This is a genomic window from Microbulbifer sp. MLAF003, from assembly GCF_030012965.1.
Lineage (GTDB): Bacteria > Pseudomonadota > Gammaproteobacteria > Pseudomonadales > Cellvibrionaceae > Microbulbifer > Microbulbifer variabilis.
In genome coordinates this window covers 2,814,287-2,871,957 of the sequence record NZ_CP120232.1, presented here as the reverse complement: position 1 = coordinate 2,871,957, position 57,671 = coordinate 2,814,287, and the positions used below count along the sequence as shown (strand labels likewise).

48 protein-coding genes, 3 pseudogenes and 1 riboswitch (1 of these 52 cut by a window edge) are annotated in these 57,671 nt (G+C 48.3%); of the genes and pseudogenes, 23 read left to right on the top strand and 28 right to left on the bottom strand.

Annotation, left to right across the window (positions count from 1 at the left end; all coding sequences use genetic code 11):
* The 15 genes and pseudogenes from P3339_RS13675 to P3339_RS13610 all read right to left on the bottom strand — a co-directional run.
* On the bottom strand, window positions 1-227 hold the start of the coding sequence (locus P3339_RS13675; protein WP_282950838.1) for a hypothetical protein. 379 nt of this gene lie to the left of the window's left edge; only the first 227 of its 606 coding nucleotides appear in the window; its start codon is at window positions 225-227; its stop codon lies off the left edge, out of view.
* A 476-nt stretch (window positions 228-703) separates the two neighbouring features.
* Window positions 704-1,804: pseudogene (gene tnpC / locus P3339_RS13670) on the bottom strand (IS66 family transposase).
* Window positions 1,805-2,120: 316 nt separating this feature from the next.
* Window positions 2,121-2,375: pseudogene (gene tnpB, locus P3339_RS23520) on the bottom strand (IS66 family insertion sequence element accessory protein TnpB); the annotation flags it as partial.
* A gap of 181 nt (window positions 2,376-2,556) precedes the next feature.
* Window positions 2,557-2,700, bottom strand: a complete 144-nt coding sequence (gene tnpA, locus P3339_RS13665) for an IS66 family insertion sequence element accessory protein TnpA (RefSeq protein WP_282950837.1) — start codon at window positions 2,698-2,700, stop codon at window positions 2,557-2,559.
* Between the two features lie 156 nt (window positions 2,701-2,856).
* The gene (locus P3339_RS13660; protein ID WP_282950836.1) at window positions 2,857-3,780 is read right to left on the bottom strand and encodes a haloalkane dehalogenase; all 924 of its coding nucleotides are present in this window, start codon (window positions 3,778-3,780) and stop codon (window positions 2,857-2,859) included.
* Between the two features lie 298 nt (window positions 3,781-4,078).
* Window positions 4,079-4,771, bottom strand: coding sequence for a hypothetical protein (locus P3339_RS13655; protein ID WP_282950835.1), 693 nt, complete (start codon window positions 4,769-4,771; stop codon window positions 4,079-4,081).
* A gap of 33 nt (window positions 4,772-4,804) precedes the next feature.
* The gene (locus tag P3339_RS13650) at window positions 4,805-5,467 is read right to left on the bottom strand and encodes a class I SAM-dependent methyltransferase (RefSeq protein ID WP_282950834.1); all 663 of its coding nucleotides are present in this window, start codon (window positions 5,465-5,467) and stop codon (window positions 4,805-4,807) included.
* A 397-nt stretch (window positions 5,468-5,864) separates the two neighbouring features.
* The gene (locus P3339_RS13645) at window positions 5,865-6,308 is read right to left on the bottom strand and encodes a YtoQ family protein (RefSeq protein WP_020415087.1); all 444 of its coding nucleotides are present in this window, start codon (window positions 6,306-6,308) and stop codon (window positions 5,865-5,867) included.
* 186 nt (window positions 6,309-6,494) lie between these two features.
* Window positions 6,495-6,950: a nuclear transport factor 2 family protein gene (locus P3339_RS13640; RefSeq protein WP_282950833.1), complete on the bottom strand. Its 456-nt coding sequence runs from the start codon at window positions 6,948-6,950 to the stop codon at window positions 6,495-6,497.
* Window positions 6,951-7,052: 102 nt separating this feature from the next.
* Window positions 7,053-7,931: a choline kinase family protein gene (locus tag P3339_RS13635; RefSeq protein ID WP_282950832.1), complete on the bottom strand. Its 879-nt coding sequence runs from the start codon at window positions 7,929-7,931 to the stop codon at window positions 7,053-7,055.
* Between the two features lie 28 nt (window positions 7,932-7,959).
* Window positions 7,960-8,625, bottom strand: a complete 666-nt coding sequence (gene pnuC / locus P3339_RS13630) for a nicotinamide riboside transporter PnuC (RefSeq protein WP_282950831.1) — start codon at window positions 8,623-8,625, stop codon at window positions 7,960-7,962.
* On the bottom strand, window positions 8,618-8,881 hold the full coding sequence (locus P3339_RS13625) for a hypothetical protein (RefSeq protein WP_282950830.1): 264 nt from the start codon (window positions 8,879-8,881) through the stop codon (window positions 8,618-8,620). The genes pnuC and P3339_RS13625 overlap by 8 nt, the downstream gene beginning before the upstream one ends.
* Before the next feature lie 60 nt (window positions 8,882-8,941).
* A complete protein-coding gene (locus P3339_RS13620; RefSeq protein WP_282950829.1) occupies window positions 8,942-11,113 on the bottom strand; it encodes a TonB-dependent receptor in 2,172 nt (723 codons plus the stop codon).
* Window positions 11,114-11,170: 57 nt separating this feature from the next.
* Window positions 11,171-11,286, bottom strand: a riboswitch (TPP riboswitch).
* 190 nt (window positions 11,287-11,476) lie between these two features.
* On the bottom strand, window positions 11,477-12,481 hold the full coding sequence (locus P3339_RS13615; RefSeq protein ID WP_282950828.1) for an MBL fold metallo-hydrolase: 1,005 nt from the start codon (window positions 12,479-12,481) through the stop codon (window positions 11,477-11,479).
* 59 nt (window positions 12,482-12,540) lie between these two features.
* Window positions 12,541-13,254: an HD domain-containing protein gene (locus P3339_RS13610; protein ID WP_282950827.1), complete on the bottom strand. Its 714-nt coding sequence runs from the start codon at window positions 13,252-13,254 to the stop codon at window positions 12,541-12,543.
* Window positions 13,255-13,340: 86 nt separating this feature from the next.
* Here P3339_RS13610 and P3339_RS13605 point away from each other — a divergent pair, with 86 nt between their 5' ends.
* From P3339_RS13605 to P3339_RS13590, 4 genes are all read left to right on the top strand, one after another.
* Window positions 13,341-13,934: a TetR/AcrR family transcriptional regulator gene (locus tag P3339_RS13605; RefSeq protein ID WP_282950826.1), complete on the top strand. Its 594-nt coding sequence runs from the start codon at window positions 13,341-13,343 to the stop codon at window positions 13,932-13,934.
* Between the two features lie 1,105 nt (window positions 13,935-15,039).
* Entirely contained in the window at window positions 15,040-16,389 is a 1,350-nt protein-coding gene (locus tag P3339_RS13600) for an alpha/beta fold hydrolase (RefSeq protein ID WP_282950825.1), read from the top strand.
* 1,381 nt (window positions 16,390-17,770) lie between these two features.
* On the top strand, window positions 17,771-18,673 hold the full coding sequence (locus P3339_RS13595; RefSeq protein ID WP_282950824.1) for a helix-turn-helix transcriptional regulator: 903 nt from the start codon (window positions 17,771-17,773) through the stop codon (window positions 18,671-18,673).
* Between the two features lie 586 nt (window positions 18,674-19,259).
* Window positions 19,260-21,029 (top strand): DUF885 domain-containing protein, encoded by a 1,770-nt coding sequence (locus tag P3339_RS13590; RefSeq protein ID WP_282950823.1) that lies wholly within the window; start codon window positions 19,260-19,262, stop codon window positions 21,027-21,029.
* Window positions 21,030-21,113: 84 nt separating this feature from the next.
* On the opposite strand, the gene P3339_RS13585 is transcribed toward P3339_RS13590, so the two are convergent.
* From P3339_RS13585 to P3339_RS13560, 6 genes and pseudogenes are all read right to left on the bottom strand, one after another.
* Window positions 21,114-22,277, bottom strand: coding sequence for an acyl-CoA dehydrogenase family protein (locus P3339_RS13585; protein WP_252085684.1), 1,164 nt, complete (start codon window positions 22,275-22,277; stop codon window positions 21,114-21,116).
* Window positions 22,278-22,288: 11 nt separating this feature from the next.
* Window positions 22,289-24,313, bottom strand: a complete 2,025-nt coding sequence (locus P3339_RS13580) for an acetyl/propionyl/methylcrotonyl-CoA carboxylase subunit alpha (RefSeq protein WP_020415102.1) — start codon at window positions 24,311-24,313, stop codon at window positions 22,289-22,291.
* The gene (locus P3339_RS13575; RefSeq protein ID WP_020415103.1) at window positions 24,313-25,116 is read right to left on the bottom strand and encodes an enoyl-CoA hydratase/isomerase family protein; all 804 of its coding nucleotides are present in this window, start codon (window positions 25,114-25,116) and stop codon (window positions 24,313-24,315) included. The genes P3339_RS13580 and P3339_RS13575 overlap by 1 nt, the downstream gene beginning before the upstream one ends.
* 9 nt (window positions 25,117-25,125) lie before the next feature.
* Complete coding sequence (locus P3339_RS13570) at window positions 25,126-26,292, bottom strand: acyl-CoA dehydrogenase family protein (RefSeq protein ID WP_020415104.1); 1,167 nt, start codon at window positions 26,290-26,292, stop codon at window positions 25,126-25,128.
* An 81-nt stretch (window positions 26,293-26,373) separates the two neighbouring features.
* Entirely contained in the window at window positions 26,374-27,981 is a 1,608-nt protein-coding gene (locus tag P3339_RS13565; RefSeq protein ID WP_282950822.1) for an acyl-CoA carboxylase subunit beta, read from the bottom strand.
* Window positions 27,968-28,872, bottom strand: a pseudogene (locus P3339_RS13560) (SDR family oxidoreductase). The gene P3339_RS13565 and the pseudogene P3339_RS13560 overlap by 14 nt, the downstream one beginning before the upstream one ends.
* A 204-nt stretch (window positions 28,873-29,076) precedes the next feature.
* On the opposite strand from P3339_RS13560, the gene P3339_RS13555 reads away from it, so the two are divergent.
* Both P3339_RS13555 and P3339_RS13550 read left to right on the top strand, forming a co-directional pair.
* The gene (locus P3339_RS13555) at window positions 29,077-29,721 is read left to right on the top strand and encodes a TetR/AcrR family transcriptional regulator (RefSeq protein ID WP_282950821.1); all 645 of its coding nucleotides are present in this window, start codon (window positions 29,077-29,079) and stop codon (window positions 29,719-29,721) included.
* A gap of 180 nt (window positions 29,722-29,901) precedes the next feature.
* Complete coding sequence (locus P3339_RS13550) at window positions 29,902-32,403, top strand: hypothetical protein (RefSeq protein ID WP_282950820.1); 2,502 nt, start codon at window positions 29,902-29,904, stop codon at window positions 32,401-32,403.
* Here the strand turns inward: P3339_RS13550 and yciH are convergent.
* Window positions 32,400-32,723 carry a stress response translation initiation inhibitor YciH gene (gene yciH, locus P3339_RS13545; protein WP_282950819.1) on the bottom strand — a complete coding sequence of 108 codons (324 nt, stop codon included), beginning with the start codon at window positions 32,721-32,723 and terminating at the stop codon, window positions 32,400-32,402. The genes P3339_RS13550 and yciH overlap by 4 nt on opposite strands.
* A gap of 187 nt (window positions 32,724-32,910) precedes the next feature.
* Here yciH and P3339_RS13540 point away from each other — a divergent pair, with 187 nt between their 5' ends.
* Complete coding sequence (locus P3339_RS13540; protein WP_282950818.1) at window positions 32,911-33,744, top strand: ion transporter; 834 nt, start codon at window positions 32,911-32,913, stop codon at window positions 33,742-33,744.
* Window positions 33,745-33,877: 133 nt separating this feature from the next.
* On the opposite strand, the gene P3339_RS13535 is transcribed toward P3339_RS13540, so the two are convergent.
* Complete coding sequence (locus P3339_RS13535; RefSeq protein WP_282950817.1) at window positions 33,878-34,342, bottom strand: PaaI family thioesterase; 465 nt, start codon at window positions 34,340-34,342, stop codon at window positions 33,878-33,880.
* A 110-nt stretch (window positions 34,343-34,452) separates the two neighbouring features.
* Here P3339_RS13535 and P3339_RS13530 point away from each other — a divergent pair, with 110 nt between their 5' ends.
* From P3339_RS13530 to P3339_RS13485, 10 genes are all read left to right on the top strand, one after another.
* Complete coding sequence (locus tag P3339_RS13530; RefSeq protein ID WP_282950816.1) at window positions 34,453-35,595, top strand: serine hydrolase domain-containing protein; 1,143 nt, start codon at window positions 34,453-34,455, stop codon at window positions 35,593-35,595.
* Complete coding sequence (locus P3339_RS13525) at window positions 35,595-35,822, top strand: SlyX family protein (protein WP_282950815.1); 228 nt, start codon at window positions 35,595-35,597, stop codon at window positions 35,820-35,822. The genes P3339_RS13530 and P3339_RS13525 overlap by 1 nt, the downstream gene beginning before the upstream one ends.
* Before the next feature lie 569 nt (window positions 35,823-36,391).
* The gene (locus P3339_RS13520; protein ID WP_020415114.1) at window positions 36,392-37,039 is read left to right on the top strand and encodes a YiaD family glycine zipper/OmpA-like lipoprotein; all 648 of its coding nucleotides are present in this window, start codon (window positions 36,392-36,394) and stop codon (window positions 37,037-37,039) included.
* Between the two features lie 387 nt (window positions 37,040-37,426).
* The gene (locus P3339_RS13515; protein WP_282950814.1) at window positions 37,427-38,512 is read left to right on the top strand and encodes a PQQ-dependent sugar dehydrogenase; all 1,086 of its coding nucleotides are present in this window, start codon (window positions 37,427-37,429) and stop codon (window positions 38,510-38,512) included.
* 345 nt (window positions 38,513-38,857) lie between these two features.
* Window positions 38,858-39,322: a hypothetical protein gene (locus tag P3339_RS13510; RefSeq protein ID WP_282950813.1), complete on the top strand. Its 465-nt coding sequence runs from the start codon at window positions 38,858-38,860 to the stop codon at window positions 39,320-39,322.
* A 355-nt stretch (window positions 39,323-39,677) separates the two neighbouring features.
* Window positions 39,678-40,226, top strand: a complete 549-nt coding sequence (locus tag P3339_RS13505; protein ID WP_282950812.1) for a hypothetical protein — start codon at window positions 39,678-39,680, stop codon at window positions 40,224-40,226.
* Between the two features lie 73 nt (window positions 40,227-40,299).
* On the top strand, window positions 40,300-40,668 hold the full coding sequence (locus tag P3339_RS13500) for a SpoIIAA family protein (RefSeq protein ID WP_020415118.1): 369 nt from the start codon (window positions 40,300-40,302) through the stop codon (window positions 40,666-40,668).
* Between the two features lie 35 nt (window positions 40,669-40,703).
* A complete protein-coding gene (locus P3339_RS13495; RefSeq protein WP_020415119.1) occupies window positions 40,704-41,507 on the top strand; it encodes a class I SAM-dependent methyltransferase in 804 nt (267 codons plus the stop codon).
* A gap of 297 nt (window positions 41,508-41,804) precedes the next feature.
* On the top strand, window positions 41,805-43,178 hold the full coding sequence (gene gad / locus P3339_RS13490; RefSeq protein ID WP_282950811.1) for a glutamate decarboxylase: 1,374 nt from the start codon (window positions 41,805-41,807) through the stop codon (window positions 43,176-43,178).
* 719 nt (window positions 43,179-43,897) lie between these two features.
* Window positions 43,898-44,632: a sporulation protein gene (locus P3339_RS13485; protein ID WP_282950810.1), complete on the top strand. Its 735-nt coding sequence runs from the start codon at window positions 43,898-43,900 to the stop codon at window positions 44,630-44,632.
* Window positions 44,633-44,775: 143 nt separating this feature from the next.
* Here the strand turns inward: P3339_RS13485 and P3339_RS13480 are convergent, their stop codons facing one another.
* On the bottom strand, window positions 44,776-45,510 hold the full coding sequence (locus P3339_RS13480) for an SDR family oxidoreductase (protein ID WP_282950809.1): 735 nt from the start codon (window positions 45,508-45,510) through the stop codon (window positions 44,776-44,778).
* Between the two features lie 114 nt (window positions 45,511-45,624).
* Here P3339_RS13480 and P3339_RS13475 point away from each other — a divergent pair, with 114 nt between their 5' ends.
* Window positions 45,625-46,239 (top strand): TetR/AcrR family transcriptional regulator, encoded by a 615-nt coding sequence (locus P3339_RS13475; protein WP_282950808.1) that lies wholly within the window; start codon window positions 45,625-45,627, stop codon window positions 46,237-46,239.
* A 47-nt stretch (window positions 46,240-46,286) separates the two neighbouring features.
* Here the strand turns inward: P3339_RS13475 and P3339_RS13470 are convergent, their stop codons facing one another.
* The 4 genes from P3339_RS13470 to metH all read right to left on the bottom strand — a co-directional run bounded on the left by P3339_RS13470 (window position 46,287) and on the right by metH (window position 52,912).
* Window positions 46,287-46,835 carry a DUF934 domain-containing protein gene (locus P3339_RS13470; protein ID WP_282950807.1) on the bottom strand — a complete coding sequence of 183 codons (549 nt, stop codon included), beginning with the start codon at window positions 46,833-46,835 and terminating at the stop codon, window positions 46,287-46,289.
* Entirely contained in the window at window positions 46,819-48,480 is a 1,662-nt protein-coding gene (locus tag P3339_RS13465; protein WP_282950806.1) for a nitrite/sulfite reductase, read from the bottom strand. Before P3339_RS13465 ends, P3339_RS13470 begins: the two co-directional genes overlap by 17 nt.
* Before the next feature lie 510 nt (window positions 48,481-48,990).
* Window positions 48,991-49,212, bottom strand: coding sequence for a DUF2970 domain-containing protein (locus P3339_RS13460; RefSeq protein WP_020415128.1), 222 nt, complete (start codon window positions 49,210-49,212; stop codon window positions 48,991-48,993).
* 4 nt (window positions 49,213-49,216) lie between these two features.
* Window positions 49,217-52,912 (bottom strand): methionine synthase, encoded by a 3,696-nt coding sequence (metH, locus tag P3339_RS13455; protein WP_282950805.1) that lies wholly within the window; start codon window positions 52,910-52,912, stop codon window positions 49,217-49,219.
* Window positions 52,913-53,305: 393 nt separating this feature from the next.
* Between metH and P3339_RS13450 the strand changes: the two genes are divergently transcribed.
* From P3339_RS13450 to P3339_RS13430, 5 genes are all read left to right on the top strand, one after another.
* On the top strand, window positions 53,306-53,986 hold the full coding sequence (locus P3339_RS13450; RefSeq protein ID WP_020415130.1) for a type 1 glutamine amidotransferase domain-containing protein: 681 nt from the start codon (window positions 53,306-53,308) through the stop codon (window positions 53,984-53,986).
* A 118-nt stretch (window positions 53,987-54,104) separates the two neighbouring features.
* Entirely contained in the window at window positions 54,105-54,695 is a 591-nt protein-coding gene (gene nfuA / locus P3339_RS13445) for a Fe-S biogenesis protein NfuA (protein WP_020415131.1), read from the top strand.
* A 230-nt stretch (window positions 54,696-54,925) separates the two neighbouring features.
* Complete coding sequence (locus P3339_RS13440) at window positions 54,926-55,783, top strand: patatin-like phospholipase family protein (protein WP_020415132.1); 858 nt, start codon at window positions 54,926-54,928, stop codon at window positions 55,781-55,783.
* Window positions 55,784-55,813: 30 nt separating this feature from the next.
* The gene (locus P3339_RS13435) at window positions 55,814-56,596 is read left to right on the top strand and encodes a patatin-like phospholipase family protein (RefSeq protein WP_282950804.1); all 783 of its coding nucleotides are present in this window, start codon (window positions 55,814-55,816) and stop codon (window positions 56,594-56,596) included.
* 93 nt (window positions 56,597-56,689) lie between these two features.
* Entirely contained in the window at window positions 56,690-57,565 is an 876-nt protein-coding gene (locus P3339_RS13430; protein ID WP_282950803.1) for a patatin-like phospholipase family protein, read from the top strand.
* Window positions 57,566-57,671: the final 106 nt, after the last annotated feature.

Below are 57,671 nucleotides of genomic sequence, written 5' to 3'. Positions count from 1 at the left end.
TCACAAGATTTTTTTATGGTTGTTTGGCTAGTTCCACCTGCAAGAAGTGCCTGCATTTCATTCTGGAGAAAATCAAGCCTTATCACATTAGCTCCAGGGGGAGAGGTAATTGGTGTGTTCGCACAATCGAACTGTTGTTGAACCACATTAACAGAGAAGTTATTTGCATAAGAGGCGGCAGATGCCGTCGCTAAAATAGACAGCGAAAAAATAGTTAAAGCTTTCATAGTTTTCCCTTTGATAGGTTTGGCTATTTATCCTTAATAGTGCCTAATGAAAAGATAAGGATTATTAAAGATGCAAAGCTACTTTGTAGCGTTAGTTAATATTTGTGACTTGAAGTAATTAATATAAATGAATGACTAACAATTAGGAAGAGGTAAATGTAAGGAAAGGCACAAGAATGCGGTCTGGCTATAAATCACATGCCATAGTCTTTTAGCAGTTATTATTTGTTCAATATTAATGCTGTAACAAATATAAATAAAATAAGTTTCATCTCAGTGATATTTGCGGAGTGGCCTTAATGGGAATGGTTTCATCAAGAAATGCCCCCTAGTCAATAATTCACAGATGTAGCAAAAAACTATTTTAAATAAACGTCACCGATCCAAGTCTTTTGTGTACACATAATGTTCATTATGTGACGTAATCAGATACTCCAGGCTGCATTTAGGCTGGGTATATTCATAGCGTTTGAAAATTAGGTTTTACAAAGAGTCATTTTTTTGCCAATGGATACATTCAAGTTAGGCCCCTGAAGGCCCAGCCAGAAAACCCCAAAAATGAGTATCGGAAATCGATAAAGATGGTAAGGGCAAGGCTGTGGATCTTGGAAGTGCGAATCAAACTGAAGTGCAGAGCATAGTGCTCTAGCGTCATTGACCGAAGATGCAAACAGGAATTTTTTACGTGCCATCACAAAGGGTTTGATTTCCGGCTCAGTCAGATTGTTATCGATTTCCAAGTGGTCATCGCTGAGGAATTCACAAAGCCCATTCCAGTATTTCAGGCAGTAATTCACTGTATTACCCAGAGGAAATTTGAATAGCACTTGTAAATGGTGCTTATCCAGCCAGCATTTAAAGGAGGTCATAATGGGTTTGTATTCTTGCTGTCGTAATTCATGCCTTTGTTTCGATGATAGATGGTTGTCTTTGGCTTTCCTTTTAACCCGATAGAGCTTCTTATAAAACTGCATTGCCCGTTTTGCCAGTCCATCCCCCTGCGCTGCTCTCGCTATGGATTTGAGTTTTCGACGGGCATGTGCATTGTAATGATTTGGGTTTACAGCTGTCTGCTCAAATAACAACTCAAAAAATGGATCAGCATCACAATGCAGCGTGCCTTTAAAGCCGACAAATCCGTCATTTACATCATTATTGTGATCCGAGACATTATATTCATAGAGGATAGCTTCCTTTCCCGGAGGACCGCCTCGGAAACAGTAGGCATAAGATTTTCGGCTTGCTGGCCGGCCAGGTTCATTAAGAACTTGGAGTGATGTGGCATTCAAAGCCCCAATATCCTAGCCAATGACGTCATCTTTTAGCAAATTGATCAGTGGTTGTAGGGGAGTAGCACAATCGATAACAGTATGAGCCATGGTTTGATGGGTGAAACTAAAGCCGGCATGGGTCTCAAACTGTTTTTCCAGGTGATAGAACGGCTGACGATCATCAAGGTTGCTGGCTATGAGGTGGGCTAGAACGGATTCGGTAAACTTATTCTTAGGTAGGATATGCTTTGGCTTGGGAGCAATAACTATTTGGCCTGCACAGCCTTTGGGACAGGTAACCTTCACCGACAACTCGACAATCACCTCATATATTGGGGATATGTAGTTCAAGCGCTCATGACGTTCGTAATAAACGAGATTCTTTTGGCAGCCACACGCACAGGTTTTATCCTGTTCTGAGGCGGGGATTACCACCTCTTTTCTTGGCAGTTGCTCGGCAAAGATTTTCTTTGTTTTTTTATGACGCTTGTGTGTCGCAATACTAACCACATCGTCCTGGTCTTTGTCGCCATCAGCCTCGTTTTCCTCTACAGAACCTTCATCCCGAACTTCTGTACTGTTGAATAGTAACCCCTGGGGATCTTCAGGGTCTTCTTATTGCTTAGAGCGTCGACCAAAGAGAGAGCGCTATAGTTATTTGAATTGAAATAATAGCTGACTGTAAGCCTTTCCAAATCTCATTTCGCTTATAAAGGAGCCAAAATCTATTATCTTCACAATAGAGCATACGAATTTTATTGGCCTTTTTATTGCGAAAGACAAAGAGCTGACTGGGTGTCGGATCTTTGTGTAACGTATCAGCCACCAACAGCACGATACCATCAATCTGATTGAGAAAATCGATCGGCTGACGGTAAAACCAGACTTGGTGTTAAACGGCAGCCACATCGTATTTACAGGTCCATAAGGCCAGGAGTTTGCGCCAACAACATCGGACTGTTGATCACCAGCTTTATGCCATTGGGGAGCTCTAATACACGCAGGTTTCCCGTAGTGGCTGTAGGGGCTTGATATCCACGGGAACAAAGTCGGGGATATCAGACACAGGCGTTTGTCAGATAGTTTGCGGTACCAGTAGGGAACTGGCTGTAGTTTAGGTTGTGCTTACGGGTATAAGCGCGCTTGGATTGAGAGCTTTTCTCGTAGGCGCTGACATGACTTTGCCACTGCTGCTGATTCATGGGACTTCCCACCGAAGTTGATGGAGGGGGCATCATGCCAGTCTGCCAAAGCAAGTTGAATAATGTGGTTCATGTGCCGCTTACCGATTACTTTTAGAATGTTTAGATGATAAGAAACCGGGCTCTGTATAAGCCCGGCAGCTGCAATCAAACATTTTAGTTTGTAGTTACTGGTGAAGAAAGTTTAAAGTGGGCGAGGGCCCTTTCAGCAATCTCCTTGCCATACTCCTGCACAAAATGGCCGGCCTCTTCAATCTTGAGTGGTTCCGGGCAGTTTTTGATGGTACTCCTTAGCATTTCCATTACATTTTCACCGAGCACAGCGTCTCTCATTCCAATCGCCATAAAACTATCCCCGTCCCAGTCCTTGGACCAGAATTCCCGAGCTCTAAGCCCAAGTTCTACACCCTCCATGCCGGGATCGACCGGTACAATCGATGGGAAGCGACGCACCCCGGCTTTGTACCTGTTGTCGGGATAGGGGGCATCATAAGCCACTATATCGAAGAGGTTGACTTCAGATCGGGCATCGCTTGCTATCAACCCGCCAACAGGGATTTCTGGCACTCCGACTGAGAAGTTGCGCCAATGGTAGAATCCCTCCGAGGCTCCGTCTCCTGCTGCTATAGCAGTATTCATTACCAATAATCGGGTAAACCTGCCTGGCATATCCATAGGGAGTGTGAGCCCTAGAAGCCCTCCCCAATCCTGGCAAACCAAAGTGATGTTCCTCAGATCGAGGTATTCAATCAGGCGCATCAAGCTATTGCGGTGAAAGTTAAAGGTGTAAGTATCTTCGTTTGTCGGCTTATCGGACCGCCCAAACCCGAAGAGGTCTGGTGCAATAACCCTATGCCCAGCTTCGACAAATACTGGAATCATTTTCCGATAAAGATAGCTCCAGCTGGGTTCTCCGTGCAGGCACAGAAAAGTTGTTTCTGCCGCTGGCTCTCCTTCATCAATGTAAGCCATACGCATGGCATCGAAGCCTTCGAGACTGTCGATATAATTTGGTTGATAGGGAAATCCGGGCAGCAGGGAAAAACGCTCTTCGGGTGTTCTTAATCGCTCAATAGACATGGGTAACCCTCTTTTGCGTGAAAAGTAGGCAAGCGACTTTGCCTTATGTTGTTATCGACTGGACCCTTTACAGCAGAATACACAACTGTAGTGAAATATATCGGTTAATCAACCGGGCATTAAGGGTCTATTTGCTCGCCAGGCTTGGCAAGATCTTTAAGGTAAAGATACTTGACTAAGTTATTGGGTACGAGACCAGGTAGCCTTTAGCCCAAACTGGAAATAGGGCGTATTGGGACAGATGTCAGCGGTTAAGCATAATTCTTTGAGGGTTGTTAAGAGTCGATATTGATAAAGATTACACGATTATCAGACTCAATTCTGAGTAGGGCTTTGTCTTCAAAAAAAGTGGGCTCTTCTTGGTAGTGCTGTAATTAGGGTTAAATTGTTTCTTTATAAACTTTACCTGATTGTTTGTTTCCCAGCTGACAGATGATGGCCCCCAGGACTCAGGCCTTATACTGTAAACAGGTGTCAGGCCATTCACAGTTAAAAGATAGAGCTCTAGAAGGTTTTCATTGAAGCCAGCATCCAGGTCTTGCTCCACTGTCAGGATATATTGCCCATTTGGAGAGGTGAGAGGATAGCCTTCCAGGGAGTATTCGACACCATTCTTTAAACTTAAAAGAATATAGTCACTGGATTCCCATAACTGTCTATATATCAATAAGTAACTATCAGCCACGAACTCGAGAGCCGAATAGGTATACTTTTCTCCTGGGGGATTTTCTTCAGTGGAGTCCTGATAAGTTTTGGTTGTGCCATTTTTCAGGGTTACTATTAAAGAAAAAAGTTTGTTACGTTTGATAAGGCCCGTATTTTCAAGCAGCTTACTTTCTATAGAGCGCGCGCAGTTATGAGAATTATGAATATTGGGGCAATCAAACTTGCCTTCTATTGCACTGAAGTGGACTGCAAAACTTAAGCTGGGAGTTATTACTGTAGATAGGAAGCCCAAAATAATAAGTAGCTTTTGTAGCTGACTTATCATAAGGGCTTCCTCTGCCGCTAGAGAATACTTTAATTAGATTTTTCCTTTAGCGCTAAATAGCGCCACACAGCCTTTTACTTCTATTTGATACTCTTTGAACTTGCTTTCGAGGTAAGTTTCGAGGTCTTCCTGGCAATCCTCGGTATTGGAAAAAATTCCCTTTTTATTGTAGATGGCCATTAATTTCTTTGCTGCAGTGTTCCTGGGTACACCTTTTGATAAAATCGTGGAACCAAATACAACTCCGGATTCAGAAAGTAGTGCACTAACGTGGTCTAAGGCTGATAGTTTTTCTGGCAGTTTTCCTGGGAGACAATGGAATAAATAGTTCAGAGAAATGGAATCAAATTTTTCAGTGACTAAGTCAATTTTATCCAGCACATTACAGCGAAACTGAAGTGGGCTGTACCGTGCAACTCTAGCAGCAGAAACATCCAGACTATTTTGGTTCAAATCCATCAATCCCAGCCGTACATCACCGGAGGGGAAGGTGCACTTATCGAGGAAATATCCTGTTCCAACACCGACATCCAAGTGGTTTGACGTTATGTGCTGGTTGAAGTGCTTGAGAATGCCTGGAGTGGGACATTGCCAAATAAAGCGGTTGGATAGCCCTAGAACCCAAAGATCGTACAGCCAGAGTACGGGTTTGGAGTAAACGGCTTGTCCCTGCTCAACTTCTTTTGTAACGGCCATGTACATCTCCTGCAAGTCTGACTGGAAGTTAACTATTGGTCTAATTTTGAACACTATAGTAGCACTTTTTCAGCATAAAGCTGAAGTTGATACCCGTGTCGTGAGTAGTGGTTCTAACTGTCAGGCTTTTGGTTAGCGGTATAAAGCAGCTCTTCACCATGAAAGCTAAACTCTTGCAGGTATAAACGAATGTGCCTTTTTTGTGAGAGAGTTTGGTATATACAGACTTTAATTGAATAATGCCTAAATAGTTTTTGGTTCCATTTAAGGTGGTTAGGCAAGTGAAGAACCGAATAAATAGTTACAATGAGTATGAACTAGAAAAATAAAGCTGCCTGGCCTTCCATTGTAAATAGAGTTGAGAAGAGCAGCCCTATATCCAGCTGCCCTTAAGCTATTAAGCTTGAGTGGTTAAATACTTAAGAATATCTACAACCTGGTCCGGTGTTTGCGCCCAGGCTTGAGCAGCACCATCAACTTCTTTTAATGCATGTACCAGTGATTCATCATGTAGAGTGATATAGGATTTACCAAGCGCTGCGCAGTATCCAGCATCGAACGCTGCATTCCATTGTTTATATTTTTCACCAAAGCGGATAACAGCCAGGTCACAATTTTCTATGTGGTGTTTAATCCGTATCGCGTTGACCTTGGCAGACTTATGATCTCGCCAGAAGGAGTTATCTTCCACGCCAAGGCCATCGCCAGCTGCATCACTGGCATCGTGATTGGTCACCGCAGAGGAGAAAGAGATTTCCAGTCCCTGCTTATTGCAGCCTTCGATTATCTGGGTTCTCCAGTCAGAGTGGATTTCTCCAGAGAGATATACTTTCAGTTTCATAGTTTAGTTACCTGATAGTGGTAAACAATAGAGTTTGATGCTTAGGAAATGATTTTACAATATGATTTTGACTTGAAAGGAGGGGACTACTGATTGAGTCAAATAGGATGTATCAATGCGTCATTAGCGCTGAAGTATAAGACCAAAATCCCTTTTGGCTCTTACTTATTGGTGGTTAAGGTAGCCTTATGGCTTAAACACTACATTTTCTGGTACTTTTCCAGACGGCAGTCTTGTAGAGTGCAATTGAGAGAGGAGCCACTTTCCTTGCACTTTCTTTAGAATAGCGCTTTCGAGCCAGTAAACATCCTGGCTCTTGTTCTTTGCAGCAAAATTGGCCTTATTCCAATAGTTGATTGTGACTAGATCTGGCCTCTCATCAAAGTCAATAATGCTAAAGTAATTGGTTCTAACAGTATCTGACGGCTTTGCCACCTTAATTAGATCTTCAATCGTCCATACTTCACCATGTTCGAGCAAGAGAAAAGACTCAGTTACGGTGCCTCTCATACGCTCATGGTCTACATCTGATAGGTAATTTAGAAGGTTCTCGATAGTTTTGAATGCTTCAGGCTTCTCTTGCGCCTGTGCGTTACCGATTGTCAAAACAAACAACATCAATGTAAAAACAATTTTTTGCATAAGTTATTTTCCTGGTTCTTAGAAGTTAATTTTTAGTAACGGGAGTGTTGATTTTACAATATTTGCTCCATCAAGTGCCTAAATTCCTTAAGGTGAGCGAAGCTATATATGTAAGGCGGGTTCCGATCGGAGCAGGCTCTTGCTGATGCTGTCTATTTTTTCAGCAAAAAAATTGTTTGTTGGGATCTCAGAGCCCCACTGTACAGCATACCAGAGTAAGCTTAGATATTTGTACACTCTGCGCCAATGGTATAGGCGTTGCCAATGTTCTCGGGCCGGATTACGCCTAAGATACAGCTCGAGTAGGGATTGTTGCTGAATTCTGCTGAGCTGATGTTCCTCTATGATCACGGCGAGGTCATAGAAGCGATCGCCCATAGCCGCGTACTCCCAATCAATGGCATAAAGCCGCCTGGCCTTTCCAGCGATGAGGTTTCCAGTGCTTAGATCATTATGGCAAAGAGAGAACCCATCACCTAGCTGTTCCGCGGCAGCAATATGGGAAGGGATTTTTTGGTGAAGCTGTACTAGAGTCGGGTAGAAATCTGCTTGTTTATCAATCGAGCTCCAATATTGGTCAGCTTTATAGGATATATCCAAATGGGCATCAATTTCGGGGAGGCTGTGGATTCCATCAAGTAAATTGGCAACCTGTTCCAGAGCATCGGCATCATTTTTATTCCAAGGTCGCCCTTCAATAAAGCGGGTAACTTGGTATTGATATGCTGGGTCACTGTAGACTAAAGGAGCGCATAGCCCGGCGCTACTTGCTCTTACAAGGACGTTGGTTTCTGTTTGTCGGTTTAAATCTAGAGCACCACTGTATTGTGAATTGATACGTAGAATTAATAGCTCTTGGTTTGTCTTGAGTAGAAATGTTTGGTTCGTTTGCCCTCCTGTGAGCTGTCTGACCACAGTGGGTCTGGATTGGCTCCATAGGGGCCAGTCCTGGGGCAGCATATCATCTAGGGGATTACTCATGACTATGGGGCGCTCGTTTCAAGACCAGTTAAATAAGAGTGGCTGCCCTATCAGTTACTGCTTCGCTCGCAGATATTTCAGACTGCCTTTCCTTTCTATAAATGGCATGCCACTGGAAAAAGCCGATGATTACTAATATTACATAAAGTGAAAACAAGGCAGCCGTGGGGTATAGGCCTCTGTCCAGGTAAAGGTAAATTGAGGCACCATCAACCACAATCCAGTAAATCCAGTTCTCTAAGACTTTTCGAGTGACCATATAAGTTGTAACTATGGCCCCTAAAGTAGTAAAAGAGTCCAGGTAGGGCAGGGCGGCATTGGTTGTATTCTCCAGAATATAGCCAAGCAACAAGGTGAGCCCGCTGACGCTTGTCAGTACAAGAAGGTGGGTTTTAAGTGGCCAACGATGAATTTTGAGATCTTGTTGTTTATCTCGATGACTACGCCATTGCCACCAACCAAAAACAGCCATTACCAGGTAAAATACCTGCAGGGCCGATTCCATCAGCAGGCTGACGTCCCAAAATAAAAAAAGGTAAATGGCTGTGCTGGCAAAAGCGGCGTACCAACAGCTGATCTTCTCACGCATTGCAAGCAGCAGGTAGGATAGGGCCAATACAACTGCAGCAATTTCCCAGGTGGACATCGCGTTGATAGAAGCTGAAATATCGCTAGTGAAATCTAGATCAAGCATCTGATGCCGCCGGTGAAAGATCCCCGTCTATAAATTTGCAAACAAAGATGGCGCGGCCAAACTGCTCATAGGCTCTGCGCAATTCTAACTTGAGTACATCTATTAGCAAATCGTAGTCCCCAAAAACCTGAGTACTCATAGTATTGGTAATTACCTTGAGTTCTGGATATTTATTGAGTCGATCAATAAATGCTTGGATGCCGGGGATATACTCATCCTTTAGTGGGTACATACTGATTTCTACTGAGAGCCTCACAACGCCTCCTATTGAAAGCAAAAGTTGGGGTGGTATAGACCACCCCCAATGATACAACTATTAGAAAGTATAAGTACCGCTTATACCGGCGATACGGGGCTCGCCAAATTGATAATAGGCTTCTGGCGCATAGCCATTGGCAGGGTTGTTACCATATTGGTTGCTAAAATAGAAACCCCTGGTGTAATAGTCTTCATCAGTTAAGTTTCTGCCCCATAAGGACAGATCCCAATTATCACCCTGGTATGTCAGTCGGGCGTTGACTAATTCATAGGCATTAGATTTTTCATTGTGGCTATTGGAGAAGTAGAACTCGTCCTTTCCTTCCAGCTCTAAGCGCAGAACTAAGTTGGGCAGGAGAGAAATTTCGCTGCCAGTGAAAAATTGATAGCTTGGCGCATGGGCTACGTCTCGACCATCCAGGTTTACAGGTGCTCCCTGGGAGTCATCTCTTGCGTCGACATGAGAGCCGGTTATAAAGTTTTCAAACTCCGCATTTAGCCAGCCTGCAGAGGCAAAGATGCGCAGAGAATCTGTAGCAAAGTAGTTAAACTCTACTTCCAGCCCGGAAGTTTTACCTCCCGCGGCATTGGCCAGGTAGTCGTGAAAGGAAACTTCATCTTCATTAAATATGAAGACGGATTGTTTTGCCTGGATATCATTGCGATCCTGGTAGAAAGCAGCCAACTGGGCATGCAAGCGGTTGTCGAACCAATTGCCTTTAATACCTATTTCGTGGTTAAGCATATGCTCAGTATCAAAATCGAAGAAATTAGGGCTAATTTCTACATTTCTCACTGATTCAGAGATGATTACACCATTGATACCGCCGGCCTTGTATCCTCGGGATACCGTCGCATACGCCATAGTATTTTCGGAGTAGTGATACTCCAGAGTGATATTGCCACCCCAGAGGTCCTCGCTGATATCCCTGGCAGTGAACAGGGAATCTGTGTAATCAGCACTTCGCTTCTCCAGGCGGAGCCCTGTCACCAGGTTTAAGCTGGCGGTCAATTCAGTATTAAGTTGGGCATAAATCGCTGTATTTCTTGTGTCAAATTCACTGGAAAAGTATTCAACATCAGCCCCAAACTCCTCATTAGAGGTTTTGGTGCGTAATAAATCCTCACGTTCTATACGCTCATATATACCTACAACCCAGCTACTACGGCCAGAAAAGAGTTTGGATACATCAGTAGAAAGCAAGCGCAAGTCTAGGCTGATGTTATCTTTGTCGCGCTGGTAATTGTCTTTTTGGCTGTATTCCCATGGGTGAAAGCCTTGATAACTCCAGTCTTCGTCGTAACCGTATTCTGTGTCTGAATCTGCGAGGCTCAGCGTGGCATCCAAATGGAATAGCTCACTCCCTGACCACTGTGCGGCTAGGGCTCCGGCCCAGGTTTCCTGTCGATCCGAGCCTGGTTCGTCAGACAGTGTTTCACGGGTGTTGTATAAGGAGAAGGCATCATAGCCGTTGTCAACATTCACATAGAGCAGAGAGAGGCCAAAATTTAGGTTGTCACTAGGCGTGTAGGCCAGCTTACTTCTTAGCACTGATTCATCAATATTGTTGGTATTATCACTGCCCAGGAATGCATTCTCTGTATAGCCATCGGATTTTTGCCTATTGGCAGCGATTCGATAACCAAGTTGATCGGCTAATGGGCCGCTGGAAATTACAGAAATATTGCGTCCATTGTATTCACTTACCTCGGCAGATACTTTTGCCATGGGTTCAGTGGTAGGAGCGGCGCTGGTCATATTGATCAGACCCGCCAGGGCGTTGGCACCATACGCAGTGCCTTGGGGCCCGCGAAGAATCTCTACTTGATCGATATCCAGGGTGCTGGCAGCGAGCCCGAGGCCGGTGAAGTCAATACCATCGATAACCAGGCCAACAGAGGGGTTCACAGGGTCTATAAATTGGCTGCGCTCGCCAATACCGCGAATTTGGATGAAGCGGCCCCGTGATGCACCGGAAGAGAAATTTACATTTGGTGCCATATTCAGGATCTGATCCAGATTGCTCGCACCCCGGGCCTTGATTGTATCGGCATTAACCACTGTCGCGCTGGTAGCCAAGTCCAACAGGTTGGTATTGCGTAATTGGGCAGTGACTACGACCTCTTCAATCCCTGCTTCCCTCGATTCAGCAACTGCCAGCCCCGCAGACAAGCTGGCTACAATGCTAACAGACCAGGCAATGGGGTGGGCTTTGAACAGATTCTTCATGGTTCTCTCTCGAATCAACACAAGTGAAAGAGACCCGGAGCGCGACGTGAGGAGGCGTTTGGTGAGGTTACCTATCCCTACGCCGGTATTAACCGGATCAGGTTCAAGGGTTTGCCCGGAAGAATCAAAAGTCTTCTGGGCATCTCAGGCCAAGGCCACCCCTTAGGTTCGCGGGCGCGATGATAGCAGAAGTTGAGGGAGGAAAGGGGTCTAAGTGTAATATTCAAGATGTCAAAATCTATATCTAATGTGTCACCCCTTCCGTATGCTAATCACAGTATATAATCCTTTCCTCAACTCCATGACGTGAAGGAGCTTAAGAAGGAGAGATCTGCAAGTAAAGGTACTATATACATTCTGTATCTAGTAACCTAAGTAGGTGCCTCCCACTTGTCCTGCAAAGTGCGGAATAAACATGGCGTCAAAGCCATGCCAGTCACCGTATTTACTTTGTAGCTCAGGGTAAACTATATCAAAAATGGCTCGTAATTTTTTCCCTTGATCAGGTTCATAATTAATTTTAGACATCTCACGTTCTACGGTTTTACGAAAATCTACCATCATATTTCTATAGTGAATTAAATCTCTTCTATCTCCTTCGTTAAAGTGGCTGGGAATATAAATTTTTGCATTTAATTCAATCAGGCGATCGAGGGCCCGTATGTAACCGGGGTAATACCAGTCGGGCAGACCAAAAGGGGGAAATGCGTTCACGAACATCATATCTGGAGCAAATACGATGTCTTCACTTTCAATATAAAATCCATACAATGTTGTTGAGTGGGATTCAGGCATATATAGGAAGTGGACAGTTTGATCTCCAAATTTTAAAGATTTATCACCATCTATTGGACTAGTTACAGGTAGGATTTTATTTAATGGGTGCTCCCAATCTTGGATTAGATGGTTAATATTATTATGTCCGACGACAATTTTGGGGCTTAGATGTGCTCCACCACGGATGTGATCCAAGTGATTATGGGAGTAGACTAACCAGCGCACTGGGTGTCCAGGAAATTGTTTTTGTAGCTCATTAGAAAGTGATTTGCTGAAATTTTCATTAAAGCAATCAAAAACCGCCAATCCGTCATTCGTCTTCAGGATCACTGCCCGGTTCATTCCCAGACGAAAACTATAAACTCGATCACTATGTTGAACAAATTTTGAAGGTAATTCTGTAAAAGGTTCAAAATAGTCGACCGGAATCGCCTGTTTCATCATGGCTTTTCGAATCTCGGATTCACAGGCGCTGACTATGAGGGCACTAAATATTAAGAGTGCTATATTTATTAAACCTTTCTGTCTGACTTTTTCCCTTTGTCTAAAGCATCTTCTGGCTGGCTTTGAGTAATTTCTTTGGTGAGGCATAGTGACTCTCCTGACAAGTTACTTTGTAATATTAATAAATAAGAGGTCTGAAAGAGTACTTAAAAAGGGGTTTCTTCTATTTTTTTTAGAAAGCCAAGTTCTACAAATGGCCTCATATAACTTTGTGGTTTTCTCCCGACTTGATCGTTGAGCATGCTTTTCATACCCTGCTTAAAATCCAGTCTGGGATACTCATTAATTACTTCAGACAAGGTTTTGGGATGAATATCACTCAACCATAACCCGGCAATGTCCAGCCCTGCGGCAAAATGTAGTAGGGCAATCTCCGGGTCTTTTTTGTGCGCAATTCCAACAGAGTTGTGATGAGCGATCATCTCATGTACTAAATCAGCCTTCTCGGTAGAGATGTTATGACCAATACAAAAGGATCTTGCTGCTTGAGCTCCGTCTAGCTCAAAAGTACCACCGACATCATAGGCTGGGGTTAGTCCTATATCATGCATGATGGCACCAAGAAAGTAGACTTCTTGATCTATCACTGTCTTTACTTTGTGACTCATTGCTAAGCCGAATGCATAGCTTCTAAGGCTGTGGTTGAGGAGGAAGTCGGGGCTGCATTGAGCCACCATATCCAACGCTTTTTTACAGCTCATCGAGTCAGGAATTTGATAGACCTCTTTAGCAACATACTGAATGTGCTCCCTCTTCAGGTAGCGAATAGTGCGTGTGTAAGTTGCACTTGCACTGGATGTAACAAAGCGGCAGGCCAGACAAGGCAAAGGTGGCGGTATTTTATTCGTTGTAAGTTCCATAATATCATTTATTTTGTACCGTTTCGAACAATAAAATATGATAGGCTTTTTACGGTGTCAACAATTATGTTCGGAGTAGTACAAAAATGAAAAAGAGAAGAGGCCGTCCACCTAAATATGATGCCACTGAGGCCCTGGAGGGCGCTCTCCAGGTATTTTGGCGCAAGGGCCTCACAGCTACTTCTTTAGATGATCTGGCTGAGTCGATGAAGATGAACAGGCCAAGTATTTACGCCGCTTTTGGTGACAAAGTATCCATTTACCGTAAAGCTTTTGCGCAGTTTGCGAATCAGCTAGGTAAAGAACTTGAAGCAATATTGAATGATGGTGCTCCTTTACAGGATGCTATGCTGCGATTCTATGGGCAGGCGTTGGAAACTTATCTGCTAAAAGGCGAATCGCTGGGTTGTTTTGCTACTTGCACTGCACCAGTGGAATCATTGGCTCATCCAGATGTTCAAGATGACTTGAAAATTTTGATTGCAAGAATTGATAGCCAACTGGAAAGACGACTCCTGCGCGCACAGGAGGATGGGGACTGGCCTATAGATCGAGACGTTCAACCGACAGCTAAATTGCTACATGCTGCCTTGCAAAGCTTGGCTATACGAGCAAGAGGTGGCGAGGCCCGAGAAACTCTGGTCGATTTTTACTACGCTACAGTCAAGATGCTGTGTTGATCCTAATGGGAATCACAATCAACATGTATAAATGCTCCTTATCTGGATTGTGCTTTAAGCACGGAATATGTAAGGAGTATGTTCGATTTTTATTGGGCTTTCTATTTAAGGCAAAGATAAGATTGTTGTTTGCTATAGCATAAATTTTTAATCACTACCATGGAGCTATCAGCTACTTCAGTAGTTCGATATTTCGCCTTGCGAGAAACCTAAATTGTATATATTCGAGAATAAGGAATACAAGATGGCAGGCTGTAAGTATGTGAAACTTCTCACATGAAAGAATAAATACCCAAAAAGCATCCACGTGTAATATGTGATAAGCCTCATAGATTAATACCTGTATCATGAGGGTTGATGAATTGCTGTTCGTGAGTATTTTGCGTCAAAAGAAGGAGGTTAAAGGAAAGGTTTAGGATATTTTTATTTTTGGCAGTGAAAAATTGTAAGCTTTGAAATTGCCATGTAGGTCATGGACGTGTGATTTTTAGCTTTGGTCGGTAATTTACCTCTTGATTATTAAAAGCAAGAATTAGGCTAAAATTTCATCACTTAGTAATTGCGCGAGCTGTAAGAAGACGATTTCTTTCCTGCACCACTTTCCCATTCTATGTTCAATGACTGCTGGCGAGTGATTATCGGCACGCAATTAATCTGTGAGTCATGTAAGTGGCTGTTGTTTACAGATGGCCAAATGGCTTGAGAAAATGGCAGGGTGGTTTCCCAGGCTTGTTTGCCGAATTGCTATGTTTGGCGGGGTTACCACTTGATGTATTCGAAGTTGTAAACGAATTATCTCGGTTCGCTCTCGAAACTCTTCCTAATTTATCAAGGTATCACAGCAAACAAGAGTGAGTATTTCGATTATGGGTATAACAATCCGAATGCTTGGAGAGCTGGCAGTTTATCGCGATGGGGTACCGATAAGCCTTCCCCCTCAAAAAGAACTCGTGCACTCTTGGCATTTTTAGTACTGGCAGCTCGGCCTCATCGCCGCGATCGTTTATGTGAGATATTCTGGGAGTTGCCAGATGACCCAAGGGCATCTCTAAGGTGGTCTTTGAGCAAGATTCGCCCAATTGTCAATGATTCTTGTGGGGAGCGCTTGATAGCAGATCGAGAGAGGGTCCGACTAGAGGGGGAAGATGTCCACATTGATATAAAGTCGATAGCGCTAAAGCTAGGCGATCCTGATCTTTCGGTAGAAGAGCTTCTATCTATAGATACTGCTCTTAAAGAGCCATTTCTGGACGGAATTGATTTACCGGATCAAGAATTATTCCAGCAATGGTTACTCGCGGAGCGAGAGGAAATAGGGCGATTGCGGGGTAAGGTGCTCTCCCGTTTGTCATCTCATCCTGATACATCACTTCCAGATCAACTCAAGTGGGTGCGCAGCTGGGAAGCTTTGGAGCCCTATAATACCCGCGCTGCGGCTCAGTTGTTAGTTAAACTGGAGGCACTAGGTTTTACCAAAGAAGTGGCTAATGTTCGGCCAAAATTTTTGGAGAGATTTAGAAAGGCTGGGATTGCATGGTCTCCCCAGGTTTTATCATTGGGAGAGGCTAAAGATACCAATATTGATAATCAGTATCTTGAGCGTAAGCTTCTTACACAGCAAAAAGTTGGGTTCTGCAGTGCTTCGGATGGCGTTCGTATTGCCTATGCAGCTGTTGGGGATGGTTCTCCCATTGTTAAGGCGGCTAATTGGTTAAGTCACCTTGAGTATGACTGGGATTCGCCAATTTGGAGCCCTTTGTTCCGAGAGCTTTCCTCGGATCATCAATTCATTCGCTACGATGAGCGTGGTAATGGACTCTCAGATTGGGATGTTAACAATATCTCTTTTGAGTCTTTTGTGACCGACTTAGAGACTGTCGTAGATGCATGTGGTGTCGATAAATTTACTTTGCTCGGCATATCACAGGGAGCAGCTGTATCTATTGAATATGCAGTGAGGCACCCTGAAAGAGTAAAAAGCCTTATTCTTTTTGGCGGTTATGCAGCAGGTTGGAGGACAGGGGCTACTGATGCCGTAGTTAAAGAGCGAGAAGCTATAATAACCCTCACTGAGACTGGCTGGGGGCAAGATAATCCTGCATATAGACAAATTTTTTCTTCGACATTTATGCCGAGTGCAAATGCAAGTGAGCTAGCCTGGTTTAACGAATTTCAACGCTTAACCACCTCTCCTGAAAATGCCGCGCGATTTCTCTCTGTATTTGGGGATATTGACGTTCGTAATCAGCTTAAAAAAGTAAGTGTTCCTACATTGGTCATTCATTCGATAGGGGATCAACGTATCCCGGTAAAGGTAGGTTTTGATATCGCATCAAGTATTCCAAATTGTAGATTTATTGGTTTGGATAGTGATGGCCATTTATTACTTGGGCGTGAGCCTGCCTCAAAAATATTTGTAGAAGAAGTGCGGAAGTTTATTGGCAGCTCTTATTGATATAAGCTAAAGCAAGGCAGTACCTTTAATAACCTTCAAATTATACAGGCAGGCCATACTTAATAGCGGCATATTGAGTAAATCATTTTTAATTTGTCAACTCTTTTCCAAATGTACTATGACAAGCAAAGCTTTGCCTCACTGTAAGTGATTGGAGCAGAGTTTTTGCTATTAAGTAAATTTTTTACAAAAGATAAACGGCCAGCTCTTGAGCGCTAAGATATCGGATTCCTGCTTGTGGATACTTGCGAATAAGATCTAAGGCAGCTGAGCGCGCAGAAGCCTCATCAGAGAATTTTTCTGGTAACTTTATGTTTGCAACTCGGTTTCCTGATTTGCAGCGAGTAACAATGATATATTGACCTCCCCATTTGCCCCAAAGTACTTCATCAGGATCTTCCTTGGGGGAGGTGGAGGGGGAGTTTGTTCCTGTTCTTTAAAGGTTAATCCAGCTTCTGATTCCCAAATCATTTCAGCTAATTGGTTTAACTTCTGAGTGTAATCGTTGGTAGACATCATGCCCCTTGAGAATGATAAAGCGTATGCTGCATCAAGAAAAACTGCACAAGCTGGGAGTAAAAGGGCTCCCTAAGTAACGCAATTATAGCGTTTCGATGGAAGATATCTAGCCCTTAAAGCACTAATTGAAGTTTGGATAGGGGTTTACATTAATTAACAAATCGCTTTTGATGACTGGAGCTGTTCCAGCCTAAGGTAGTCATAGTCCTATTATTGTGATAATTAGTCTATGAAAGGATAGTGAATACTTGTGAATTTTCAGTCAGCTTGCATTATTTCTAATAAGCGGGCCAGAGCTATAAGAGCTATATAAACCTTTGATTGGTTAGGGGCGAGTCTAGAGCTGTTATATGAGCGGTGGAGCTATTTTACTTCGATGGTCATTTATGAGGCATATACTTCAAAATTTGTTATCTAAGGTCGATATTATTGACTATAGGAATTGGGTGGTTGGTAAAACATATGACACTTGAAATTATATACTTATAGCGATAATTCCGGGTAAATTTACATTGCGGAAATCCAGACTTTATAAAGCACTCTTGAGGTGAGGTTGCCACTTTGAATGAAACTGGCTAGATCACTATCAAATTCAACGGTGGTTCAAACGGTGGTTCAAACGGTGGTTCAAACGATATAGAGGTTCACTGGAGCTCGTTAACCACGTTGTCAAAGTCAATATCTATGCGGTTCACAGCCATATTCTCTCATATATTCGGAATATAAGTATGAGATTTGTGCCAAAACAGGGAGCTGATTCCTGAAGATGCATTGGGGTCGCTGTGCAGAATATTGTAACCGCGCGACTGGTGACGAATTATTGATAGAGATTCTAGTGATTTAATAGTGTGTAGAGAGGGACATGGATATTCCAATCGGTAAGGAGCAGAATAGATTTGTTAATAGAGAGGTAGTAATTGAATGCCGGCACTGTGGAAGCCTGTTTGAGCTAAAGATGCTGTCAGTTCCATATGGGGAATCTATTGGACTCAATTTTTCGTCACCTTTGAACTTGATTATGGTGGCGGCTGGTACTGCATTAGTTAAAGGTAATCAATCAAGCTTTGAGCTAACAGTGGGGCAGACGTGGCTGGCGAGCTCCAATAGTGACTTTCGTTTGAGTAGCGATTTAAGGGGACACAGTATTATTATAATATGCGTAGGCATTAGAGCTGCAATGATTACTAGATTCTACCAAAGATACGATAATACACTACTCCACAAAAGGAACGGGATAAATATAGACAGCTCAACACTTCCTGAAGATAAGGCGCCTATTGTTCTTCCTGGCTGTGAATTGACTCGGTTAACACTAGACTCCTTCAGACTGTTTAGCCTGTTAGGTGATGACGGTTTAAATACTCTTAAACTGGAAGAGCTACTGTTGCTTAAATTAAATAGTGATCACGGGCCAATACTTGCTGCGGAACTTCTGAATCATATAAACCCTTTACAAGAAAACTTTAGACGATTTATGGAGGAAAACTTCACAAAAAACTGGTCTGTTGCTACCTTTGCAAAGCACATTGGTATGAGCTTAACCTCATTTAAGAATATGTTCGGGCAAGTATTTAGAGAGTCATCACCTAAGTCTTGGATTAATGAACGGCGACTCCGCTATGCGGATGCTCAATTAAGGACCACCCGTAAACGACTTATTGATATTGCCCTTGACAGTGGCTTTTCCAGTCAGTCCTATTTTACACAACTGTATAAGTTAAAATATGGTGTTTCACCACTAGGGGCGAGACAGCAGTGCGGTTAAATCTCATATTGAATGAGCATTATGGTGAGATCTTTAATTGATTGCAGCTTCTTTAATGCCGAATTAGGTACTTGGTTCCTGTTGATTACTTGAGTTGAAGTAAGGTCCTTTTTGCTGATCATTAGAATGTTAGCACTTATTGAGCTTGTCTATGCGTCCCATTGAATATATGTCAAGTAAACAGATCATGAGCTTGATGGAAAGGAATACCTCCTGTAGGGCTCAAGTGCGAGTATTAAGTATTCGTAGGCGCCATTCGATCTTGGTGCCAATAGTGCCGGTAGTCGAGTATTGGCTCGAGGTTAAGTCTCATCTATCACAGAGAAGCCTGAGTGGAGTGGGACGACTCTGTTTTTACTTGCTATTTTTTTGCGATAGTTACTTAAAGTGACTCGCTTAAGCGTAGTGGTCTTGCCAGATGTTATACCTCTGGCATCTATCTTTGAATCCTTTCCATTCACCGATACTGGGTATCAGCTATATTGAAAAAAATCTGCTTGAATGCTTACTAGAAATTAAGTGTTAAGTGTTTTTAATCTGAAAGCAACTTTATTTAATTATTGATTTACAATTTGGTCTCTTCAGAATGATTAATATAAGCAGGGCAAGTTTAGGGGCGTTGGCATTTTCTTCAGCTTTGATGGGATGCACCCTAACCGAAAATAAAACCGATACGGCTGATCAGAAAGCAGTTAGTGACTCGGTATTACTCCATAAACTTGCAGATCAATATACTGATGTTTATTTAGATAACTTCCAGCCGTATGCATATTTCTCAGATATGGATCTGGACAGACATAATCTCTTCTTAAGTAATTCCCCCATAAATTCTGCTTCTATGGCTGCGGCTGAGGATAAAATACTCAAGGCTTTGGCTGAAATAGATCTAAATGGACTAAAAAGTGATCAAGAGAAGGTATTCTACTTCAAGCTGAAAGAGCGATTGGAGTCGAATGTTGGTTTAAGGGTCTGTAAGACTGAACTCTGGTCTGTTGATCATATGTTTGGCCCCCATATCATACTTGGCTTTTTGACAGAGGTTCAGCCGGTTGAAACTGCTCAAGACAGGGCAGACGCGATTGAGCGTTGGCTTGATGCGGCTCGTTATTATCAGCAAGAAATAGCTAATCTGAGTCGAGGGCTTGAGCAAGGTTACTCCGCACCCCAGAGCGTGGTGAAGCGAGTCATTCATCAAGTTGATGGTTTGACCCAAGTACCCATTGATGAGCATCCTTTCCTGGGTTTAGCGAAGAAAGCTAAGGACCCGGAATTTGAGGCAGCATTTAAACAGGTGCTTTCAGATCACGTTATCCCCTCAATGGTGAATTATAAGAATTTTCTAGAATCCACCTATTTACCTGAAGCCAGAGCCGAGCTTGGCATCCATGCGATTCCTAATGGCCGTGAATGCTATATGGCTCAGTATCGTTCTTATACGACATTGCAGAGAACACCAGAAGAAGTTTTTGAGTTGGGTTTAAGTGCTGTCAACGCAAACAAGAGCGAAGTGGTTCGCTTAGGCAAGGAGTTCTATCAAGTAGATTCCTATTCTGAGGCAGTGGCAAGGGCCAGTGAAGATAAAACTCAGAAATTTAACAGCGCTGATGAAATGCATCAGTTTTTTGAGCGCTTGGTAGATAAGTCTAGAGATTTAACCGTAGACTTTTTCCATGAAATGCCTTTGATCGAAATGGAAGTAAAGGCCATCCCTGAACATGAGCAGGGTTCTGGTCGCAGTGCACACTATATTCCGGGCACTAAGGAGCGAAAGGCAAGATTTGGATATGACCCGACAACCTACCAGGATGAGTCATACGCTTCTGCCGAGAAGGTAACTATCCACGAAGGATACCCGGGCCATCATATGCAAATTGCTCTCGTACAGGAGCAGGAAAAGTTTCATAAAATAGAAGATGCCTTGTCTAACTCTGCTTTTGCTGAAGGTTGGGGCAGGTACTCTGAACATCTAGCGGAAGAAGCAGGGATGTATCAGTACGGGTCCACCAAAATCCTTAGGCGTGCTTGGCCTGCGCGAGGTATGGTAGCGGATACCGCAATGCATGTACTCGGCTGGAGTGATGAAAAAGTTGCGGAGTTTTTGCAGGATTCTGGCGCTTCATTTGCGAAAGGTCCGAGGACTCTAATGGACCGAATGGCAGTAATGCCCGCCCAGCTTACCTCTTATGATTCCGGTGCCCTCGAGATTTTCGCCTTGCGAGAACTGATGCAGAATGAACTGGGTGAGGACTTCGATATTAAGGACTTCCATGAGATTATTCTGAGAAATGGCAATGTCCCTATGGCCGTACTGAGTGAGCAGGTAAGGGACTTTATCGAAGAAAAGAAGAAAGGTTAATTTAGGATCTTTACTAACTCAGTCCCACACCCATGCGGGACTGAGTTATAAATAGGCTTAGCAAGAGGCTTTTATCCTGCTACTCTAAATTCCCATCTGCCTGGAAGCCAGATCCCGCATTATTTCTTCAGATCCGCCACCAATCGCATTCACCCGCACTTCACGATAGATACGCTCAATCCGACTGCCACGCATATAGCCTGCGCCACCTAACACCTGCATCGCTTCCCGGGCGCAGAATTCAAGGGTTTCTGTGGCTTGGACTTTGAGTAGAGCGATATCGGCTACCTTGAGCTGATGCTGTTGCTCCGCCCAGGCACAGAGGTCCAGATAGGCTTGGGTGGCATTGATGCGTTGAAGCATCTGGGCAAACTTGTGCCGAATCACTTGGTGATTGGCGAGGCGCTTTCCGAAAGTTTGACGCTCCTGAGCCCACTCAATGGCATCCTGCAAACAGACCCGGCTGAATTCTACACAAGAGGCGGCAATGCCCAGGCGTTCGCGATTGAAGTTGTGCACTATGGGTAAGAAACCTTGGTTCTCACCGCCAATTAGATTGCTCGCGGGCACACGCACCTGATCAAAAAAGATACTGGCCGTATCAGAGCACCACCAGCCCTGCTTTTTATCGAGCAGCTGCCGGCTAACCCCTTTGGTATCCGCAGGGATTAAGAGCAGGGAGATACCGCCGAAGCCTTCTTCACCAGTGCGCACGGCAGCAGTAAACCAGTTAGCGCGCATGCCGCCGGTGATATAGGTCTTTTCGCCGGTAACGATATAGTCATCCCCATCACGCTCTGCGCGGCATTGGAGATTGGCTACATCGGAGCCTGCGCCTGGTTCGGTAATTGCCAGGGAAATATGCTTATCACCACGTAATACCGAAGGAATAACCTGATCTTTTAGGGCCTCACTGCCATAGTGCAGTAATGGGGGCAGGGCAATGCCGTGGACCATCAGGCTGGCGTAGAGTCCACCGGCGCCGGGGCGGGCTAACTCCTCTGCGGCAACAATCATATGGAAGACATCGGTTTCGATGCCGCCGTAGTTTTCCGGATAACTCATCTGCAGAAGGCCAACTTCTGCGGCTTTTTTCCAAAGCTCGGCGGGCAGTTGGCCGTCTTCGTCCCATTGAGTGATGTAGGGAGTAATCTCGCGGTCGACAAAGCGGCGCAACTGGGTGCGCCATTCCTGATGGCCTTCGTCATAGAAGGGGCTTGCCATGCGGGAGGCATCAATATCGTACATGCTGATCTCCTTTAGGAAGTGGCGTCGCTGGGGATTTTGGCAGTTTCCGTGGGAGCGGCTTCGATCTGCACCAGCAGCTGGCCACCGCGTACCTGGTCTCCTTCACAGGCGCCCAGTTTAATTACGGTACCGTCGCGGTCTGCGCGCAGGGCGTGCTCCATTTTCATGGCTTCCATTAAGGCGATAGTGTCTCCCCGCTGAACGCTTTGATTGGGCTCAACCAATACCTGCACCAGGCAACCGTCCATAGGAGCCGTGATGCGGCCACTGCCTTGATTTAAGCTCGATTTAGCGGGGGCGTGGGTGATATCGACAAAATGGAATTGCCTGCCGTCTAACAGGAGATGCAGATTGCTTTGGTTGGCTAGGAACAATCTCTTTTGGCTAACGCCATCCAGCAGGAGTTCAGCACTGTAAAGTCCACTTTCTTTTTGTGATTTCTCAAAATGGACCCACTGAATCAGGAACTGCTGTTCGCCTACTGAGATTTGGTAAGAGTGATCTACTAACACCAGCAGCTCACAGTTTAGGGTTTGTCCTGAAATTTCCAGTCGGTAGTTGATTGGCACACTGTTGTCGCCACTGCGCCAGTCGCTGCGGCCGCTACGCCGATCCTGAGGGTTGGCTTGGTGCAAGTGATTCAGTAATGCGGCTTGGGCTGCAATTACTGCTGGAACCGATTCTGCGGATGTCAGTGTACTGTTTTGGTCGAGAAAACTGGTATCGGCATCGCCAGCGATAAACTGTGATTCGGCCAGGATCTTCTGCAGGAAATGGATATTGTTTTTAGGGCCGATAAATTCCAGCTGGCTTAGGGCCTGGGTTAGCTTGCGCCGAGCTTCTTCTCGATCCTGCCCCCAGGCAATTAATTTGCCGAGCATGGGATCGTAAAATGGCGTAATTTCGCAACCACTTTTCAAAGCGTGGTCGATACGGATTCCTTGTCCCTTTGGCGCTACCCAGTGGAGTACTTTTCCGGCCTGGGGCAGGAATTGTTGTTCCGGATCTTCGGCATACAGGCGGACTTCCATGGCGTGCCCCTGCTGGGTGACTTGCTGCTGGGAGACGCATAGGGCTTCGCCACGGGCCACTGCCAGTTGCCAGGCTACCAGGTCAAAACCGGTTACCATTTCTGTTACTGGGTGCTCGACTTGCAAGCGGGTGTTCATTTCCAGGAAATAGAATTCGCCGCTGGGGCAGAGTAAAAACTCTACGGTGCCCGCGCCTAGATAACCGCAGGCTCGCGCGGCGGCGACTGCGGCTTGCCCCATTCTTTCCCGCAGTTGGGTGTCGACCGCTGGGGAAGGGCACTCTTCGACCACTTTTTGATGGCGTCGTTGTACGGAGCAATCCCGCTCCCCCAGGTGAATACAGTTGCCATGACGATCCGCAAATACCTGGATTTCGATATGGCGAGCGTTGACCAGTGCCTTTTCCAGAATTAATTCGTCGCTGCCGAATGCACTCATGGATTCACTGCGGGCGGCGCGCAACTGGGAGACCAGTTCGCTGTCTCCGTGAGCCAGGCGCATGCCGCGCCCACCACCGCCTGCGGCGGCTTTGATCATTAACGGGAAGCCAATGCGCTGCGCCTCGGCGATCAGGATATCGTCGTCCTGGGCACCCTGGAAGCCGGGAATACAGGGTACGCCGGCAGCGGCAACAAATTCCTTGGCTTTGCGTTTGTTGCCCATCAGTTCTATGACTTCGGCACTCGGGCCAACAAAACGCAGTTCATTCTCTTCGCAAGCGCTGGCAAATTCCGCATTCTCAGCGAGAAAGCCGTAGCCGGGGTGGACGGCGGTGGCTCGGGATTTTTTAGCCGCGTCGAGAATTTTCTGTATATCCAGATAGGACTCCGCCGAAGTCTGCCCACCAATGGCTACGGCGATATCGGCAGTCTGTGCGTGAAGTGCATCGCAGTCCGCATCGCTGTAGACGGCGACTGTGCGATAGCCCTCCGCCCGGGCAGTACGCATAATTCGCAGTGCGATCTCGCCGCGGTTGGCGATTAACAGGGTCTCTGTTGTCGACATCAGTGCTGCCACTCCGGTGATCGTTTTTCCAGAAATGCACGGGCGCCTTCGCGCCCTTCATGGCCTTGAATTGCGCGGGAAAACTGCTGTGCGGCGCCGTCGAGTAGTTGGCCGAGGGCAGTCTCATCGCTCACCCGCGCTGCATCCAGCAAGATCTGCTTGGTTGTTGCCAGGGCGCCGGGAGCGCAGGCATTGATCGCGCCCAGGTGTTCCTGCAGTGCGCCTTCGAGGGCTTCGGAATTATCGAGTAGCTGATGGATTAACCCAATTTCCAAGGCCTGCTGTGCGTTGACTTTTGCTCCGCTGAGGGCCAGGCGTCGGGCCTGGGAGAGGCCGACCCGTGCCACGACAAAGGGAGCAATTTGTGCAGGCGGTAAACCCAGGCGGGTTTCCGGAAGGGCAAAGCGGCAACTGCGATCGGCAATGGCAATATCGGCACTGCAAGCGAGCCCAAAACCACCGCCCATTACGGCACCTTCCAATACGGCAATGACTATTAAAGGAGTGCGATTAAATCGTTCCATCAATTCACCGAAACGACGGTTTAGGTGAAAAAATACATCACTATTTCCATCGCTCGCGCCCTGTTGCGCATTGAGCATATCGGCAATATCGCCACCGGCGCAGAAGTTGTGTTCTGCACCCCGCAGTACCAACGCTCGCACCTGCGGATCTTCTTCTGCTTCTGCGAGCTTTTGCAGAAGCTCATCCACCATTTGCAAACTGATGGCGTTGCGCTGTTGTGGCCGGTTTAGGGTGAGATGGCAGGCGATGCCGATGGTCTCATTAATAATTGTCTGCATAGCCTGACCTTATGCGTTGGGTTTACGCTTGCCGGGCAGTATGCCCATCAACTTACAGATAATGCCGAGCATTACTTCATCTGCGCCGCCGCCGATAGCGGTGAGACGGCTATCCCGGTAAGCGCGGTTGATTACAGTTTCCTCGATATAGCCCATGCCACCCCAGAACTGCAGGCACTGATCGGGAATAGAGCGGGACAGGCGGCCAGCCTTGAGCTTGGCCATAGAGGCGAGGGTAGTGACATCTTCACCGGCTACATAGGCTTCCACCGCGCGCCAGGTTAGGGAGCGCAGGCATTCCACTTCGGTCTGCATTTCCGCGAGGGCAAAGTGAATGGTTTGATTGTCGATCAATGGTGCTTTAAAGGCATGGCGTTCGCGCACATAGTCGATGGTGCTGCTCACGCAGTTTTCCAGGCCCTTTAAATTGAGTGCGGCGCCGGCGAGGCGCTCTTCCTGGAATTGCAGCATCTGCAGCAGGAAGCCGGCACCCTCATCGCCGATGCGGAAATGTTTGGGCACTCGCACATTGTCAAAAAAGATAGGGGCGGTTTCCGATGAGCGCATGCCTAATTTGTCGAGCTTTTCGCCGATGCGTACCCCTGGCGTTTTCGCCGGAATAATGACCAGGGATTTGTTGTTGTGGGCTTTGCCTTCACTGGTATTGACCAGGGTGCAGAAAAAGTCTGCGCAGGGGGCGTTGGTGATCCACATCTTGCTGCCGTTGATCACATAGTCGTCGCCATCGCTTTTGGCAGTGGTTTTAATTGAGGCAACATCGGAACCGGCGCCCGGTTCGGATACGGCGATTGCGCCGATCATCTCTCCGTTCACGGCGGGAATCAGGAACTGCTCTTTGAGATCCTGGCTGCCGAAGTTGGCCAGGGCAGGGGTACACATGGAAGTCTGCACGGAAATCGACAGGGGCACGCCGCCACAGTGGGCACCGCCCAGCTCCTCCAGGAAAACGGTTTCATAACTGAAGTCGAGACCCAGGCCACCGAAGTCTGTGGACTTGCTGATGCCTAGCAGACCCAGACCAGCCAGTTGTTGGAAAATTTCGCGGATAGGAAAGCGGCCGGCCTTTTCCCATTCGGCCACATTGGGGTTAATTTCCTGCTGTACAAAGTTTTGTACGGTGCGCTGCAGTTCCCGGTGTTGATCGCTAAATATCATTATTGTTTTCCCTGCTTTGAAGTGTGAACCCGGTGATGGTGTGAATGGGCAACCGCACTTCCTTGTTGCCCAGGTTTTTCGTTAAAACCTAGCTACGCCAAAGGTATTTTTGTTGAGTTTTCTCTGCTCGGCCTCATTGCAAATTTCTAGCAACATGCCTAAAAGTTTGCGCGTATCGCGGGGATCGATAATGCCGTCATCCCAGAGGCGCGCACTGCAGGCGAGAGCATCGGAATTGCCCTGCATAAATGCGCTGGTGTCGTTTTCCAATTTGTCTAATACCGCCTCATCGACATTGCCGCTGCGTTGCATTTTTTGCTCGGTGACGATGCGCATAACCTTGCCGGCCTGGGCTGCGCCCATAACGGCGGTGCGGGAATTGGGCCAGGCAAAAATAAAGCGGGGATCGAATCCGCGACCGCACATGGCGTAGTTGCCGGCCCCATAGGAGCCACCTACGACAATGCTGAGTTTTGGTACGCTGGCATTGGCCACGGCCTGAATCATTTTGGCGCCGTGCTTGATGATGCCGTTGCGCTCCACCTCGGTACCCACCATAAACCCGGTGGTGTTATGCAAAAACAGCAGTGGCGTGCCACTCTGTTCGCACAACTGAATAAACTGCGCGGCCTTGTTGGCGCCCTTGGGGGTGATCGGGCCGTTATTCCCAATAATTCCCACAGGGAAGCCTTCGATACGAATATGGCCGCACACGGTTTGTCGATCGAATTCCGGCTTGAAATCCAGCATGGCGGAGCCGTCGGCGATACGAGCCAGAATTTCGCGCACGTCGTAGGGCTTTTTGCTGTCTGCTGGAATCAGGCCGAGCAGGTCGTCGATAGGGTGCAGTGGGTCTCGGTAATCTTTTTGTACTGAGCTTTTAATGGGTGAGGGTAGGGCGGCAACAATCTCTCTTGCTATGCGAATACCATCGGCGTCGTTCTCTGCTAAGTAATCGCCACTGCCGGACTCGGTACAGTGCATTTCTGCTCCGCCGAGGCTTTCCGCATCGGCAATTTCACCGGTGGCAGCTTTCAGCAGCGGCGGCCCAGCCAGGTACATGCCGGTTTGTCCGCGCACCATAACGACATAATCTGACAGGCCCGGCTGGTAGGCGCCGCCGGCAGTAGCGCCGCCGTGTACCACAGTAACTTGCGGAATACCGGCGGCGGACATTCGCGCCTGGTTGGCAAAACCCCGCCCACCGGGAGCAAAAGTGTCGCTGGCGTACATCAGATTGGCGCCACCACTTTGCGCCAGGGCGACTATTGGTAAATGATTTTCCAGAGCGATCCGCTGCATTCGCAGGGCTTTATCCATCCCGGCTGGTGAGATGGTGCCACCTTTTACGGCATAGTTATCCACTCGAACCATGCAACGTTGCCCGCTGATCTGGCCAATACCACAAATGGCTCCGCCACCCGCACCGGTACCATCCTGGTCGTCAAACAATTTATAGCCGGCGAGGGAGCACAGCTCTACAAAAGGTGCGCCGGGGTCGAGCAATAAATTGAGGCGCTCCCTTGGCAGCAGCCAGCCCCGATCACGATAGCGGGCAGCCTTACTTTTTTCAGCTTGAACCGGACGTTGCTCAGCTTCACGAAACTGGTTGATCTGCTCGAGCATGGCAGCTTGGTTGTCATTGAACTCTGCCGAGCGGTTGTCGAGCTGGGAATCAATCGGCTGCATTAGAGCTTACCCTCCGCTTCCAGCTCTTCCACAACTTGGGGCCGGCGTTTGCGGTGGAATCCATTAAAGCGCTTGGAGTTGTTGGCGGCTTGTGGCTGCCAAAGGGGGAGTGATGCTTGAGACTTGAGCCACCATCGATACGCAGCGTTTGTCCGGTGATATAGCTGGCGGCATCGGAAAGTAGGAAGCACACTGCCCCACTAACTTCTGCTTCTTCTCCCAATCGGTAGAGGGGAATGCTGTCTCGGAAGCCTGGTAGTAGCTCGCGCAGGAATTTGGGGTCGTAAGTATCAAAGCCGCTTGAGAGAATATAGCCTGGCGCCACGGCGTTAACTCGAACGCCAAAAGGTGCCCACTCCAATGCGGAGGTTTCGGAAATATTTTCCATGCCCGCGCGGGCGGCACCGGAATGGCCCATCATTGGCATGCCGCCGGCGTTATCTGCGGTGATATTTACGATACTGCCGCCGTGCTGTTTCATCGACTGCACAAAAACTTCTCGGGACATTAAAAAGCCACCGAGCAGGTTGCTGCGTACAACGGCATCGAAACCTCTTGTGTTGATCTGCTCAAGGGGGAGGGGAACTGGCCACCGGCATTGTTCACCAATCCGTGAATTTGGCCCCGGGCCTGGACTATTTGCCCCACTGTCTCCTGCACTCCTTCTTCATCGCGAATATCCAGGCTGAATAAACTGCACTCGCCACCATCGTTATTGATTTCACCGGCAACCCTTTCCAGCTTCTCCAGTTTGCGCCCGATCAATACTGCATGGGCGCCGAGGCTGGCCAATTCGTGGGCGATACAGCGGCCAATACCGCTGCCGCCGCCGGTGACGATATAGGTTTGCTCGCTAAAGCTGCCTGAGCGCAGCTGGCTTTGATAGCGCATGAAAGTTTCCTTTTTTACGGCCTCACGGCTTATTCAGTTTTTATTGTTCTTGTTGGCGCTTGCGCCTGCGTGTGAGAAAACGCAGAATAGCTTAACGCTACCAAGCAAGCGCTTGGTATTCAATAGCTGGCATCTATTTGATTTGAAATTCATTGGGCCGCTAATATTCCGGGTTAATTACCCGAAAAAATTTTGGAGAGATACGTGCGAGAGAGTGCGCAAGTGCTGGTGGAGGTGCCGACTCAACTGTCACCACAAGAATTAATTGGTACTCTGGTAGAGCAGGGTATGCTAACTGACCCTGCCTCTCCCCGCGGACGTTTACTGAATGCCGCTGCGCGTCTGTTCGAGCAAAGGGGATTTGCCCGCACCACAGTGCGTGATCTAGCTGCGGAAGTTGGCATACTTTCTGGCAGTATTTTTCACCATTTTGCCAGTAAAGAGCAGATTCTCTGCGCGGTAATGAAAGAGGTCACCATATTTGCCAGTGCTCGAATGCGTAGTGCTGCAGAGAGTGCGGGCTGTCCGCAAGAAAAGTTGCGGGCTTGCATACAGTCTGAGCTCGAGGCTATCCACGAACAAGCCGTACCAGGATTTTCCATTCTGGTAATGGAGTGGCGCAGCTTGTCTGAGGAGAGCCAGGAAGAGGTATTGCAGCTGCGCGAAGAGTATGAGCGGATCTGGTTGGATGCAATTGTTGCGGCCAAATGCCCTGGTGATGACCCGGCACTTGTGCGGCGGCTTTTAGTTGGCGCACTAAGCCACACTTATAGCTGGTTCGAACCCAGGGATAGGGGGCTGACAATTCCTGAACTGGCTGATCGGACCTTTCATATCTTTACTCCCTGACCACAGAAAAACTGCGAGGCGCACGAAAAACTGTGCACTTTGCCTCCTTTCTTGCCAATTATGTAACCTTGAATGGTTTCCTGAGAACTGGTGCGCACCCGTTTTCTCTTGAATCTTTTACCCTGCGCGCAAGATGTAAAGAATGTGACAATATGTGTCACTAGGTGACAGGAGAGGGGAATGGCGAGCCAGGAACTTTACCAGGTAGTTTCCACTGGAAGGACACTTCACGCCAAAGATTCGGATCAAGTGGTGCGGGATGCTACGAAGCTGTTTTCAATCCCAGAAGCCCAAGCTCGAAGGTTTCTATTGAAAGGGTGGGTTATCAGAGATCAGCTGGAATCTGCCCGTGCCTTGGAGTATCGCGCCGGTCTTCACAAAATTGGTTTGAGAGTGGAGGTCTGCCCTGCAGGAAAATTTGATAATCAGCAGTTAATTGCCCGTATTAAGGTAGCGCAGAGGCGCAAAGCCCAGACAGCCAAGGGGAGGTCCTTCAACAAAAATAGCATTATTGGCAGCGGCCCAGGGGTACCACCAGAGTACAGTCAGTCCCCTAAAGCTGCTGTGCAATCGGAGGGCTCAAGGACCTTAGAACCCTCAAAGGGAATAGAGCAAATTATCAGTGATAAGAAAGTTACTGTGCCCTCCGGTGTTGGCAGAGCTTTATTGGGTTTTTTGCCGGCAATAGTGCTGCCCGCTATTTTTTTGACAGTTGCTGGCCTGTGTTTGTATGGGGCCGGTTTTGCCTTCTGGCAGATTCCGCTTGCAGTATGGCAGGGCGATTTGAATGGCAGCGTTATTGTATCCAGTTTGATTGCGATTGCTGTGTGTGGTTTTCTTTTTCTGCTCCTGGCTGCGCCCTACCTGTGGTTTCCGAGAAGTGCTTGGGCCAAACTCGGTGAGATACCCCTCGATCGAGCCCAAGGTAAGGACCTTCTGCGTTTATTTGAACAGCTTTCCCGAAGAACCAGTCTGCCGAAAGTGAATGAGATTGTTCTAAGTCCCAACGCCCAGATTTTCAGCTCACCCACACTTTCCGAGGTAATACGCCAGCAATTACCACTTCATTTGGGGCTCGCCAGCGTGACGGCTCTACGTGGCAGTGAGGCCCTAGCTTTGGTGGGCCGTGGAATTGGTATCTACCAGGGGAAACTAACCGGATTATTGGCCTGGTTGGTATTGGATGGTTTGCGCCGCCTTGAGTTAGTTCAGTGGGCTCTAGAGAACGAACGCAGTGTCCTGTGTACAAGTGGAGAGCCCAGTATTTTCCAGAAACCCTTTCATCGCATGCTGGTCATCTGTGGCCACTTTTTATTGCCTTTAGTGGAGCGTCTCGAAAACCTGCACCGATTCATTACCCGTAGTAGTGCCCGTTACCTAGAGTCACGTGCTGATCTGTGGGCGGCAGATTTGATTGGTAGTCAGGTGTTTCCGGGGTTTGCCGAAAGGTGGCACCGACTGGTGCACGCGGATTTGATTGTCTCAGAGACCGCCCGTGAGGCCGCTGCCCTGGGTCAACGATTTGAAAATATCCCTACTGCGATAGCCTGGACGTTTGAGAATCTGGACCAAGAAACCTGTAAGGCTATAGAGCTAGCCATGGGGCAGGCAAGTGATCCCTGGGATGTGTGTGAGGCGGCGGATTTAGAGCGTATTGAGGTGGTAAGCCGGCGTGACCTGGGCTCTCGTATCAAATGGGAAGTCTCTATGCCGGAGCTATTCGCCAATTTTACTGAATTGGCAATGGCCTGCACTGCTTCCAGCGCTGGGGCTGATTGCCAAGTAGTAGAAAATCGCCGCTTGCTCTGTTCCAGCCGTGAGGTAGACGAGGCAGTGCAGACTTTGGAAGAGTACTTTAATCGTCTTCCTCCGTTTTCTTTGCTGCCGTTGAGTCGACCAGCATCTAAAGAAATGCAGGAGATGGATCTGCAGGCCATTGTCGATTGGTTGCGAGGCAAGTTGGTTGATTTGGGTGAGGTGCGCGAGCGTAGCCGGATGTTGCGAGCTCGTATGGCAACAATGCAGCTGGGTGCGGCAATGATTAGGAACAAGTTGCGTATCGACCCCCAGGATTACTCACTAAAAAGTGGCAGTCTTGCATCGGCTCAAGAGTTGGCTGCGCTGAAACGATCCGAATTGGAAGAGAGTGAAAAGCAGCTGCAGCATATCTATACCGCGTTTTACCAACGCTTGTGTCTGGCTCTGGTAACCATGCCGGCGAAGGAACGCCAAGAGGCGCGCAACCAACTGCGCCATCTTTCTGCATACGATTCCCTAGAGCCTCATCTGGAGCGGCTTGCCGGGTTTAGTACCAGTTTGGGGTTATTTGCCCGGCATCTATCGCAAAACCTGTCAGAACGGGAGCTGGTGCAGAAATATCTGGCCTTGAGTGCTCGGGAATTGGATGCGACTTTCGCTACAGTAGAATCTTCTGAGTTATTGAGATCGCAGGGTCTTGGTAGAGCCCTATGCATCAAGGCTAAGCGTGAAACCCTACAGGTATTGCCGCAGCAACACCAAGAGGCATTGGCAGCTGTGCGGTCAATGGAGTCTCGTTGTAAATATGCCCGATCGGTGATTCTGGAGTATTATCAGGTACAGTTGGCAGCCTTGTTGAGACGCTGTCTGGAGCGGGAAAGGCAGCTGCAGCTGAGTCCACTTCGCCTGTTGCGAACCGTTTAACCCCCGGCCAGCTTGACCTTATAGTTCTTGGACTCGAGAAGGGCCTTGATTTCCGGGCGCTTGTCGCCTTGGATTTCAATCACACCGTCTTTCAAGGCACCACCGCAGCCACAGCGTTTCTTCAATTCTGCCAGCAGTAATTTCAATTCACGATCAGTACCTGCGATCCCGCGCACGCAGGTCACCCCTTTACCCTTGCGTCCCTTGGTCTCCCTGTGGATACGTACTATGCCATCCCCCTCATGGCGCTTTTCTGCAGAGGGTTCTTCTTTTATACGGCCGCGATCGGTGGAATAGACGAGACGATTTTCCTTGGCCATGGCTGAGGGCTCCCCGATAAACAATTGTGATTTTTGGTCGGAGCGCGATTGTGCCCGAGGTGTGGAAGAAGTCAAAGGGGACCTAGCTGACCGGCAGTGGGCCCGGTGAAAATTAGAGGCGACCAAGTTCCTCCTAAAGGTTAGAATTCCGCCGAAAATTGATAGCAGCAAGTGGTTGAGGTGATAGATGGCGTTAACAGGACGTCGAAAACTGCTCAATGAGGTGATCTTCGGTACAGATACTCCCGCCGGACGCAACTTTGATGTTTTCTTGATCTGGGCGATTTTGATCAGTGTGTCCCTGGTTTTACTGGCTTCGATTGGAGCTGTAGCGGATCGTTACGGTTCGCTGCTCATCGGTCTGGAGTGGGTCTTTACCGGGTTGTTTACCATAGAGTACTTCGCACGAATTTATTGTTCGGTGAATCGCCGTAAATATATTTTCAGCTTCTATGGAATTGTCGATCTACTCGCAATCCTGCCAAGTTATCTGGCCCTGCTCTATACCGGTGCAACCTATTTGCTGGTGATCCGCTTACTGCGGGTGCTGCGTATTTTCAGGATACTTAAGCTGGTTCGCTACCTGAGGGATGCCAATATTTTGTTGCGTGCTTTGGGGCTTGCGCGGCGAAAAATTCTGGTGTTCTACTCTAGCGTATTTGTAATGTGTATTATCTTTGGCTCCCTGATGTTTGTAGTAGAGGGGCCTGGTCATGGTTTTACCAGTATTCCCACCAGCGTGTATTGGGCAATTGTCACCATTACGACTGTAGGCTATGGGGATATTTCGCCACAGACGCCACTGGGGCAGGCAATTGCAGCGATGACGATGTTGATAGGTTACTCAATCATTGCAGTTCCCACAGGGATTTTGACCGCGGAGTTGGCGGGAGAGATGAATCGCGAGCGTACCCAGCTGGCTTGCCACAACTGCAGTCGCAGCGCCCATGATCCCGATGCGGAATACTGTAAGTTTTGTGGCCACAGGCTGGAGGATACGGAGGAGGTACCTGAAGTTTGAAAATTGTCAGCTCATCAGGCCTGCCTGCTTTTTGAGCAGAGAGGGGTAGAAGCTCCGAGAGATAGGGTCACCCCTGAGTCCATGTGACCTGAGCTAAAAATTCATCAGAAAGTATTTTTCTTGTTGGGAGTGGCTACCAGTCACCTGGAACACGTACTGCCACAACCTCAGCCTTGGCGCATAAACGGCCATCGCTGATAAGGCTACAGTGTAATACGGTTTTTTTGGGGCCGCGTCCGACAATAGAGGCTTCGAGGATTAGTGGTTTATCAATCATAGCTGGAGCCAGGTATTTGATATCGAGCTTACCGGTTGCGTACCAGATTTTCTCCCCAGTACCAACATCGCGCCCGGCCTGTACATAGCCATCAGCGATAGCCGTACAAATAGTATGGCAATCAATCACTGTGGCGATAATACCACCATTCAAATACTTTGCTGGACCAGCATTGTGAAACGGGCTGGGAGTAAACTCACAGCGGGTTTGATTCTGGCCACTCCAATAGCTCTTGATACGCAGCCCTTGGTCGTTGTCCGGGCCACAACCAAAGCAGTGGTTGCCCTGAATTTGATCCTGGATGGCGATTTCTTGAGTCATAACTGTCCCTCGCGATAGACGCGCAATACTACCGATTTGCGCCAGAGAGGGGAAGAAATTAACCTTGCGGGCTTCCAATAGAGTTACCCGAATTATCTGGACATAGATACATGGAAATATATGGCCTTTGCGCCCCTGGGTTTGAGGCACTTTATGATGCTTTCGCCAAAAATTTTCGCGAGTGTGGGGATACCGGCGCGGCCTTTGCGGTGCGCCAGCATGGAGAATTGATCTGTTCCTTATGGGCCGGTAGCGCTGATAGGGATGCCGAACGCCCTTTTACAGAAGATACTCTAGCCAATGTATTTTCTTCCAGTAAGGGCATACTCGCACTGCTTGCTATGCAACAAGTAGCTGCTGGTAACCTGGATCTGGACCGCCCTGTGGCAGACTACTGGCCGGAATTTTCCCGAGGTAAGGACAGTGTCACGGCACGCCAATTACTTTGCCACCGTAGTGGTTTGGTTGCCTTCCGTGGGCGGGTAAAGGATAGCCTGATTTATGACTGGCAGGCGGCATGTGATGAAGTGGCTCGTACTGAGCCTTGGTGGGCTCCTGGAGCTCAGCAGGGCTACGCCCCTTTTTTGTACGGCTGGAGCTTGGGTGGGGTGATCGAGCGGGTAGCGCAAAAGCCCTTATTGGAACTTTATCGGGAAATGTTAGCCAAACCCCTCGATCTCGATGGGGGCTTTGGCGCTAATGGACACAAATCCCAGCGTATAGCTGATGTCAGCCCCCTCAAACAGCCGCTTCCAGAGTTGCGTGAAAATGCTATTGGTCGTGCAATAAAAGAAGATCGCAAGGGTCCGGTTTCAATGGCGTTTAGCAATCCCGTTAGCCTGATGATGGGAACCAACAGCTCCGAGTGGCGCGGAGCATTGATTCCCGCTGCCAATGGACATTTCAGTGCGCGAGACCTGGCAGCAGTGTACGGCGATCTGTCAAAGGGCAACCCCGAAACTTTACCAATAGAATGGGTAAAAGAGGCTGCACGGGAGCAAAGTTGCGGCCGAGATAAAGTGCTACAGGCCGAAGTGAGTTTTGGTTGTGGTTTTATTCGCAGCAGTAACGCTGCGGATTTGCGTTTTGGTGGTCCTGAAGGCTTTGGTCATCCGGGTGCCGGTGGCAGTGTCGGATTCGCCGATCCTGAATGTGGCTTGGGATTGGGGTATGTCACAACAAGGCTGGGGCAGAGTTTGTTTATGGACCGGCGCGCGGTAGGGTTGGTGGAAACCTTATACGGGCTGCTGTGATGAGTGATGAAATTTTAAAGCTGGTTGAGCGTATTGATGAGCTGGAGAGCCGTCTCGCTTTCCAGGAGGATACTATCGCTCAACTTAATGACGTTATTGCTCGCCAGGATTTGGATATCCGGAGCCTGATTGCACGCATTCGTGAGTTGGGAGAAAAGTACAGTGCGATAACTTTCGAAATGCAGGGTGGAGCAAAGCAGCAAGATGAGAAGCCGCCACATTATTAGCAGGGGATAGCCTGTAGATGTGAATGATTAAAGTCGTGCCATTGAGTTGTGGGAGTAAGCACAAATGCGTCTAAAAAAAGTTTGTCCTCTGGTGCTGGAGGTATTGACAAACTTTTCCACATGCAAACATGCTGCTGACAACTACCTGTATACACTAAAACAGCCGGTACATTAAAAATTTTGCTTTATCTAACCTGTTGTTTTTATTGGCAAAACTCAAGAGTTTAAAAAATGTGCAAAATGCTATAGGCAAGGGATTACGCCATGTGGCGCTGACCTTTGTCGATTAATGCACAGAGTTATCCACAGATTTTGTGGAAGAAGGGGGTAAACACTTCTCTAGTGGCGAAACTGCACGCTAGTGCATCGTCGTCGCAGTAATCGATGATGCGCAATGGGGACTGGTCAATAGAACTGATGATCAGTTTATCTTAGCCTTCACAATATTTCGTAGGGTCGATTCAGCCGCCGGTCAGCTAGCGTGCTGAATACTGTAGGGACTGTGCAGGAGCACTGGGCTCAGTGCATCCCAATACCCGTTTATTAAAAGTGCGTTAGGAGAACCAATAATGAAACATTGGGTAGCAATTCTTGCAATGGGCTCACTGGTGGGTTGTTCCACTTTGGACCCATACACCGGTGAGAGTAAAACCAGTAATGCCGCCAAAGGGGCAGGAATTGGCGCTGTAGCTGGTGCAATTGTCGGTGCGGCAACTGCGAGTAAGAAAGACCGTAAGAAAGGGGCTCTCACCGGGGCCTTGGGTGGCGCAGCCATTGGCGGTGGCATTGGCTATTATATGGATCGCCAGGAAATGGCTTTGCGACAGCGCCTGGAGGGCAGTGGTGTTCGTGTTCAGCGTGAGGGCGATAACATCCGTCTGATCATGCCTGGCAATATCACATTTGGTACCAACCGCTCCGATATTCGAACTGACTTTTACGATACTCTGGAATCTGTGACTGTTGTTTTACAGGAGTTTGATAAGACAGCCATCCGTGTTAGTGGCCATACTGACAGCACTGGCTCTGACGTTTACAACCAGTCCTTGAGTGAACAGCGCGCTAATTCGGTAGCTAGCTTCTTCAGTAATAGCGGTGTTGCCTACGGTCGTGTACAGGCTGTCGGTTATGGTGAGCGTTATCCGCTGGCTAGTAATGACTCTGAATCAGGCCGCCAAGCTAACCGTCGTGTAGAGCTCGAGCTGTTGCCGCTATAAGCGGCATGAGGCTTAGTTGCCTCTAGAGTGACACTCGCAGCGCCTAACTTAATAGTCGTAGGCGCTGCGGTCCTAATTAATCCCTTTTGACCTCCTCAGTATCAATCCTCCTTTACAGATGTGGCAGGGTTGCTCTTCTACTTTTATGTTTGTTTAATCATTGACCTTACTTTCAGGCAGGGGTAGTAAACTCAGGGCTAATAGTGCCGGTAGCAAACCATAGCTGGTGGCAACAGCCATTCGTAAAGGGGGGCGATAGGGCTTTTAAAGAGTTTCTTTTAGGTCGCTTAACTTATTCTCGCAGGTTTCTGTCTCATACAGTCTTTATTGGTTAGTCAAAAAGTGCATCTAAAGCTAAGATAGCATTTTGTCTGTTGACTGCGTCCCATGAAAAAAATACTGCTAATTAGTTTATTGCTCTCATCAGTAGTGCAAGCTGAGATTACCCTTGAACAACTAAAGGTGCCGGATGGCTTTGAGCTTAGTTACTTTGCTGAAGATGTAGAGACTGCACGGCAACTGGCACTTTCTGAGTCAGGTACTGTTTTTTCTGGCTCTTTCAGCGCCAAAAAGATATATGCTTTCAAAGATACAAATAATGATGGAAAAGCAGATCGGCGTTGGTTGCTCATGGAAAACTTAAGAGCGCCGACAGGGGTTGCCTATAAAAATGGCGATTTGTATGTGGCCGATATTAATAAAATTATTCGTTTTCCTGATATAGATAAAAATCTTGATAAGCCCAAATCTGAAGTGGTTTATGATCAGTTCCCGTCTGATAGGCATCACGGTTGGAAATTCTTACGTTTCGATAAAAAGGGTAATTTAATAGTTCCTGTTGGTGCGCCATGTAATATTTGTGATGCAGATAAACGCTATTCCAAGATATTTTCTTTAGATCTGGCTTCAAAGGAAACAAAAGTAATAGCTAATGGAGTGAGAAATACTGTGGGTTTTGATTTTCACCCGCAGACAAATGAGTTGTGGTTCAGTGATAATGGCAGGGATATGATGGGAGATGATATCCCGCCTTGTGAAATTAATAGGGTAAGCTACGAAGGAGAGCATTTTGGTTACCCCTATTTTCATGGCGCTGATATTGCAGACCCTGAATTTGGTCAAGATAGGAAGGTTAGTGATTATTCCGCACCAGTACTAAATTTGGGTGCCCACGTCGCACCTCTGGGAATACACTTTTACCTTGGCAATCAATTTCCTGATGATTACAGGAAAAACCTTTTGGTTGCGGAACACGGCTCCTGGAATCGAAGCAAGAAGTCGGGTTATCGTGTGATGTTAGCTACTGTAGAAGAGAATAGAATCACCAACTATAAACCTGTGATTACTGGTTTTATGCGGGATGAAACGACTTTTGGACGCCCGGTGGCCTTCCTGGAGATGCCTGATGGCAGTGTGCTGATTTCAGATGATTTTGCCCATAAGATTTATCGTTTAACTTACAGTGATCATTGAACTTCAGCTGAAGTGATTTTCTATAGAAGTATTGGGTTAGGCTGCCTGTAAAGGCGGCCAACTATCTTCAATATTTCCAGTAGCCATTAATGGGGCTCTAATTGCCTTGTCGCGTGTGCTTACTCATGTTTTGCGTGGAAGACAAGCCTTGACACTAATAGCCCGGCATGTTTCATATAATTCATTGGTTGAGATGACCGGGCTTCCCTGTCAGTTGAAACCCATGAATACTGACCGGTAAACGCTTTTTTCATAATTTCTTGCTGAAAGTTTAAAATCAAAATAGGGTTCTTCCGGGTTGTGCTATTTCTACAGTAGCGACAATACGAATAATGGAGAAAGCCTGTGTCCCGTCAAGCCACCCTAATAACGCTCTCCCTGGGGTTTGTCTTAATTTTCCTCAATTTGATGCCTCATATGGGACATGCAGAAGAAGGAGTATTGGGTGTGCCTACTACCAACCTGGAGATGCGTTTTACCGAAGCGGCGGTGGTAGCTCAGGTGGAGGTTATAGGAATTCATAGGGATGTAGACAGCGCTCTCTCAGAGCCGGGTGTCACAGCAATTTCAGGCTATGTTTATTCGGCTGTTCCTGAACAGATATGGAAGGGGGCTGTGGCAGATCAAATCACATTTCGTTTGGGGCTGGAGTTTTGCGATACCAAGCTTGAGAAAGGGGAGCGTTATTTGATCTTTGCCAGTCTGGATAGTTATGGACGGCTACAACTGCGCAGCTGCGATGCCGCAGTGGTGGAATCTGATGCAGAGGAGCTCTTAGCAGAGCTCAATGAATTCACCACTCGAGGATAGGTGCTTTAAGAGCGCCGCCAGTAACTTTGTTGATCTAATTTTGTTGAATAGAACTGTTGGTTGTAAGTTGCCTGCTATTTACAGCAATCCAAACTCTCCAAGTGGAGGTTACCTCCTTGAAGTACGCCAATGCCGAGTTATTCTTATCAGTATTGGCGTCATCTTCTTTTAGTCGATATGCGTTGAATTACTTGGCGCTGGCGTCAAAAGGCCTTAGGGCCAGCTATTATTGCCGCAGGGATGCAGTGTGAGGCAAGCCTATAGTGCTCACTGCCGTGGGCCCAAAAGCCCAGGCGCTTAGCCGGCCTTGCAATAAGTGTTTTCCAGAAACCGCTTGGGGTCGAGAGGTCGACGTATGAAGAAGCTATTGATTCCATTGATCATTTTGTTACTGATCATCGGATACTTTATGTCTCGCAGTGGCGAACACAAGGCCAAAGAAGCCTATGACTCGATGGATCAGCCAAAGAGCGAGCAAATGAACGATAACTCCACGCCGTCGGGTAGCGGCAGTGGTAGTGATTCTTCTTCGCCTAACGGCACCACCACACCACCTGATGGCATGGGTAACCCCGATACCCAGGTGCCACAGGAATCCGATCAGACAGATCCCACACCTCCTGGGGGTAGCACTTCTACTAGCTCTGGCTCAGTTCCCTCGAGCGGCGGACCAACCCCGGAGCCTGGGGAAGCAGATGCAGAGACTGCTAGTGGCAATCCTGATGATTCAACCCCACAGGAAGAGCCGAGCACGGCAAGCCCCGCTGGTGAAGCTGTTGATGAAGCCTCCAGTGAAGCCCAGCAAGCAGTAGAGGGTGCTGAAAATATGGAAAGTAATCCCGGTGATACTGACACGGGCACTGATGAGGGAATGGAAAGTAATTCTGGCCAGCCCCAGCAATAGATAGAACAGAAAGTAGGAACTAGGAGATCGGTGAGGGTCGCCTGTTTAGGCGGCCCAAAGCTATTTTAACAGAATGATCGAGCACAAATGGTGTCAGGGACACAAAATCCTAGAAATTCGCCCCAAGGGAAAGTTTTCTGCAGAAGATTTCCATCAGCTGGCGTCACAAGTAGATCCAGTGATCAGGGAACAGGGCAGAATAGAAGGACTAATGATCGACGCAGAGGATTTTGCTGGATGGGAAAATTTCGTCGCGATGATTACTCATTTTCGTTTTGTGCACGATCACCATAAACACATACAAAAAATTGCGGTGGTGTCCGACAACCCTGTTTTAAGTTTTATGCCGCATTTGGTTTGTCATTTTATCAGCGCAGAAGTCCGCCCGTTTAACTCGAATGAGAAGTCTGAAGCTCTGGAATGGTTGGAAAATCCGGGGTAGCATCACGCACCATCTAACGATTTTTAGGAGTAGTGGTGAGTCCAGCATTGGCCATTATCGCGGCGGCCAAAGATTACCTTGCCGCTGCTGAGCAACTTTCCAACCAGCTTGACCTTCCCTGCCTGGGTGTTGAAGATCCCACAGAAATTTGTGATTTTCCGCAGGTGCTACGTTGCGGTGAGCAACTACAGTTGTGCGCGACAGGAAAAAAAGCACCGGGACCAGTGGTTGTGGACTTTGTTGGTGGGGCTATGGCGCACAGGCGTAAATATGGTGGCGGTAAAGCGCAGCCAGTCGCTAAAGCTGTTGGTATACGGCCTGGTTTTCACCCCCGTGTTTTGGATGCGACCGCAGGGCTCGGACGTGATGCCTTTGTTTTGGCATCATTGGGCTGTGAAGTCCTGATGTTAGAGCGTAACCCAGTGGTGTATTTGTTGCTGCAAGATGGCTTGAGGAGGCTGCAGGAAGCTGCAGTCCTTGATCCAGAGTTGATATTGGTGGCTGAGCGATTGTCCCTTACTGATCGAAAAGACTCTTCTGCTGACTGGCTGGCACAGCAAGCGGAAGGTTCCTGGCCTGTTGTCTTCCTGGACCCAATGTTCCCGCCACGGGGCAAAAGTGCCAAAGTAAAAAAAGAGATGGTGGCTTTCCACTATTTGGTAGGAGCAGACGAAGATGCGGATGCTTTACTTGAGCCCGCGCTTAAGGCCTGTTATTACCGTACCGTGGTCAAGCGCCCGAAGCAGGCTCCGCATCTGGGTGAAAAAAAGCCCACGCTCTCGCTTGAGGGTAAGTCAGGACGTTTTGATATCTATACCAAACATGGCGTTCCTGGCTAAGCCACTTTAAGAATGTTTAGCTGGCGGCTTATGTAACCACCGGCTAAATATCGAATCAGGTAATATCATATTGCGTCTTACCCAAAAGCAGGGTGCTCTCATTTGCTAGCTCCTTTTCCTTCCTAAACAGCTGGTTGTAGCTGGTCACAGGGTCTATGTTGCCTTGGTGCCTGGTGGCATTTTGGTTTCTACTGCTATGTTGTTGCAAAACATCCATATGTAAAAACCCTCTTGGTATAAAGAGGGGGATATGCAGCGGCCCTTCATTGATGCAGATTAATGGCAAGGAGGTTGGCTATGAGAGAGAAGTCTCCGTTCGACCTGTTTTTTGATGAGTACAATGAGGATATTCCTGAAGATCACTTTCCCCGTGACAGTATTTGTGCTTATGCCGCCGAATCCATTGTAACCAGTGAAACCTGGTCTGACGCCAAACCGGCTATGAACCTGTCGTCCTTTGTCACCACCTTTACTGAGCCCGAAGCTTTTGAAGTGGCAAAAAAGCACTATCTCAAAAATTATATCGATCATGATATGTATCCCCAGCTTTTTGCTATGGAAGCACGGATGGTGCGCTGGTTGCACGAACTTTGGAATGGCCCGAAGAATGTAGAACCCTATGGTGCAGCGACAATAGGCTCTTCAGAAGCTTGTATGTTGGCGGGTCTGGCCCATAAATGGCGCTGGCGTAAGAGGCGAGAGAAAACAGGTAAAGATGGGGGCAGGCCTAACTTGGTCACAGGTGCCAATGTACAAATTGTGTGGGAAAAATTTATGCGCTATTTTGATGTAGAGCCACGCATTGCCCCGCTTAAGCCTGGACATTACCGTTTTACCAGTGAACACCTGGATACGTTAGTAGATGAGAATACAATAGCAGTGGTGGCTATTGCGGGGCAGACATTTACCGGTGAGGATGATTCCTTCCGTGCGATCCATAATTGGTTGGATAGTTATCAGGAAACTACTGGCCATGATGTCCCTATGCATATTGATGCTGCATCCGGTGGATTTGTGAACCCGTTTTTATATCCGAATTACCACTGGGATTTTCGCCTGCCGAGAGTTAAATCTATCAACGCGTCCGGTCATAAATTTGGCTTAGTGCCGCCAGGTTTAGGTTGGATAATTTTTAGAGAGCGTGCTGTTTTTGATGAGGACTTGATGTTTTATGTAAACTATTTGGGTGGTGAGATGCCTACTGCCACATTGAACTTTAGTCGCAATGCCTCCACTGTTGCCTACCAGTATTACAACTTTATTCGTCTCGGTTTTAAGGGTTACCAGGATATTATGCAGCATACTTTGGATAACGCTCAGACTTTACGTAATCGTTTGGTGGATAGTGGCTACTTTGAGATTATGAACAAGACTCAGCGTATCCCGGTAGTGGCGATGACTCTGAATAATAAAATCACCAACTTTAATGAGTATGATATTTCAGATAAGGTCCGTGAGCGGGGTTGGGTTCTGTCAGCTTATTCGATGCCGCCAAACGCCCAATCAGTAAATACCTTGCGAATAGTGGTGCGCCCACACCTTAATCTGAATGCAATACATGGCCTGGCAGATGACATCATTAACGCCTGCAACTGGTTGAAGCAACACGGCGGCAATGCCAGCCCACCGAAACTGCACGACCCTCGGAAGGTGGCGCCGAGTAAGTGTTAGTTTTCGTCTTCTGGTGAAAGTTGCTTTTAGGTGTTCTCTGTTATATAGAAAAATAACGTAAGATTTGAGGTAAATTTTAATATCTGTTTCTTATAAGGATTTAAAAAGAATAATCAATAATTATTCCTTCAGGTTATTGAAGCATACTCCAACATATATACATCGCTCACATTAATAGCCGCTAGACTGGGGCCCTGAATATTCGGTCTATATTATTATGGGATACAGACTATGAGTTGCAGGTACTCCGTAGTTTGGCAGTGGGCATACATGCAATTTTAGTTGAGGTGATCAAGGTAAAACTACTAAGAAATGTCCCTATGCCAAAGGTGGAATTTTTGAGGCCTTAGTGGCAATTTGGGTTGAAAAGTGGGGCTAATCAGATCTTTGGGGCGCTTTATCGGTAGGGGGAAGATTGACGATAAAAAATGATAATTTTAGCCCAGCGATTTTCTTCAATATATCGATCCAAATTTAAAAATAGGGTTGATGGACGCTTCATAATATGATCTTTTTTCAGCTTTGGGGGCGGGTCTTGCAATGTTAATGATTGGCAAACAGCAATAATTGAGAAATATCTCGAGTAAGGATATGCTTCAGCAGAATCGGATTATTGGGTTGCCTCTGATAATGATGTGCAATTAGGGGCTGTGGCCAAGTATTTAGGCCATGTTAATACTCAGTATCAATTCTAACTTGTCAGTGTTTTGGGGAAGTTCATGTTTCAAAAGTTAAAGGCCTCTTTGGGTATTGGTGCCGCAAAGGTTGATACAGTATTGGAAAGTAGCAGCATACTTCAAGGCGGTGTCCTTAAAGGAAACATTCATATCGCCGGTGGAGAGGTGGAACAACAGATTGATGCTATCAATTTGAAACTCTGTACTGAGGTGAAAATTGAAAATGATAACGGCGTTAGTTACCAGCAATTTGTCCTGGATCAAATTCAGGCTCTGGAACCATTTTTGATCAATGCTAATGAATCCAAGCAGTTACCCTTTGAGCTTAAATTGAATGACGAAACTCCGGTAACCGCACTTAACACGCGCAAGAACCAATGTCGGGTTTGGTTAGAGACCGTGTTAGATATTGATTTTGCGCTCGATCCTAAGGATAGAGATCTTCTGCAAGTACGGCCCTTACCTGTTGTCGAAAAGGTGATCGCGGCGATAGAGCAGGGTGGATTTAGCATGGTGAAAGCGGATGTCGAGAAGGGGTACCTGAGGGGAGGGAACTTTTCTTCAAAATCTGGATGTTACCAGGAGATTGAGTTTAAGAATTCAGGTCTTCTTAGTTCAAAAGAAATTGAACTTTCTTTTATTCTGGAGGGGGAATGGTGCACTGCTTGGCAGAAGTTGATCGTAGATTTGGTCTGCGAGGCGATCAATATCGTTCTTTTACCTTGCATCGCGATGCCGATGAGAAGGAAGCTACTGCGGCTGCCCAATCAATATTGACACTGTAGTTAGTAGTGCCATCCATTCTAATTTGTTAAGACATTTGCATGCTGAAACCCGCGATGTGTTAATAATAGCAGGCGCTAGTCATTAAACATCGCGGGTTATTTGGTTATCAATGTTTAGCTAATTTTGCTTGACAATTATTCACTGAAATCTGCAGTGACAATCGTATCTGAGAATCCTTGATAGGCGGCCTCAAACATCTTAGCCATAGGGTCTGGGAATAGGTGAAAGTCCCCGTTTGCGAGGGACTCAACAATGCCTTTGGCTACAGTACTGGGAGCCTCTCCCTCCTCCAATCCTGCCTGTTTGGCCATATCGGTTTCTATCGGGCCTGGATGCACGCTGAGTACTTGTATTCCACGCTCTCCAAGTGTTTCTCGAAGGGCTTGAGTTATTGCGTAGCTTGCGGCCTTGGAGGCGGAATAGGTGCTCACCTGGGTGAAGGCACGCAGAGATACGACAGAATTCAATTGGACCAGTGCGCCGCGGTTCTTTTCCAGTTGAGGTGCAAAGGCCTTGGCAATCCTTACTAGCCCGAATAGGTTTACATTCAACTCGTGCTGCAGAGACTCTTCAACCTGCTCGCCAAGGGGTTCCGTAGGAGCTAGTACCCCGGCATTGTTGACCAGGATATCCAAGTCCTGGATTTCTTTTGCTAGTGCTTTTATTCCATTGCCATCCGTAACATCCAGTTGCACGGGGACTACCTTAGCACCGTATCTTCTAGTGAACTCAGCTGTGGTCCCGGGGCTTCGCACCGCCAGATAGACTTTTTTTGCCCCCTCCTCAATAAAGGTTTCCACAATGGATTTGCCAATACCGCGATTGGCTCCGGTGACCAGTGCAACTTTGCCTTGAACGGAAATACCCATCCTGATTCTCCTGTGAGTGATTACTATCTTCAATCTGTACCGATCGGTATGATTTGAACTGAAGTGTACTGATCGGTACAATATTGTCAAATGGTTTTTTGAAGAGACTTCACTATGGCGGGGCGTAGACTTGAGTTTGATAAGCCGAGCGCACTGGATGCTGCGATGCGAGTGTTCTGGAAGAAGGGATATGTGGGGACATCTTTAGCAGATTTAACCGGGGCTATGGGGATCAATAAGCCCAGTCTTTATTCTGCTTTTGGAAATAAAGAAGCGCTTTTCGTGCAGGCTTTACATCAATATTTAGAAAAACATGCCAAAGATCGCTTGGCTTATTTAAGTGACGATAAGCTGACGCTGACTCAGCGGATCTCTGGTTTCCTCCTTGCAACCGTCAGGGGCCAGTTGGCCGAAGAGACCCCTAAGGGCTGCTATTTGGCCCAGGGTCTGTCGGAGACTGCTGGAGAAGGGCTTCCCAAGGCAGCTATACAGGCCTTAAAAGCGGCTGATGAGGAGAATATGCGTTTGCTGGTGCGTTTCTTTCAGAGTGATGCTGACTCCCAATACTTGGGTTTAGATCGACAGGCGGAAAAGGTGGCTTTATACCTGGTGGCTCTGCTTCACGGCACTGCATCCCTGTCCCGGTCGGGCAGGAGCAGGTCTGAGTTGGAGGGTATCCTGGGATTTGCGCTGCGTGGCCTGGGAATCAATGAGGATGGGAAGCGGTGATCTGCCTCTACGCTGGATGGCAGGGGCAGATCTTACAAAATATTGCCTCAGAAGCGCCTACGGAACATTGGCAGGGGTTGGTCTGTTCCTGTTTGGTAGCTGTCACCGAAATCACTTAGGGAGTCTTTTAAGCTGACAAGGGGCTGTTCACCCTCAAAAGCATAAGCGTTAAAGCCACAGCGTTGAAGGTAGGTAAGCTGATCCCGCATAAAACCACCCACAGCCCGCAATTCGCCTTTAAAGCCAAACCGCTCGCGCAGTAGGCGGCCGGCTGTGAAGCCACGGCCATCGGCGAAAGCAGGAAAATTTATAGCGATCAGTGGAAGTTCTACAGCCTCATCACCAATCAGCTCCGCGCCTTCCTCGCTATCAAGCCAGACGCCGATTTCATCATGGCGAGCCGCGAGAGCTTCTTGATTATCTTTCCACTGGCGCAAGGGCAGGATTACCTTGCCATCGGGTAAAGCAGACAGATCAAAATCTTCGCCAGCTTCAACTTGGGGTATCAGCTGCCACTCATTGGGGCTAACCTCGCCATTGAGGATCAGCTCGGCGGGATTGCCCGGCTGCGGGCCCAGTTTAGCTGGCTTTGGCATAGACTCTCTCCTTGAAGGGCTGCAGGCCGATGCGGTTATAGGTATCGATAAAGGGTTCTTCGGCTTGGCGCTGCTCAACATAAAAGTCGAGAATTTTACCAATCACTTCAGGGACTTCTGCGCGGGAAAAGCTCGGGCCCAGTACTTTGGCCAGGCTTGCCTCGTTGGAGGCGCTACCTCCAAGCTGGATTTGATAGAATTCCTCGCCCTTTTTATCGACGCCAAGAATTCCTATATGCCCCACATGGTGGTGGCCACAGGCATTCATACAGCCGGAGATATTCAGGTTCAGGTCGCCCAGGTCATATAGGTAATCCATATCGTCGAAGCGGCGTTGGATTGCTTCGGCTACGGGGATGGATTTGGCGTTGGCAAGGGAGCAGTAGTCACCACCGGGGCAGCAAATCATATCGGTCAGGGTGCCGATATTTGGGGTGGCGAAGCCATACTTACGCGCCTGCTGCCATAAATCATACAGCTTGCCTTGCTCCACATCGGCGAGTACTACATTCTGGTCGTGGGTGACACGGGCCTCACCAAAGCTGAAGTTGTCGGCGAGCTCTGCAATGGCGTCCAGTTGGCTGTCGGTTACATCACCAGGGGGTACGCCGGTGGGCTTGGTGGATAGCTTGATAGCGCGGTAACCAGGTACCCGATGCGGGTAGGTATTGCGTTCCAGCCAGCGGGCAAAAGCTTTATTGCCATCCGCTTGTTGCTGTAGCGCGTCCTGCGTACTGGCGCTGTCAAACTCTTTGTATTCAGGTGATGTGAAAAAGGACTTGGCCCACTGCAAAGCTTCCTGGGTCAGCTTCTCTGCACCATCTTTAATATGCTGCCATTCCTCTTCTACCCGGCGGCCAAATTCCTCTGGGCCAAGGGCTTTTACCAGGATTTTAATGCGCGCTTTGTATTTGTTATCGCGGCGGCCCAGCTGATTGTATACGCGTACAATGGCTTCCAGGTAGGACAGCAGGTCCTTTTCAGGTAGGAAGTCACGAATGGTTTCGGCAATAACCGGTGTGCGGCCCTGGCCGCCACCAACCAGCACCTGAAACCCGATTTCCTCGCCGCGCTTGATGATTTGTACGCCGATATCGTGTACGCGGATGGCGGCGCGATCCTGTTCTGAACCACTCACGGCAATCTTGAACTTGCGCGGCAGGAAGGCGAACTCAGGATGGAAGGTGGACCACTGACGGATAAGTTCGCAGTAGGGGCGTGGGTCGGCGATTTCGTCGAGGGCAATGCCGGCGTAGGGGTCTGAAGTCGTATTGCGAATACAGTTGCCGCTGGTTTGTACAGCGTGCATTTCCACTTCGGCCAATTCGGCCAGAATAGAGGGTATATCTTCCAGCTGCGGCCAGTTGTACTGCAGGTTCTGGCGCGTAGTGAAGTGGGCATAACCCTTGTCGTAATCGCGGCTCACACGAGCGAGGCGGCGCAACTGGGTACTATTGAGCAGGCCATAAGGTACGGCAATGCGTAACATGGGGGCCAGTCGCTGAATATAGAGGCCATTTTGCAGGCGCAGCGGCAGGAATTGTTCCTCGCTTAACTCGCCAGCGAGATAACGTTCCGTCTGGCCGCGGAACTGGGCCACGCGATCGTTGATGATGGCGCGATCCCGGTCGTCGTATCGATACATAACAGCTTGATTCCATTGCCTTTGTGCGCTGATGGTGGAGAAAGGGGCGAGCCCCGGATAAATCTCCACTGGCGCATAACATACCAGCGCTCTTATGCAATAAATAACAATATTTTCCGCTATATCTGTAACTAACGGTTATAACGGAAAAGGAATTGCTCGCATATGCTGTCTTGCGCGATAAACGGAGATTTGCTCTACTTGACTGGCCGTTCCATGCGGCTCATCTACTTTGCATAACAATAATGAGCAATCGGAGTGATTCGATGAATGAAGAAGTAGTTGTTACCCCGGAAGAAGACAATTTTGTAGACGCTATAGCCGCCGTGGCTCTAGTCGCTATTTTTGTTGCCACCTGTGTTTTCTGGGTTGCTACCCGCTAGTAACCCAATGGCCCGGAGCTAGGCATTACCGGGCCTCCTACCTTCATTTTTTTAGGATGTTAGCAAAGGCAGCGGACTAGTCCTATCGGTTTCTTTAGTCGTAGTCGCTTGATTTCTGACTACGCTCTTAGCCCATATTGCCCAGAACAGTTTTCACAATGAGTGCCAATGCCAGTACAAAAAATGTGGTGAAGAGAATACCGGCGATAACATAGTTCACCATGCTACCGCTTTGAAAATCACGCTGTCGATTCTTGTTACTCTGAACGCCGATTGCCGCGGCCAGAGTGCTGAGCACTATCTGGCCAAAACCGGGTTTACCTGCCTTTTCTTTATTATTTTCTTGCATAGGCTCACTCCTCCAGATTGGGACGTAGCCAGCGCTCCAGTTCCAGTTCGCTGACACCTTTTCGTTTGGCAAGACTTTGCAGCTGGTCCCTGCCAATTTTGCCGACATTGAAGTATTTTGCCTGGGGGTGGGCAAAGTACCAGCCACTCACTGCGGCTGCAGGCATCATGGCAAAGTGTTCAGTAAGACTGACGCCTGCATTTTGCTCCGCCTGCAGTAATTTGAATAGAGTGGCTTTTTCCGAATGATCTGGGCAGGCCGGATAGCCCGGGGCAGGGCGGATACCTTGGTAAGCCTCCTTGATCAGCTCCTCGTTGCTGAGCGTTTCATCTGCCGCATAGCCCCAATATTCTTTACGGACCAGGCGGTGTAATGTCTCGGCAAAGGATTCCGCCATACGGTCTGCCAGGGCTTTTACCATAATGGCGTTGTAATCATCATGTTTGGCTTCGTAACCCTCCGCCAGCTCATCTGCGCCGATACCGGTGGTTACTGCAAAGCCGCCCACATAATCTATTTGGCCGGATTCCAGCGGCGCAACGAAGTCCGCCAGAGAGCGGCACAGACCATCGCCGCCGCGTTTCTGTACCTGTTGGCGCATATGGTGAAGGCGGGCCAGTTCCTCGCTGCGGCTTTCGTCCTTGTAGACGATGATATCGTCGCCGACGCTATTGGCGGGCCAGAGGCCGAATACGGCACGTGCACGCAATAGTTTCTTATCGATAATCTCTTTTAACATGCGTTGAGCATTGTTGTAGAGATCGGTAGCTGCTTCTCCTACGATTTCGTCTTCAAGGATCGCTGGGAATTTACCTGCCAAATCCCAGGAGATAAAGAAGGGGGTCCAGTCCATAGTATCGAGCAATTTCTCCAAGGGGAAATTGTCGATCACGGTGAGGCCCAGCTTGTTGGGGCGTGCCGGCTGGTAGTTTTTCCAGTCGAACTCCGGTGCGGTGTCACGCGCCTCCTCGTAGGTCAGGCGGATGTCATTGCGCTTTCGGTTGGCGGTGCGGGTGCGCACTTTCTCATATTCGGCCTGGACCTTTTCCACGAAAGCCGGGCGCAGCTCATCGGAAATCAGACTGCTGGCCACACCTACGGCGCGGGATGCATCCGCCACATACACCACTTGGTTGCGATGAAACTGGGGGTCAATTTTCACGGCGGTATGGGCTTTGGAGGTGGTGGCTCCACCGATAAGCAGGGGAATATCAAACTCCTGGCGCTCCATCTCGGCAGCTACGTGAACCATTTCATCCAGGGAGGGGGTGATTAGGCCAGACAGGCCAATAATGTCACATTCTTTGTCCCGCGCAGTTTGAAGGATGGTTTCCGCAGGGACCATAACGCCTAAATCGATTACTTCGTAATTGTTACAGGCCAGCACGACTCCCACGATATTCTTGCCGATATCGTGCACATCCCCTTTAACAGTAGCCATCAGGATGCGGCCGTTGGAGCGACTGTCCTCGGTTTTTTCCGCTTCAATATACGGTTGTAGGTAGGCTACCGCCTGTTTCATTACCCGGGCGGATTTCACAACCTGGGGCAAGAACATCTTCCCTTCACCAAACAGGTCGCCGACGATATTCATGCCATCCATCAGCGGGCCTTCAATCACATCCAGCGGGCGTGAGGAGTTGGCACGGGCCTCTTCGGTATCTTCCTCGATGTAGTTGTTTATGCCTTTTACCAGGGAGTGTGCCAAGCGTTCGTTCACGGGCAGTTGGCGCCAGCTCAGGTCCTCTTTGCGCGCAGCTCCTCCACCATCGCCTTGGTACTTGGGAGCGATTTCCAGCAGGGCCTCAGTAGCATCCGGGCTGCGGTTAAGGATTACGTCCTCGACTTTGTCTCGCAGTTCCTCTGGCAATTCGTCATAAACCGCCAGCTGGCCGGCGTTAACGATACCCATATTCAGGCCGGCTTTAATGGCGTGAAACAGGAATACGGAATGGATGGCCTCACGTACCGGGTTGTTGCCCCGGAAGGAGAAGGAAACATTGGATACGCCGCCGCTGATCTGGGCACCGGGCAGGTTTGCGCGAATCCAGCGGCAGGCTTCGATAAAGTCCACCGCGTAATTGTTGTGTTCCTCAATACCGGTGGCGACGGCGAAAATATTCGGGTCGAAAATAATATCGGTGGGATCGAAGCCGACTTCATCCACCAATACATCGTAGCTGCGCTTACAGATTTCAATTTTTCGCTCGAAGGTGTCCGCCTGGCCATCTTCATCAAAAGCCATCACCACCACAGCCGCACCATAGCGCAGGCACAGCCGGGACTTTTCGATAAACTCCTCTTTGCCTTCCTTGAGGCTGATGGAGTTCACTATGGGCTTGCCCTGAATACACTGCAGTCCGGCCTCGATCACCTCCCATTTGGAGGAATCCACCATAAATGGCACCCTGGCAATATCCGGCTCGGTAGCGGCAAGATTGAGGAACCGGCGCATAGCGGCAAATGCGTCGAGCATCGCCTCATCCATATTGAAGTCGATCACCTGTGCACCGTCTTCCACCTGTGCAGCAGCCACTTGCAAGGCGGTGTCGTAATCCTCTTCCAGGATCAGGCGCTTAAATCGGGCGGAGCCCGTGACGTTACAACGCTCGCCCACATTGACGAATAGGGCATTTTCATCGGCGACAAATGGCTCCAGGCCTGATAGACGCAGTGCGGGTTTAATTTTTGGCAATTGTCGTGGGGCCAAATCGGCCACCGCTTCGGCAATTGCGCGGATATGATCTGGAGTGGTACCGCAGCAGCCGCCGAGGATATTGATAAATCCACTGCGGGCAAATTCCGCTACGATTGCGGCGGTCTGCTCCGGGGTTTCGTCGTATTCGCCAAATTCATTGGGCAGTCCCGCGTTGGGGTGGGCGGAGACATAAGAGGCACAGGCGCCTGACAAGGCTTCCACATAAGGGCGCAATTCGGTGGCGCCCAGGGCGCAGTTAAGCCCCACAGAAATCGGTTTTGCGTGGGCAACGGAATAGTAAAAAGCTTCGGTAGTCTGGCCGGAAAGGGTGCGGCCGGAGGCATCGGTAATGGTGCCGGAAATCATAATCGGCAATTCGAAACCCAGCTCCTCAAAGAGCTGCTGCATCGCATAGATGGCTGCCTTGGCATTGAGGGTGTCAAAAATGGTTTCAATTAAGATCAGGTCACTGCCACCATCAATCAAGGCGCGGCCCGCTTCTACATAATTTTCTACCAGCTGATTAAAAGTGACATTGCGTGCGCCGGGATCATTGACGTCTGGTGAAATACTGGCGGTACGGGAAGTGGGGCCGATTACGCCGGCTACCCAGCGCGGGCGTTCTGGGGTGGAAAGTGCATCCGCTGCGCGGCGCGCAATCTCTGCGGAAGCTCGGTTGATCTCCACCACCAAGTGTTCCATATCGTAATCTGACTGGGACAGCTGGGTCGCGTTAAAAGTATTGGTTTCGATAATGTCTGCGCCGGCTTCCAGGTACTCCCGGTGGATCTTTTCAATCAGCTCCGGGCGGGTCAGGCTCAATAGATCATTATTGCCCTTCAGGTCGCGGGGGAAGTCGGCGAAACGCTCACCTCGGTAATCGGCTTCTTCCAGCTTTTCCCTTTGGATCATCGTCCCCATGGCGCCATCCAAAATCAGGATGCGCTGTGCGAGCGTGCCATTTAGTTGCTCTAGACGTTGATCACGGGACTGCTCGGACATATACCAATCCTTATGTTGTCGATGGCGTGAGAGCCATCAATCTTAGCACAGTACTTCCACCAAAAAGGGGGCGACTTAGTGTATCAATAGAGTATCCCCACAATAACCGGTATTTTTTTGCTAAATAACAGCAATTTATGTTTATGGTTGCGCTATTCATGGGTACAAAAAAGCAGGCGGCAGTTTTGTTGCGCCTTATACACTGTTAGGACCTGCTCTTTTCAATAGCATTGATTCAGCAGTTTCAGGTAGAGAATCTAAACGGGGCTAAGGGGCAGGGAATTTCACAGTGTGACTAATTGGTGCTCTAGACTTCCCACAGTTTTTCATTCTTTGATACTGATAATCGAGTGATATCCGCCAATTAACGTTTCATTTTGCTGGAGGCTACTGATGAAAATACTGATGGTACTGACTTCGCACGACCAACTGGGCAATACCGGTAAGAAGACCGGTTTTTGGTTGGAGGAGTTTGCCGCACCTTATTACATCTTTAAGGATGCGGGAGCTGAGGTGACCTTGGCGTCTCCAAAGGGCGGTCAGCCGCCACTGGACCCTAAAAGCGATGAACCGGATTTCCAGACAGCGGCAACTGAACGCTTTCACCAGGATCCGGCAGCCCGGCAAGTGCTGGCTAACACTGTGAAACTAGCTGATGTAAAAGAGCCAGATTTCGATGCAGTTTTTTATCCTGGAGGTCATGGCCCACTCTGGGATCTCGCGGAGGATCAGAAGTCTATCTCCCTTATTGAGGACTTCTTTGCTGCGAATAAGCCAATAGCTGCAGTCTGCCATGCTCCCGGTGTTTTCCGTCACACCTTGCGCCAGGATGGCAAACCGCTGGTCTCCGGTAAGAGTGTCACAGGCTTTACCAACACCGAGGAGGCTGCAGTTCAGTTGGTGGATGTGGTGCCCTTCTTGGTGGAGGATATGCTCAAAGATAAAGGGGGACACTACTCCAAGAAAGACGATTGGGCGCCCTATGTGGTACAGGATGGCAAGTTGGTGACTGGTCAGAATCCTGCCTCATCAGAGGAAACTGCCCAGACTCTAATGGGACTGATCCTGGTTTAGGCTGGCTTTGGGAGGCGTCGAGGGACGCTCGTCACCTCCCGGCCAATACACCGGTTTCACTTGAGCGTTTCTGAGAGTAAAATACCCGACAAAGTAGCTCGGTTATTTGAGAAGGCTTATGTCAGAATTGAATGTCACCATTACCGAATCTGCGCAGGAATACCTGAAGGAACTGCTGGCCAAGCAGGACTGCGAGGGAATTGCCATTCGCATGTTTGTCTCTAACCCCGGCACACCCAGTGCCGAAACCTGCATCGCATACTGCCGCCCTGGTGAGGAAGAGGCAGATGATGTGATGATTGAGATGAATGGTCTCAAGGCATACTTCGAAGGGCGGAGTGTGCCTTACCTGGATGAGGCTCGAGTGGATTATTCATCAGACAAGATGGGCGGCCAGCTTACTATTCGTGCGCCCAACTCGCGCATGCCCAAGATTACCGATGACAGCCCCATCGAAGACCGGATCAATTACGTACTCTATAACGAAGTGAATCCCGGACTTGCTGCTCATGGTGGCCAGGTGAGTCTTGTGGAGGTTACCGAAGACAAGTTTGCTGTGCTCAAGTTTGGTGGAGGCTGTCAGGGGTGTGGCATGGTGGATATGACCTTGAAAGAGGGCGTTGAGAAAACACTGAAGGAAAAGATCCCAGAGCTTGCTGGCGTGAAAGATATTACTGACCATACCGATAAATCCCAGGCTTACTATTGATCGCAAATGCCGGGTTAGCCCGAATGGCATGATCGTCTGAGTTAAAAAGCGGCCTATAAGGTCGCTTTTTTTATTGTGCATTTTTAACTCCCATTCTCATGTTTGATGCGGCGAACGGCAGGGTGCCGCATTGCTTCCCCCTGTTTATATTTGATTTATTGACAACGCTTTTCTGTTGATGGAGTGGCGTTTTCCTTGCAGATACACTGGACTGGCGGGGAAGAGAATTTATGTTTGACCAGGTAGTGTTTGCCGGTGGCGGTGTTCGTTGTACCTGGCAAATTGGATTCTGGGATGCAGTGGCCAGTGAGATACAGCTGACCCCGAAGGTGGTTAGTGCTGTTTCCGCCGGGGCTTTGGTATCGAGCCTGATCCTTATGGGGAAATCCCTGGCAGCGGTAGATCACTTTGCCTCGGAGTTTCGTAGCAATAGTAAGAACATCCACTGGCAAAACCTGTTTAAGAGTGAGCCGGTCTTCCCTCATCACGATATTTACCGTCGAGCCATGCGCAAACTATTTGCCGGCGGCCTTAAAAAACTGCGTGCGACTGCAGACTTGCGTGTCGCGGTCGCTTATTCACCAGAGTGGCTCAAGGGGCCTTTAGCACTGCTTCTGGGGATTGGAATCGACTATTCCGATACCTATATCTCACGCAGCTTGCATCCGGATGGTGCCCGGCGGATTGGCTATCGGCAGTCCTTTATTTCCGTGCACAAATGCACTGATGAGTTGGAACTGGAACGGCTAATTTTAACCTCTTCTTGTACGCCCCCTTTGACACCAAGGCAGCAATTTAGGGGCGCGGAAATTCTTGATGGTGGTGTGGTGGATAGTGTGCCGGTTGGGGGCTTGGACCCGACCCCGGGTAGGGTCCTGATTTTGCTGACCAGAAATTATCCTCAGTACCCTTGGTGTTTTACCTGCCATAGGGGTGAACAGTTGTGGACTTATGTGCAGCCCAAGCAGCCTCTGTCGATCCGGGTATGGGATTTTGCAAATCCCGAGGCTTTGAACCGGGTTTTTCACGCTGGGCGCGCAGACGGCCAAGCATTCCTGGCGATGCTACTGGCAGGAGAGCACTGTTGACGATTAGCCGCGAAAGTGGAGTTGCGCGGAATGTTTGATCAGGTGGTCTTTGCTGGTGGCGGCGGGCGCTGTACCTGGCAGATAGGGTTTTGGGAGACCGTTGCTGAAAAAATTCAATTGCGCCCCCGTGTGGTGAGTGGCGTGTCCGCAGGCGCATTGATTGCAGGCCTGATTATGATTGGCAAAGCCCCGGCAGCTGTGGACTATTTTGCCTCTGTGTTTAAGGCCAATCAAAGGAATATCTATTGGCGTAACCTGTTTCGCAAGGAGCCGGTGTTTCCCCACTATGATATTTACAGGAACGGTATCAGGGCACTTTTCTCAGAACGTTTTCCTCGCCTGAGATCTGCGGCTGAGTTGAGGGTTGCCATCTCCCGGCCGCCGAGCTGGCTTCCGGTTTCCCTGTCATTGGCTATGGGAGGGGCTATTTACTACTCAAATAAATATCTGCTGCACGGGCTTCATCCCTCCGCAGCGCGACGCCTGGGGTATCACCAGGATTTTTATCGTGTCCAGGATTGTGCTGATGTAGCCGACTTTGAGCATTTGATATTGAGCTCATCTTGTACGCCACCTTTTACTCCTCGATTACGATTCCATGGTCTGGAGGCACTGGATGGTGGGGTGGTAGACAATGTCCCGGTTGGGGGAATAGATCCTGGCAAAGGCAGGGTGCTAATCCTGCTGACACGCCGTTACCCAGGTTGTCCTGATTGGTTCATCGAGCGTAGGGGGAGCAACTCTGGACCTATATACAGCCATCGAAGTCTCCGCCGATCAGTGTTTGGGACTTTACAAATCCGGAGGGGCTGAGAAGTACCTGTGAAATGGGCCGCCATGACGGCCGACTTTTTTTACGCAATGTACTGGCAGATCGCTGTTTTTACACTGACGTGGGGAAAAGTAATGTTTGAACAGATGGTCCTTGGTGGAGGTGGCGGTCGTTGTACCTGGCAGCTGGGTTTCTTGATGGCTATTACGCAGGAGATTGAGTTGGCACCTAAAGTGATCTGTGCTGCGTCAGGTGGAGCCATGGTGGCAAGTTTCCTGTTGATGGAAAGGTGTGAGGAGGCGGCAGATTATTTCCATTCGGTGTGCAGGAACAATCAGAGCAATATTCACTGGAATAACCTTATTTCTGACGAGCCGGTATTTCCTCATTTCTCCATTTACAAAAAAGGAGTGAACCATCTGTTTTCTGGGGGGTTCGAGCGTTTATGTGCTGCTGCTGACTTGCGAGTGAGCGTAATTCACCCACCTTCATGGTTACCGTCTCCCCTGGCTTTAGCGACAGGAATTGCGCTTGATCACCTAGAGAAGCAATTTGCACAAAGACTTCACCCAACAATGGCTTTCCGGTTTGGTTTTCGCCAAATGTTTTATGGGGCGCGGGACTGCTCCAATGTGGCCGAATTAGAGCACTTAATTTTGAGCTCCTGCTGCAACCCACCCTTATCTCCCAGGCTCTATTTCAATGGTGAAGAAGCCCTTGATGGTGGGGTTGTGGGCAATGCACCGGTTGCGGGCCTTGATGCTGTAAGAGGCCGTGTCCTGATTCTCGATGCCGGGCATTTTGCTAACTTCCCAACATTTCACAGCGTGCGTAAGGGAGGTCAGCTATGGACTTACGTTCAGCCATCCCAGGCGCTACCGATCAGCGTTTGGGAATTTAGTGATCCGGAGGCTACTCGAAGAACTCTGGAGATCGGTCGTGCTGACGGACAGGCTTTCCTGAAATACCTATCCAGCGAAGAAATAAAAATCCTTTGGGGTTGGGATTAATGTGACTGCGGATCGCATTTGGCAGATAAGTATTGAAAAGGGGAATTGTCAGTACTTGGTTTGGAAAAGTAGTGATTTAGAGGCTTAGGAAGAGCCGTAAAGTTTA

What these genes read in the sequence shown, in the direction of transcription:
- tnpA (WP_282950837.1), bottom strand. Translation starts at nt 2,700, where the DNA reads ATGAATCAGCAGCAGTGGCAAAGTCATGTCAGCGCCTACGAGAAAAGC.
- P3339_RS13610 (WP_282950827.1), bottom strand. Translation starts at nt 13,254, where the DNA reads ATGGAACTTACAACGAATAAAATACCGCCACCTTTGCCTTGTCTGGCC.
- P3339_RS13530 (WP_282950816.1), top strand. Translation starts at nt 34,453, where the DNA reads ATGGAAATATATGGCCTTTGCGCCCCTGGGTTTGAGGCACTTTATGAT.
- P3339_RS13550 (WP_282950820.1), top strand. Translation starts at nt 29,902, where the DNA reads ATGGCGAGCCAGGAACTTTACCAGGTAGTTTCCACTGGAAGGACACTT.
- P3339_RS13650 (WP_282950834.1), bottom strand. Translation starts at nt 5,467, where the DNA reads ATGGCCGTTACAAAAGAAGTTGAGCAGGGACAAGCCGTTTACTCCAAA.
- P3339_RS13660 (WP_282950836.1), bottom strand. Translation starts at nt 3,780, where the DNA reads ATGTCTATTGAGCGATTAAGAACACCCGAAGAGCGTTTTTCCCTGCTG.
- P3339_RS13580 (WP_020415102.1), bottom strand. Translation starts at nt 24,313, where the DNA reads ATGTCGACAACAGAGACCCTGTTAATCGCCAACCGCGGCGAGATCGCA.
- yciH (WP_282950819.1), bottom strand. Translation starts at nt 32,723, where the DNA reads ATGGCCAAGGAAAATCGTCTCGTCTATTCCACCGATCGCGGCCGTATA.
- P3339_RS13635 (WP_282950832.1), bottom strand. Translation starts at nt 7,931, where the DNA reads ATGAGTAATCCCCTAGATGATATGCTGCCCCAGGACTGGCCCCTATGG.
- P3339_RS13540 (WP_282950818.1), top strand. Translation starts at nt 32,911, where the DNA reads ATGGCGTTAACAGGACGTCGAAAACTGCTCAATGAGGTGATCTTCGGT.
- P3339_RS13475 (WP_282950808.1), top strand. Translation starts at nt 45,625, where the DNA reads ATGGCGGGGCGTAGACTTGAGTTTGATAAGCCGAGCGCACTGGATGCT.
- P3339_RS13460 (WP_020415128.1), bottom strand. Translation starts at nt 49,212, where the DNA reads ATGCAAGAAAATAATAAAGAAAAGGCAGGTAAACCCGGTTTTGGCCAG.
- P3339_RS13640 (WP_282950833.1), bottom strand. Translation starts at nt 6,950, where the DNA reads ATGCAAAAAATTGTTTTTACATTGATGTTGTTTGTTTTGACAATCGGT.
- P3339_RS13485 (WP_282950810.1), top strand. Translation starts at nt 43,898, where the DNA reads ATGTTTCAAAAGTTAAAGGCCTCTTTGGGTATTGGTGCCGCAAAGGTT.
- P3339_RS13430 (WP_282950803.1), top strand. Translation starts at nt 56,690, where the DNA reads ATGTTTGAACAGATGGTCCTTGGTGGAGGTGGCGGTCGTTGTACCTGG.
- P3339_RS13645 (WP_020415087.1), bottom strand. Translation starts at nt 6,308, where the DNA reads ATGAAACTGAAAGTATATCTCTCTGGAGAAATCCACTCTGACTGGAGA.
- P3339_RS13515 (WP_282950814.1), top strand. Translation starts at nt 37,427, where the DNA reads ATGAAAAAAATACTGCTAATTAGTTTATTGCTCTCATCAGTAGTGCAA.
- P3339_RS13480 (WP_282950809.1), bottom strand. Translation starts at nt 45,510, where the DNA reads ATGGGTATTTCCGTTCAAGGCAAAGTTGCACTGGTCACCGGAGCCAAT.
- P3339_RS13575 (WP_020415103.1), bottom strand. Translation starts at nt 25,116, where the DNA reads ATGCAGACAATTATTAATGAGACCATCGGCATCGCCTGCCATCTCACC.
- gad (WP_282950811.1), top strand. Translation starts at nt 41,805, where the DNA reads ATGAGAGAGAAGTCTCCGTTCGACCTGTTTTTTGATGAGTACAATGAG.
- P3339_RS13565 (WP_282950822.1), bottom strand. Translation starts at nt 27,981, where the DNA reads ATGCAGCCGATTGATTCCCAGCTCGACAACCGCTCGGCAGAGTTCAAT.
- P3339_RS13620 (WP_282950829.1), bottom strand. Translation starts at nt 11,113, where the DNA reads ATGAAGAATCTGTTCAAAGCCCACCCCATTGCCTGGTCTGTTAGCATT.
- P3339_RS13525 (WP_282950815.1), top strand. Translation starts at nt 35,595, where the DNA reads ATGAGTGATGAAATTTTAAAGCTGGTTGAGCGTATTGATGAGCTGGAG.
- P3339_RS13435 (WP_282950804.1), top strand. Translation starts at nt 55,814, where the DNA reads ATGTTTGATCAGGTGGTCTTTGCTGGTGGCGGCGGGCGCTGTACCTGG.
- P3339_RS13585 (WP_252085684.1), bottom strand. Translation starts at nt 22,277, where the DNA reads ATGTACGATATTGATGCCTCCCGCATGGCAAGCCCCTTCTATGACGAA.
- P3339_RS13520 (WP_020415114.1), top strand. Translation starts at nt 36,392, where the DNA reads ATGAAACATTGGGTAGCAATTCTTGCAATGGGCTCACTGGTGGGTTGT.
- P3339_RS13440 (WP_020415132.1), top strand. Translation starts at nt 54,926, where the DNA reads ATGTTTGACCAGGTAGTGTTTGCCGGTGGCGGTGTTCGTTGTACCTGG.
- P3339_RS13655 (WP_282950835.1), bottom strand. Translation starts at nt 4,771, where the DNA reads ATGATAAGTCAGCTACAAAAGCTACTTATTATTTTGGGCTTCCTATCT.
- P3339_RS13465 (WP_282950806.1), bottom strand. Translation starts at nt 48,480, where the DNA reads ATGTATCGATACGACGACCGGGATCGCGCCATCATCAACGATCGCGTG.
- P3339_RS13500 (WP_020415118.1), top strand. Translation starts at nt 40,300, where the DNA reads ATGATCGAGCACAAATGGTGTCAGGGACACAAAATCCTAGAAATTCGC.
- nfuA (WP_020415131.1), top strand. Translation starts at nt 54,105, where the DNA reads ATGTCAGAATTGAATGTCACCATTACCGAATCTGCGCAGGAATACCTG.
- P3339_RS13535 (WP_282950817.1), bottom strand. Translation starts at nt 34,342, where the DNA reads ATGACTCAAGAAATCGCCATCCAGGATCAAATTCAGGGCAACCACTGC.
- P3339_RS13590 (WP_282950823.1), top strand. Translation starts at nt 19,260, where the DNA reads ATGATTAATATAAGCAGGGCAAGTTTAGGGGCGTTGGCATTTTCTTCA.
- P3339_RS13470 (WP_282950807.1), bottom strand. Translation starts at nt 46,835, where the DNA reads ATGCCAAAGCCAGCTAAACTGGGCCCGCAGCCGGGCAATCCCGCCGAG.
- pnuC (WP_282950831.1), bottom strand. Translation starts at nt 8,625, where the DNA reads ATGCTTGATCTAGATTTCACTAGCGATATTTCAGCTTCTATCAACGCG.
- metH (WP_282950805.1), bottom strand. Translation starts at nt 52,912, where the DNA reads ATGTCCGAGCAGTCCCGTGATCAACGTCTAGAGCAACTAAATGGCACG.
- P3339_RS13615 (WP_282950828.1), bottom strand. Translation starts at nt 12,481, where the DNA reads ATGCCTCACCAAAGAAATTACTCAAAGCCAGCCAGAAGATGCTTTAGA.
- P3339_RS13505 (WP_282950812.1), top strand. Translation starts at nt 39,678, where the DNA reads ATGAAGAAGCTATTGATTCCATTGATCATTTTGTTACTGATCATCGGA.
- P3339_RS13595 (WP_282950824.1), top strand. Translation starts at nt 17,771, where the DNA reads ATGGATATTCCAATCGGTAAGGAGCAGAATAGATTTGTTAATAGAGAG.
- P3339_RS13605 (WP_282950826.1), top strand. Translation starts at nt 13,341, where the DNA reads ATGAAAAAGAGAAGAGGCCGTCCACCTAAATATGATGCCACTGAGGCC.
- P3339_RS13450 (WP_020415130.1), top strand. Translation starts at nt 53,306, where the DNA reads ATGAAAATACTGATGGTACTGACTTCGCACGACCAACTGGGCAATACC.
- P3339_RS13570 (WP_020415104.1), bottom strand. Translation starts at nt 26,292, where the DNA reads ATGATATTTAGCGATCAACACCGGGAACTGCAGCGCACCGTACAAAAC.